Here is a 55,851-nt window from a genome sequence, read left to right as displayed (position 1 = left end):
CCGCGGCTAAGGGCTTCGGAATCCAGTACCAGCACGACAGGCTGGAGGTGCAATACGGTCTGCCATGGCGGCTGGCCGAGCTGGCGTAGCAGTTGCGCGGGGTGACCCAGGCCGGAGGGCTCGATCAGCAGCCGGTCAGGTTTTGCCTGGCGCAGCAGTCGGCCGAGGCCGACCTGGAACGGCACGCCGTTGACGCAGCACAGGCAGCCGCCGGGGATTTCGGCCAGCGTAACGCCGTCTTCGGCGGTGCTCAGCAGCGCGGCATCCAGGCCAATCTGGCCGAACTCGTTGATCAGCACCGCCCAGCGCTCGTCAGCCGGCTTCTGGCTGAGCAGGTGACGGATCAGGCTGGTTTTCCCGGCGCCCAGCGGGCCGCCGATAAGATGGGTGGGGATCTGTTCGAGCATGGCGGCTATGGTGCGCATTTTGCGACAAGGCTGGAAGGGGCAGAGCCTGCCCGTGATAAAGTCGCGCGATTCGAAGAGGGGTGAAATCGTGCGGTTACCGTTCTTGCTGACAGCCATTTGCGGCGCACTCGTTGCTGGCGACGCCATGGCCGAGGCCTGCGTCATTCACAGCCACGACGATCGCGTGGCGGTGACGCTGTGCCAGGCGAATATCAACATTCCCGCCGAGCTGTTTCGCAGCGGCTTCTGTCAGCCGCAGCTGAAGGACCATGAGGTCAAGGTGGAGTTTGTTGAACAGTGCCCGGACGGTGCGTTCGGTGTCTGCCGCAATGCCCAGGTGTCCAACATGCCCTATCGTCAGGACATCCATTACTACGGTGTCGCCAGCGACGCGCGCTTTCTGCAGCCGGCGTGCGAACAGAACAGTCAGGGAATCTGGGCGAGCGAATAGCGCCAGCCCAGAGGCCATGGGGGTTTCACGTGGAACCTCGGCGAACCTGCGATCAGCGTGCCGGTTTCAGCGTGCCGCAGTCGTCCGAGACCCAACGTGCGTGGGATTCGATTCGTGAGCTGCCAGTCTCGGTGCCCTGGCGATATTCGCTGTCGACGGTGCTGACGAATTCCTTGTTGCTGATAAAGCGTGTCTCACCCTGGCCGCGCGCGTCAGGGCATTCGAAGCGGAACTTCCATATCTTGTCGCTGCGCTCGGTGATTTCCTGCGTGCAGTTCGGATCGTCCTGAAAGGGCAGCTCATCCGCTTCGACCTGCGCCTTGCTCAGGCAAATCTGCACACCCTTGCCGCCAAGCTTGACGCCCTGCGCGGCCAACATTTCCTCCATCATCCGGCGCTGCTCGGCGGGCAGGTTCTGCATCTGGGCGAGCATTGCGTCCATGCCAGGCATCTGCTGTCCATCCACCTGAATGTCGCCGCTGCTGAATTCCCAGAGGCCGGGCAGGATCTTCTGTGCGTGGGCGGGAAGCAGCGTCAGCGACAGGACCGCAAGAACGGCCAGGCGGGGCAGGTGAGTCATGGTTCGGTCTCCGACTATCGATGGTTTTCTCAGCCTAGCCGAGCTTCGATCAGACGGCTTTGTGATCTCGGCAAATTCTCCGGTCGACCGGCTGTAGCGATTGCTCATGGATTTATGTTGTTGAGAAGCGTTAGCATTAAGGCCTGCAGCGCTCATGGGAGGCGGCATGGCAACTGAAGGTATGGTTCGGCAGCAGATGCTGCATCGGCTCTATAGCGATCATCACGGCTGGCTGAACGGCTGGCTGCGGCGCCAGCTGGGCTGCAATCAGCGGGCTGCCGATCTTGCGCAGGATACGTTCGTGCGGGTGATGACTAAGGACGGGGACATGGGCGCCATCCGCGAACCCAGAGCGTATCTGCATACCATCGCCAAAGGCCTGTTGATCAACCACTGGCGCCGCCGGCAGATCGAGCAGGCCTATCTCGATGCGTTGGCGCTGCAACCCGAGCTTGTGGCGCCCTCGCCGGAATCGCAGGCGCTGATCGTCGAAACCCTGCTGCAGATCGACGCCATGCTGGCCCAGCTGCCAGCCAAGGTGCGCAGGGCATTTCTCATGTCGCAACTGCAGGGCATGACCTATGCGGCCATCGCTGCCGAACTCGGCGTTTCCGAACGCATGGTGAAGAAGTACATGGCCCAGGCGATGCTGCATTGCCTGTTGCTGGTGGCGGAGGACTGATGGGCATCGACTACCGTGTGCTGCAGGAAGCGGCGAAATGGTTTGCCGTGCTGCAGTCCGGCGCGGCCAGCCCAGGTGAGCGCCAGGCCTGGGCGGCATGGTTGCAGCAGCCGGAGCATGCCCAGGCCTGGGCCAGGGTCGAGCGCATCAGTGGTCAGTTCCAGCCGCTGGCTAGCGATGCCATTGGACGAAGCGCCGGCGCCATGCTGCACAGCCGTCAGCCGAATCGGCGCCAGGCGCTGAAAGTGCTGTCAGTGCTCTGTGGCGGCGCCGCGCTCAGTCTGGCCGGTGGCTCGCTGCCGTGGCGGCAGTGGGCGGCTGATGAGCGGACCGCCGTGGGTGAGGTGCGCGATCTGCGTCTGGCCGATGGCTCACAGCTGTGGCTGAACACCGATACGGCAGTCGATATCGCCTTTGATACGAATGCACGCTCGCTGGCGCTTTATCGCGGCGAGCTGTTGATCGATGCTCCGGCCAGCCGCCGTGCGCGCCCTTTGCTGCTGAGCAGTCGCGAAGGGCGTGTGCGCAGCGAGCAGGCAGCGCGCTTCTCGCTGCGCCAGGAGGATGGCCGGACGCGTCTGAGCGTATTCACCGGTGTGGTGGATATCCAGCTAGATGGTTTCGCCATCACCAGCGTTGGCGCAGGGCAGCAGGCCGAATTCGACCGCCGTCATGTTGCGCCGCTGGTGGCTGCCCGTGCCGAGCACCAGGCCTGGGCCACTGGCGTCTTGCTCGCCGACAATCAGCGGCTGGAGGACTTTCTTGCCGAGCTGTCGCGTTATCGCCACGGTTACCTCGGCTGTGATCCGCGAATTGCCGACCTGCGGGTAGTCGGGGCCTTTCCCCTGGGCGATACCGAACGCGTTCTGGAAGCGCTGGCGGCGACCCTGCCGGTGCGCATCGAGCGGCGCATGGCCTGGTGGGTCAGCCTTGAACCCGCAGCAAAACGAGCCGACGCATGATGTGATACGGACGCGAATAAAAAATATTCTCATCCGCAGTTCCCTTTCTCGAATCTGGTTGGGCATAGGGCTAAATCCATCATTCGAACAGGAATACCCATGCGCTCGACCGCCTTGCCGTTCATTCCCAATCGCTCTCGTGCCCTGGCACTCGGCATTCGTGCCGCGCTGCTCTGCCTGCCGATGGCCAGCGTCGTGCCCGGCATCGCCCTGGCACAGGCTGCGACCCAACAGGCGGTGCGCAGCTACGACATCCCTGCTGGCCCGCTGTCCAGCGCACTCAGCCGGTTTGCCGGCGAGGCCGGGGTATTGCTGTCGGTGGACGGCAGCCTGCTGCAGGGCCTCGAAACGGACGGGCTGCAAGGCCAGTACGGCGTCGACGACGGTTTCGCCGCGCTGCTGCAGGGCAGCGGCCTGCAGGCCGTACGTGACGGCCAGGGCAACTACTCGCTGGCCCGCCGCACTGCACAGAGCGATGCCGTCGAGCTGCAACCGATGACCGTCGAAGGCTTCGCCCTCGGTAACGCACTGGGTTCGATGGAAGGCTACAACGCGACCCATAGCAGCGTGGCGACCAAGACCAGTATGCCGCTGGTAGAGACCTCGCAGACCGTCTCGGTGGTCACCCGCCAGCAGATCGAGGATCAGGGCTCGCGCTCCATCGCCCAGGCAGTGCGCTACACGCCGGGCCTGATGAGCACGCCCTATGGCGCCACCACTCGCTACGACTATGTCGCCATGCGCGGCATCACCGATGGCTCGGTGGACAACCTCTACCTCGACGGTCAGAAGCTTTTGGGCGACAGCGGCACCTACAGCAGTCTGCAGGTAGACCCGTACTTCATCGAGCGCATCGACATCCTCAAGGGACCATCCTCGGTACTCTATGGCCGCAGCCTGCCCGGCGGCCTGGTGGCGATGACCAGCAAGAAGCCGCAGAAGGAAGCCAGCCGTCAGCTGCAGTTCTCCTACGGCAGCCATGACTACAAGCAGGCCGCCTTCGACTTCACCGGCCCGCTTGATGACGAACGCATCAGCTATCGATTGGTGGGCGTGGCCAAGGATGCCGATACCCAGGTCGATGGCATCGAGGAGCAGCGCTATGCAGTGATGCCGTCGGTAAGCATCGATTTTACCGACGACACCCGCCTGACCCTGCTGGCGATGCTGCAGCGCGATCCGGAGAGCGGCTACCACGGTGGCTTGCCGGCCGACGGCACGGTCACCTCACGAAATGGCCAGCGCATCTCTCGCAGCTTCTTCGAAGGTGACAAGGACTACGAGAAGTTCGAGCGCGACCAGCAGATGGTTGGCTATCAGCTGGAGCATCGCTTCAATGACGTCGTTTCTGCACGGCAGAACTTCCAGTATCTCGACTCGACTGTTGAATCGGGACAGGTTTACCAGTACGGCTATGTAGCGCCCGGCTCCGATGACCTGGTGCGCTACTACACTGGTGCGGACGAGGCACTGCACGCCTGGACAATCGATAACCAGCTGCAGTTTCTTTTCGATACCGGTGCGCTTAGCCACACCGTCGTAACAGGCCTCGATTACCAGCGGCGCAAGGCGAAGGTCGTCTATGACGCCGCCTATGGCCTGCCCTCGATCAACCCTTACACCGGTGCGGTCGGTGCCGGCAGTCCAGTGTTCTACCACCAGTACGACGAAACGCGCGAGCTGGAGCAGACCGGTCTTTACGTGCAGGATCTGATCAGCTTGGACAACTGGCGCTTCTCCCTGGGGGTTCGCCAGGACTGGGTGGATGTGTCCTTCGACCATACCAATGACGCGAGCTACGGCGATCAGTCCGATAGCGCGAAACTCGAGCAGTTCACCGGTCGTGTCGGCGTGCTCTACGCCTTCGACAACGGCCTGTCGCCCTACGCCAGCTATTCGGAGTCGTTCAACCCCAATGCCACTGCGGCCTACAACGCCAACGGCAGCGGCGGCTTCGACATTACCTTGCTCGATCCTACCGAGGGCGAGCAATACGAAGTGGGTGTGAAGTATCAGCCGTTGGGCACCGACGATCTCTACACCATCTCCTACTTCGACCTGAAGCAATCCAACCTGGCGAACAAGGATTCCAACGAGAACTTCTACCGTGCGGTCGGCGAGCTTACCTCCAAGGGTGTGGAAGTCGAAGCGCGCCTGCGGCCCATCGAGCAGGTCAACCTGATCGCCAGCTACACCTACATGGACGTCGAGTACTCCAAGGATTTCACCGGTGCTGCTGGCGTCAACAACCGCGGCAACACGCCTAACGCGGTGGCGCGCAACATGGCTTCGTTGTGGACCGACTACACCTTCGATCATGGACCGCTGGCCGGTCTGCAGGTGGGTGGTGGTGCGCGCTACTTCGGCAAGAGCTGGGCGGACGCGGAGAATACCCTGCGCATCCCGTCCTACACGTTGTACGACGCCATGGTTGGCTACGACCTTTCCCGCGTGTGGCTGCAGGGGGTTGGCGTGCGCCTGAACCTGAACAACCTCACCGACGAGAAGTATGTCGCCGCGTGCAACAGCCTGAGCCAGTGCTACTACGGCGAGGCGCGCAATGTCATGGCTACCGTGACCTACGACTTCTGATCAACGCTGAGCTGCCGCCGGTCCCCAAAGGCCGGCGGCTTTGTGCTTTCTGAAAGACGGACAACCGACGATGCGTTCGATTCTTGTGCTTGTGCACCGCTACATCGGCCTGGCCACGGCGATCTTCCTGTTCCTTGCTGGTATCACCGGCAGCATCCTGGCCTTCCACCACGAACTGGACGAATGGCTCAACCCCGAGTTCTACCACACCACCAGCGAGGGGCCGGTGCTGGCGCCGGGGACACTGGTGGAGCGGGTCGAGCAGGCCAACCCGCGCATGCAGGTCTGGTACATGGAGTTCCCCAGCGAACCCGGCCACGCCGCGCTGATGGCGCTGGTGCCGCGCAACGATCCGGCGACCGGCAAGCCCTATGACGAACGACCCGTGGTGCATTACCTCGATGCGGTGACCGGCGAGCCGGTGGGTACGCGCTATTGGGGCGAGTGCTGCTTCTCGCGCAAGAACTTCGTGCCCTTCATTCTCGAGTTCCACTACAACCTGTCGCTGCCGGGCAACTGGGGGCTGTGGTTGATGGGAATCGTGGCGATCGCCTGGGTAATCGATTGCTTCGTCTCGCTGGTGCTGACCTTCCCTCGCGGCCGGCCGTTCTTTTCCAAGTGGTGGACGGCCTGGAAGATCAAGCGTCAGCGCATGAACCATGACGTGCACCGCGCCGGCGGCCTGTGGCTGTGGCTGCTGCTCACGCCAGTGGCGGTCAGCAGCGTGGCGATGAACCTGCCGGAGCAGGTGTTCAAGCCGGTGGTCTCACTGTTCTCCCCCGTTGAGCCGAGCGTCTACGAGGCCCGCGGGCGGATGCCGGCCGAGCAGTTGGGCACGACCGCCTATGACTTCCATCAGGCGTACGACTACGCCATGCAGCACGCCGCCGAGCTCGGCCTGACCGAAGCGATCACCGAGCTGTACTACAGCTTCGAGTACAACTTCTATGGCGCCGGTTTCGGCGAGCACGACAGCAATCAGGGCAATGCCTGGCTGTTCTTCCACGGCACCGACGGGCGCCTGCTCGGCCAGGAGATTCCTGGGCAGGGCACGCTGGGGCAGCAGTTCCACCTGCTGCAACCGGCGATCCACGGCGGGCGCATTCTCGGCCTGCCGGGGCGCATCCTGATTGCAGTGTTGGGTGTGGCGATTGCAGTACTGTCAGTCACTGGGGTGGTGATCTGGTGGCGCAAGCTTTCGGCGCGGCGGCAGACCGCGGCGAGACGCGGCGCGGTGGCAGAGGCGGGCTGAGAGGCTGTATGAGCTGTGGTGACGGCAGGCCTGTGGCCTGCATTCGCCGCGAGGGCGCGCCTCCCACTGGTTAGGTGTGGAAGCCGGGCATGTAGGGCTGCCGGTGCAGATTCTGATCGGCATGCTTGGGCTTGGGCCTGGCGATTGCAGTACTGGGCTTACACGGCTCAGTGTGCACGGTCCGTTGTTCGTGGCAGGCCTGACCCCGGGGCGAAGCTGTCGCTGTCGGCGCCGATCGGGTGCTGCTGAGCGGCCTGCAGTCGGCTTCGGTAACGACCACTACCCCCGGACTAGGGTGCCCGGCTGATCAGCTCCGGCAACTGCTCGGCAAGCTTCTGTACCCGCAGCGGTGCGCGGATAAAGCCCCGCTGACGGCCGTCCGGGCCGATCAGGACCAGATTGCCGCTGTGGTCGACGGTGTAATTCTCCTTGCTGGTGTCGCCGGGGATGAAGGGAATGCCAACCCCATTGGCCAGGGACTGGATATCGTCCAGCGGGCCGGTCAGCCCCTGGAAGCCGGCGTTGAAATAGCCGAGGTATTCCTTGAGCTGCGCGGGCGTGTCGCGGTTGGGGTCGACACTGACCAGGATGGTGCGCAACTCGCCGCGTACCGCGTCCGGCAGCATGCCGTTGAGCTGGCGCAGCTCGGCCAGGGTAGTCGGGCAGATGTCCGGGCAGAAGGTGTAGCCGAAGAACAGCAGCGTCCACTGCCCTTGGAGTTCATCCAGCTTCACCGTTTCGCCATCCTGATTGGTCAGGCTCAGTGCAGGCACCGTGCGGCTCTGCGGCAGCAGGACGATGCCGGCATCCAGCAATTGGGTGGGGTCAAGCTGGCGCTGGCTGTTGAGCACCTTGGAAACCGTCAGCCCGACGACCAGCGCGATCAGCGCAACGAGGATGAAGACGGTTTTCTGGATGCGGGTCATGGGCGTCCTTAAGGCTGCTGCTTAGAAATCGAGCAGCAGATAATGATCAACCAGCAGCGCGATGAACAGCGCGAACAGGTACCAGATGCTGAATTTGAAGGTCTTGATTGCCGCATGTGGCCGGCTGTCGCGGTACAGCGCGATGGCCCAGTAGAGGAAGCGCGCGCCCAGAACTGACGCGGCGGCGAGGTACAACGGGCCGCTCATGTGAATGGCGAACGGCATGAAGCTGACCGCCAGCAGCATCACCGTGTACAGCAGGATGTGCACCTTGGTGTAGTGCACGCCGTGGGTGACCGGCAGCATCGGTACGTTGACCTTGGCGTACTCGTCCTTGCGATGGATGGCCAGGGCCCAGAAGTGCGGCGGCGTCCAGGCGAAGATGATCAGCACCAGCAGCAGCGGCTCGGCGGTGACCTGGCCTGTCACCGCAACCCAGCCGAGCAGCGGCGGTGCGGCGCCGGCCAGGCCGCCGATGACGATGTTCTGCGGCGTGGCGCGCTTGAGAAAGCCGGTATAGATCACCGCGTAACCGATCAACGAGGCCAGCGTCAGCCAGGCGGCGAGGGCGTTGGTGAAGGTCAGCAGCAGGGCCAGCCCGCTGACGCCGAGGACGAAGGCGAAGGTCAGTGCCGCCGCCGGCGAGACCCGGCCTTCGGCCAGGGGTCGCTTGTGGGTGCGAGCCATCACCGAATCGATCTGCCGGTCCACCACATGGTTCACTGCCGCCGCGCCGCCGGCGCACAGGGCGATGCCGAGGTTGCCGAACAGCAGCACCGTCCAGGGCACGCCGGCGCGGGTGGCGAGGAACATGCCCACCAGCGAGGTGATGAGCATCAGCAGCACCACCTTCGGCTTGGTCAGCTCCAGGTAGTCGCGCCAGCTGGCCTGGGCGCTGCGTTCGCTGAGTAGAGTCGCCATGGGGGTTCTCCTTGTGGTCATGCGCGGGGCAGATTGAGCTGCCCCGTCGTGTTCGAAATCGTCGCCGCCTTGGTCTGCCGAGCCGCATGCGCGGGCTGGCGCAGCCGGTAATTGACCAGTACCAGCACCAGCAGCAGCGCTGCACCGCCGCCGTTGTGCGCCACTGCGACCGCCAGCGGCAGATTGAGCAGTACATTGCTGATACCGAGACCGACCTGCAGCGCCAGCGCGGCAACGAGCAACCCGGCCAGCCGGCCGAGGCCGCGGCGCCAGAGCATGGCAGCGAGCAAGAGCAACACCAGCGTCACGCACAGCGCGCCGATCCGGTGGGTAAGGTGGATGGCGGTGCGTGCCTCGCCGTAGAGCAGGCCGCCGAGGTAGTTCGGCCCGATGTCGTGATGGGTCAGGTTGAAAGCGTTGGCGAAGTCCATCTGCGGCCACCATTCGCCGTGGCAGGTGGGAAAATCGGTGCACGCCACCGCTGCATAGTTGCTGCTGACCCAGCCACCGAGGGCGATCTGGGCGATCACCGCGAGCAGGGCGAAGCCGGCGAATCTGGGCAGGCGACTGTCGATGGCTGGCAACGGAGCAAATGCGCCGGACAGCCTCAGGCACAGCAGGAACAGCAGGCTGAGTGTGGTGAAACCGCCTAGCAGGTGCGCGGTGACCACCTGCGGCCAGAGCTGCAGGGTCACCGTCCACATGCCGAAGATGGCCTGGGCGATGACAACCGCGAGCAGCAGCAGCGGCAATTTCACAGGTTGGCCGAGTTCGGCCCGGCGGCGGACGGCCTGCACCGCCATGGCGAGAATCACCAGGCCCAGCGCACCGGCGAAATAGCGATGAACCATCTCGTTCCAGCCCTTGGCCACCTCCAGCGGTGCATCGGGAAAGCGCAGCGCGGCGATGTTCTGCTTGTGCTCACTCATCGGCACGGCGAGAAAACCATAGCAGCCGGGCCAGTCCGGGCAGCCGAGGCCGGCGTGGGTCAACCGCGTATAGGCGCCGAGCAGCACGACCACCACCGCCAGCAGCGTGGCGATCAGGGCGAGGCGGTATCCGGGTTTGGCCATCGGTTTCTCCTTGGGCGGCCAGTTTGGGACCGCAGCGAAACGGCAGAGTGCGTCAGCCGATCTGCGAGATCTTCAGCAGGTATTTCAGGTCGTCGAGAATCGCCTTGCCGTCGGCGCCGACGTCGTAGCGCAGCACCAGATTGCCGTGGGGGTCGACGATCCACAGCTGGGGCGCGGCTGGTGCCTCGGGGTTGCGGGCATAGACGGCGGCGTCCAACGCATGGCGTTGCAGCTGCGGGTATTCGCGACGCAGACGCTGTTCGTAGGCCTCGTCCAGCGCCGTCGCGCTGGCCAGGGCGTGGCTGGCGCGGGCCGCTTCGCGGGCCAGGCCGATATTGATCTGCCGGGCCAGGTAGACCAGTTGCTGGCATTGGGTCTCGCAACCCTGCGGCGCGGTGACCAGCAGCTCCCAGCGCTGGTCGGCATTGACTGCAGTGACGCCGATGGCCGCGCGGTCCTGGCCGTTGGCGATCAGCACGCCGTCATAGCTGCGGCTTTCCGGCACCCAGAAGCCGAAACGGTACATGGCCGAGGCCAGCAGCATCGGCCCCAGCACCACGCCGATGATCAGCAGCAGTTGCAGCCGACCGCGGCCGCGTTTCCCTTCACCGCTGGAGAGGGTTGGATTCATCGTGCTCACTGCGCTTCCCCCGTGCCTGATGCACACCGAAATAGATGAACAGCGCCAGCAGCGCCGCCGCCAGGGCGAACCACTGCACGGCATAGCCCAGGTGCTGTGATGGGCTCATGCTGGTGATGGCCCAGTCGGCGCGGTAGGCGCTTGGGCCGGGTTCCAGGCGCAATTCATGGATCAAGCCTTCGCGACCGGCCTGCTGCCACATCGCCTCGATGTCCACATGGTTGATCAACCGGGGCCAGCCCTCGGCCGTGCGATGGCTGAAGACGAATGGCTTGCCCGGCGGCACGTAGACCCAGGCGGCGAGCTTCAACGGCTGCGTCGGCGTGTCGAAGGCCGGCGGCACGCGGCGGTCCGGCCAGGGAATCCAGCCGCGGTTGACCATCACCCAGCGGCCGCTGAGTTCGTCATGGAAGGGTTGCAGCAGCTCGACGCCGACCTGGCCGTCGCGGGTGCGGCTGTCGAGCAGAAAGCTGTGTTCGGCATCGAAGCGACCCTGCAGATGGACGCGGGCGAAGGCCGGATCGTTGAGCCGTTCGATCTCGTGCGGCGCCAGCGGTGCGGCCTGCTGACGAGCTTCCTGGCGCTCCAGCAGTTCGCGCTTCTGTTCGCCGCGCTCCAGCTGCCAGAAGCCCAGCCAGACCAGTACCGGCAGCATGGCCAGCACCAGCAGGGTAGGCAGCAGCCCCGGCCTGAAGCCGCTCATGCCCGGCAGCCTGATGTGTCGATACGGCTGGCTATACTCCACCCCCAATACCCCTGTCGTGGAATCGCTCATGCTCAAGGCGGCGATCGTTCTGTTGTTAGTGGCCACGCTGGTCAGTCTGTTCAGTGGGTTGTTCTTCCTCGTCAGGGATGAGGGCCGTACCTCCCGCGTGATCACGGCCCTGTTCATTCGCGTCACCCTCAGCGCGCTGACCGTTGCGCTGATCGGCTGGGGTTTCTATACGGGGCAGCTGCGCCCCGCCTTCGGTTTCTGATTCGCTAGATCACATAGACGAAGACGAACAGCGCGATCCACACCACGTCGACGAAGTGCCAGTACCAGGCCGCCGCCTCGAAACCGAAGTGCTGCTCCGGGCTGAAGTGCCCGCGCAGGATGCGCACCAGCATCACCGTGAGGATGATCGCGCCCATGGTCACGTGGGCGCCGTGAAAGCCCGTTAGCATGAAAAAGGTCGCGCCGTAGATGCCCGAGCCCAGAGTCAGCCCGAGTTCGGTGTAGGCATGTACGTATTCTTCGATCTGCAGGACCAGGAACGCGGCGCCGAGCAGCACGGTCAGCGCCAGGCCGATCTTCAGGTGCTGGCGATTGTTCTTGCGCAGCGCGTGGTGCGCCCAGGTCAGGGTGAAGCTGGAGCTGACCAGCAGGATGGTGTTGATCAGCGGCAGGCCCCAGGCGCTGATGGTGCCTTCCGGTGCCGGATAGAGCTTGGGATCTGGGGTGTTGAGCAGTGGCCAGGTGTATTCGAAGTTGGGCCAGAGCATGTTGCTGATGCCCTTGTCGCCTTCGCCGGCGAGCCAGGGGCCAGCCCAGTAGCGGATGTAGAACAGCGCGCCGAAGAAGGCGAGAAAGAACATCACCTCCGAGAAAATGAACCAGCTCATGCCCCAGCGGAACGAGCGGTCCATCTGTGCGCTGTACAGCCCGGCGCGGCTTTCCTTCACCACGGCACCGAACCAGCCGAACATCATGTAGGCGATCAGCAGCGCGCCGACGAAGAAGATCAGCGGTCCGTTGGACGAATCACGTGCGGCCTTGAGGTCGTTGAACCAGCTGCCCAGGCCATAGAAGGTGACCAGCAGGGCGATGGTGGCGATGATCGGCCATTTGCTTTGATCAGGGACGTAGTACTGCTCGTGGGTGGTCTGTTGGCTCATTGCAGACTCTCCTTGGCCGGGGCCGATGTGGCGTTGGCGGCCACTGGCGGCTGGCGGGACGTTATGTCGAACAGCGTGTAGGCGAGGGTCAGGTTGTGCACGTCGGCGGGCAGGTCGCGATCGACGATGAACCGCACCGGCATCTCGATGCGCTCGCCCGGCTGCAACACCTGCTGGGTGAAGCAGAAGCACTCGGTCTTGTGAAAGTAGGCGGCGGCCCGCGACGGCGAGACGCTGGGAATCGCCTGGGCGGTCATCGGCTTGTCGGTGGGGTTGTAGGCGACGAAGCGGATCTCCTGGCTGGCGCCCGGGTGCACGCTGATCTGGTCAGCCTGCGGGCCGAACTGCCATTGCATATCGGCGGCGTTGGTGGCGAGGAACTGCACCCGCACCGCGCGCGCCTCGTCGGCGCTCTGCACGCCAGTGTAGGCGCCAGCGGTCTTGCCGTTGATGCCGAAGGCCTGGCACATGACGTCGTAGATCGGTACCAGCAGGAAGCCAAAGCCGAACATGGCGATCACGACGAATACGAGGCGGCGGACCAGGCGGCGAGTGGACAGGGACTCGTTCATGGCAGTCTCCCCGTTTGATGGTGGTCGACCTGGCAAGCCCGGCCGGGCCCGCCAGCGAGCCCGTGTTGCCTGCTCACGGCGTCAGCTCCCCGCCGGTGCCCTTGCGGTGTTCGTGCACATCGCTCATGTCCGGCGGCGTCTGGAAGGTGTGGTAGGGCGCCGGCGACGGCACGCTCCATTCCAGGCCCTCGGCGCCGTCCCAGGGTTTGGCCGGTGCCGGCACGCCACCGCGGATGCATTTGATGACGATGAACAGGAACAGCAGCTGCGTGGCGCCGAACATGAAGGCGCCGACGCTGGAGACCATGTTGAAGTTGGCGAACATCATGTTGTAGTCAGGGATGCGCCGCGGCATGCCGGCCAGGCCGACGAAGTGCATCGGGAAGAACGCCAGGTTCATACCGACAAAACTCATCCAGAAATGCAGCTTGGCCAGGGTTTCGTCGTACATGTGCCCGGTCCACTTCGGCAGCCAGTAGTAGGCCGAGGCGAAGATGCCGAAGATCGCCCCCGGCACCAGCACGTAGTGGAAGTGCGCCACCACGAAGTAGGTGTCGTGGTACTGGAAGTCCGCCGGGGCAATGGCCAGCATCAGCCCGGAGAAGCCGCCGATGGTGAAGAGGATGACGAAGGCCACGGCGAACAGCATCGGCGCCTCGAAGGTCAGCGAGCCGCGCCACATGGTCGACACCCAGTTGAACACCTTCACCCCGGTGGGCACGGCGATCAGCATGGTCGCGTACATGAAGAACAGCTCGCCGGTCAGCGGAATGCCGACGGTGAACATGTGGTGTGCCCAGACGATGAAGGAGAGGAAGGCGATGGCGCCGGTGGCGTAGACCATCGAGGTGTAGCCGAACAGCGGCTTGCGGCTGAACGCCGGGATGATCGAGCTGACCGCGCCGAACGCCGGCAGGATCATGATGTACACCTCGGGGTGGCCGAAGAACCAGAACACGTGCTGGAACAGCACCGGGTCGCCACCGCCGGCGGCGCTGAAGAAGCTGGTGCCGAAATGGATGTCCATCAGCATCATGGTCACCACGCCCGCCAGCACCGGCATCACCGCGATCAGGAGGAAGGCGGTGATCAGCCAGGTCCAGACGAACAGCGGCATCTTCATCAGCGTCATGCCTGGCGCGCGCAGGTTGAGGATGGTGGCGATCACGTTGATCGCGCCCATGATCGAGCTGATGCCCATCAGGTGGATGGCGAAGATGAAGAAGGTCACCGACTCCGGCGCGTAGGTCGTCGATAGCGGCGCATAGAAGGTCCAGCCAAAGTTCGGTCCGCCGCCTTCCATGAACAGCGTGCTCACCAGCAGGCCGAAGGCCGCCGGCAGCAGCCAGAAGCTGAAGTTGTTCATCCGCGGCAGCGCCATGTCCGGCGCGCCGATCATCAGCGGGATCATCCAGTTGGCCAGGCCGACGAAGGCCGGCATCACCGCGCCGAAGACCATTATCAGGCCGTGCATGGTGGTCATCTGGTTGAAGAATTCCGGCTGCACGATCTGCAGCCCCGGCTGGAACAGTTCGGCGCGGATCACCATCGCCATCGAGCCGCCGAGCAGGAACGCGCAGAAGCTGAACCACAGATACATCGAGCCGATGTCCTTGTGGTTGGTGGTCAGCAGCCAGCGCGAGAGCCCCTTCGCCGGCCCGTGGTGGTGGTCATGCCCGACATGACCATGGTCGTCGATCACTGCACTCATCACCTGATCCTCTTACTGGGTGGCTTCTTCGGCCTGTTTGAAGTCGAGCACGTCTTTCGGCGTGACCATGTCGTCGGTCTTGTTGCCCCAGGCGTTGCGCTCGTAGGTGATGACCGCGGCCAGATCGACCTCCGACAGCTGCTTGCCGAACGCCGCCATGGCGGTCCCCGGCTTGCCGTTGACCACGATGTCGATGTGCGCCTCGATGTCGCCGGTGGCGATGGCCGAGCCCTTGAGGGCCGGGAACATCGGCGGGATGCCTTCGCCGCCGGCCTGGTGGCAGGAGGCGCACGCGGTCTGGTAGACCTTCTGGCCGCGCTCGGAGAGCTCTGCCAGCGTCCATTCCTTGCTGGTCAGTTCGGCCAGCTTGGCGGCTTCGGCCTTCTTCTCGGCGAGCCAGGTGGCGTAGTCCTCCTGCGACTTGACCTCCACCACCACCGGCATGAAGCCGTGGTCCTTGCCGCACAGCTCGGTGCACTGGCCGCGGTAGATGCCGGGCTGCTCGACGCGGGTCCAGGATTCGTTGATGAAGCCGGGGATGGCGTCCTTTTTCACCGCCAGATCCGGCACCCACCAGGAGTGGATGACGTCGGCCGCGGTGATCAGGAAGCGCACCTTGGCGCCGACAGGGATCACCAGCGGCTCGTCGACTTCCAGCAGGTAGTGCTCGCCCTTGGGCGCCTGGTTGTTGATCTGTTCGCGCGGCGTGGTGAGGTTGCTGAAGAATTCCACATCCTCGCCCAGATACTTGTAGTGCCACTTCCACTGGTAGCCGGTGATCTGCACGTCGACGTCGGATTCGCTGGAGTCGTAGATGTGGATCAGCGTGCGCGTCGCCGGGACCGCCATACCCACCAGGATCAGCAGCGGGATGACCGTCCAGAGCACCTCGACGCGGGTGTTCTCATGGAAGTGAGCGGAATGCTGACGCTTGGAGCGGCGGTGCGCGATCATCGAATAGATCATCACGCCGAACACCAGCAGGCCGATGACCACGCAGATCCAGAAAATCGCCATGTGCAGATCGAACACCGACCGACTGACGTCGGTGGCACCGGAGCGCATGTTCACGTCCCAGGCCGCCTGAGCCTGGCCGAATATTGCCCAAAGCCCAAGCCCCATCCAGATGCATGGATGTCGAGACATTGCGGGTTCCCCTTATGATTCTTGTTATCCCGCCGACCGCCATCGCACCGCCGAAAATCGGCTGGCCGGGGAAACCATTCCCGTCATGCCAGCTACGTTTTCGATCAGTCCGATTCTGCCCAGCACGACCACCGAAACGCTCGGGGTTGAGCTGGACGCTTGCACGCGCAGTCGGAACTCAATCAGGTACGCCTACGATTCGGAGTATAGACAGCGATCGCACTCTCGCAATTTAAGCGCGGGGAGTGTCTGGCTCGGGCTGTGCGGGGGCATCGTTCTTCTTCACGCCGCGCAGGTTCATCAGCGCCAGGCAGACCTGCAGCGTAATCAGCGCCCAGGCCTCGGCATGCCAGCCCCAGATCACCCACAGCAGGTTGCTCAGCAGGAAACAGCAGAAGCCGACGAAACGCCGCCCAGGTTGTAGCGAGCCGATCAGCCAGGCGGCGATCACCGTGACCACCATGGCCGGCCATTGCAGCAGATCGATCCAGTCCACGATGCCTCCGGTGCAGGAATACAGGGATTGGTGCGACAGCGGGTTGGGATAGTTCCTTGCGGGCGCGCCTGGCGGACGGGCGCGACGACCGAGGACGATGGGCTGCGTCATCGACCCCGTACCGCAATGCATCCCTGCGTTGCGGTGGATGGGTGAAGCGCCATCCACCCTACGACCGCCGATCCGCTGCGTAGGGGGAAAAACCGCGAAGCGTTTTCTACGCGTTTGCCCCCTCCTGCCTGCGGACGTGACTCCACCTACATCCACTGATCCGCCGCGTAGGGTGGAAAACTGCGAAGCATTTTCCACGCGTCTGATGGCACCCGCGCGCAGCCCAGGCCGGGCCCCAGCACGATGAGTGGCAGTATGCGTCACGGTGGATGGATGACGCGGCATCCATCCTAGGCCCCTACCGTCGGGCAACCGCTCAGATCAGGCTCAGCTGCTGACCAGGCGGCGCGAAAAGGCTGCAATCCAGGCCGTAGTTCTGATCCCGTCGGTTGAAACCCAGCCGCTTGCAGGCCAGCTGAAAACGCTGGGCCAGCAGCTGGGCGAACTGGCCTTCACCGCGCATGCGACTGCCGAAGCGGCTGTCGTAATCCTTGCCGCCACGCGACTGGCGTACCAGGCTCATGACATGGGCGGCGCGCTGCGGAAAATGCTCCTGCAGCCAACCTTCGAACAGCTCGGCCACCTCATGCGGCAGGCGCAGCAGCACGTAGCCCGCGGAGCGCGCACCGGCTTCGCGGGCGGCTTCGAGCATCCGCTCCAGCTCCATGTCGTTGATCATCGGAATCATCGGCGCACACATCACGCTGACCGGCACGCCGGCTTCGTGCAGCGTGCGCAATACCCGTAGGCGCGCCGTCGGTGAGGCCGCGCGTGGCTCCATGATGCGTTTGAGCTCGTCGTCCAGGGTCGTGAGGCTGACCGACACGCTCACCAGCCGCTGCTCGGCCAGCGGTACCAGCAGATCGAGATCGCGCAACACCAGCGAACCCTTGGTGATGATGTGCACGGGGTGCTTGAAACGCAGCAGGACTTCCAGCGCCTGGCGCGTCAGCCGCTGCTCGCGCTCGAGTGGCTGATAGGCATCGGTGTTTACCCCCAGCGCGATCGGTTGCGGCACGTAGCCCGGCTTGCTCAGCTCGGCCTCCAGCCGCTCGGCGAGGTTGGTCTTGGCGATCAGTTTCGTTTCGAAATCGATGCCGGGTGAGAGATCCCAGTACGCGTGCGTCGGCCGTGCGAAACAGTAGATGCAACCATGTTCGCAGCCGCGATAGGGATTTACCGAGCGATCGAAGCCAACATCCGGCGATTGGTTGCGCGTCAGCACCGATTTGGCGATCTCGCGGCGCACCTCGGTGGCGCGGGTCGGCGGCACGTCCTGTTCCCAGCCATCGTCATAGGCCTCGCTGCGCATGGGCGCGAAGCGGTTGTCCGGGTTCACCGCCGTACCGCGGCCGCGTGGTGTAGAAATGGGCAGGGTCATGGTCGTGGCCAAATGCTGTTTATATATACAGTAAACGGCTCGTCGACCGCGCGCCAGCCCAACTGATCGATGGCAACCGCTACCGCCCGTCGGTTGCCTCGGGAACATTTGCTTACAGGTCCGGACAAAGGAGGCTGATCGGGCGAGCGCTGTGCTTCCGCGCTTCCCGAATTGGAGCCGGCCGGCAAACAACAAAAGGATGATCAGGGCGCCTCCGGCGACCGATCCGGCAGTACCGGCATTGCACTCCAGTGCACTTCAGCTTCCAGCCACTGCCGACAGTCAGGAGCAGACCATGCATCCCACCGGTTCCTTACACACCCGGGAAAACAACTTCGATTTCCTGCGCTTCTTCGCCGCTGCTCTGGTGCTGTTCGCCCACAGCTACCCGCTGGTCGGCCGTCGCGAAGACGAACCACTGACGCTGCTGACCGGCTATGAGAAGGGCGGCTCGATCGCCGTCGGCATCTTCTTCGTCATGAGCGGCTACCTGATCGCCTCGTCCTGGCTGGCCAGCAGCAGTCCGAAAAGCTTTCTGATAAAGCGAGCGCTACGCATCTTTCCGGCGCTGATCGTCGCGGTATTGCTCTCGGCCTTCGTCATCGGGCCACTGGTCACGCAGTTCGACCTCGCGCGCTATCTGGCCGCCGACGGCACCTGGACCTATCTGCAGAACATCCTGCTGGTGACGCGCTACGAACTGCCCGGCGTATTCACCGGCAATATCTATCCGGACGTGGTCAACGGCTCGCTGTGGACGCTGCCGCTGGAAGTGCTGATGTACATCGGCGTGATGATTCTCGGGCTGACCGGTTTCCTCAAGCGCCGGCTGATCTTCCTGCCGATCGCCGTGCTCGCGGTCGGGCATTTCTGGCTGCTGGGCAAGCTGGGAATCGAGTCCTACTTCATCAAGAACATCTTCAAGCTCGGCCTGCTCTACTACAGCGGCTCGGCACTGTTTCTCTATCGCGACGACATCCCCTGGCGCGGCTGGATCGCGGCGCTGCTGTTCGCCGCGCTGCTGGCGACCTTCCGTACCGATATCGGCCCGCTGGTGTACTTCGTCGCGCTGCCGTACCTGGTGCTCTACCTGGCCTACGCGCCGTTGCCGCTGATCTCGCGTTTCGGCAAGTACGGCGATTTCTCCTATGGCCTGTATATCTACGCCTTCCCGTTCCAACAGCTGACCATCTACCTTTTCGGTCCGCAGGTCGGCGTGCTCGGCCTGACGCTGATCGCCTTTGTGCCGACGCTGATCCTCGCTGCGCTGTCCTGGCACCTGATCGAAGCGCCGGCGATGAAACTCAAGCGTCTGTTTGCTTCGCCACCGCAGCCGGGACGGGCGACGCCGAAGGTCGAGGGCTGAGAGGCCATATCGACCGCAACAGCCAGAAGCTGAAAAGCATCGCCCCGGGGGCGGGCCTCCCACCAAAGCAGCATGTGCACACCACAACCTGTGGGAGGCGCGCCCTCGCGGCGAAGTGGGCCGTAGGCCTGCCCAGTCCTCGAACAGCAAGCTTTTAGCCGAGGCGGCGTACCTGCAGGTCACGGTAGCCGGCTACGGGATCGCCCAGTAATTCCAGCTGCGCAGCAGCGGCCAGCTCGCGAGCGCGCCAGTAGAGAAAGAAATCGGTGGCGAAGAAACCATCGCAATGGCCCATTACCTCGGCCATTGCACGCGCCAGCGGAGCGAATTTGTCGGGGCTGGCAGCGACCAGCGCCGCGTCGATCAGCCGATAGTCTTCGCCCCGAAACGAACCCTCATACCAGCGGCGAATTTCATGCGAGCCGGCACATTGCTCGTGCCAGACCGCGGCGAGTTCGGCCTGGCGTGCTGCCGAAACGGCCTGGGGATGGTAGAGCGCCGCGAGCGCGTCGGGTGAATGCATGGATACCGCCTTGCGCTGTCCGGCGCGGCTGTCTCCGGTGCCGCAGGGGACTTCGTACAACTCGCAGCGGGAGCCATGCAGCGCCGCGGCGATCCGCGCCAGCAGCAGTTGTTCGGATGCGCTGTCGCCGTGCCAGACCGTCACGGCCGGGGCGGGGCTGGGTAGCTCGGCTAGCCAGAGTGCATCAGCCGCCAGATCGTTGGCGAAGGCCGGGCGCGGAGTCACCTCAGCGGGCCAGACCTGTTCCCAGAATGCGGCGCGAGCAGCGCAAGGTGCGCTGTCCACGTCGCTCAAAGGCCCGACGGCCAGGTCGTCGCGCAATACCCGCACCTTTACATCGGGCTCGTGCCTGGCCAGCAGCGCACGCACGCTGTCGCCAGCCAGATCGCCGCAGGTCAGGTGCAGCACGGCGGCTATTCCGGCTTCTTCAACTTCGGATTAGGGAAAAACTGCACCGACTGCACCTGCGGGTCGGCCGGCTTGGGCTGGACCTTGTTGACCCGCGTGCCGAGCTCCATGGGTACCGAGATGCCCTGGGCGTTGAGGGTATCGGCGTAGCCGCAGATCACGCACTCGCGATGCGGCACGCCGTCGACGTCCCACATCTTGATGCAGTCCGTGCCGCTGCACGCCGGGCATACGGCCCCGGCGATGAAGCGTTTGGTGGTGACTCGGGATACTTCGTTGCTCATGCCGCGGCCTCCGCTACCAGCCCGAGGTGGCGCAGCAGGGCGTCGATGGACGGCTCGCGGCCTCGGAAATCGACGAACAGTACCATCGGCTCCTGCGAGCCGCCACGGGCGAGGATCGCCTCGCGGAAGGCGCGCCCGGTCTCGGAGTTGAACACGCCTTCTTCCTCGAAGCGCGAGAAGGCGTCGGACGACAGCACCTCGGCCCACTTGTAGCTGTAGTAACCGGCCGCGTATCCGCCGGAGAAGATGTGCGCAAAGCTGTTGGGGAAACGGTTGTAGGCCGGCGGGCGCATCACCGAGACCTCGTCGCGGATGTGCTCGAGCACCTGCAGCACGCTGCGACCGTCACCGTGGGTGGCATGCAGTTCGAAGTCGAACAGGGAGAACTCCAGCTGGCGCGCCATCATCATGCCGGACTGGAAGTTCTTCGCCGCCAGCATCATGTCCAGCTTGTCCTGCGGCAGGCGCTCGCCGGTCTGGTAATGACCGGAGATATGCGCCAGGCCCTCTGGGTCCCAGCACCAGTTCTCCATGAACTGGCTCGGCAGTTCCACCGCGTCCCAGGCCACGCCATTGATGCCCGAGGCGCCGGCGTGCTCGACCTGGGTCAGCAGGTGATGCAGGCCATGGCCGAACTCGTGGAACAGCGTGGTGACTTCATCGTGGGTCAGCAGGGCCGGGCGTTCACCCACCGGCGGGGTGAAATTGCAGACCAGGTTGGCTACCGGCGTCTGCAGCGTGCCAGCAGCGGTGCGGCGCTTGTCGCGGGCGCCATCCATCCAGGCGCCACCGCGCTTGTTCGGGCGCGCGTAGAGATCGAAGAAGAAGCGTCCGACGTGCTGACCGTTCTCGGTGATCTCGAACAGGCGCACTTCCGGATGCCAGCCGTCGAACTGCTCCAGCTCGTGGATCTCGATGCCGTACAGGCGCTGGACGATGCAGAACAGCCCGGATAGGACCTTGTCGATCGGGAAGTAGGCGCGTAGTTCTTCCTGGTTCAGGCTGTAGCGCTGCTGGCGCAGTTTCTCGGCGTAGTAACCGAGGTCCCAGCTCTGCAGGTCGTCCAGTCCCTGTTCGGCGGCGAAGGCGCGCAGTTCGGCCAGGTCGCGCTCGGCGAACGGCTTGCTGCGCACCGCCAGGTCACGCAGGAAGCTCAGCACCTGCTCGGTGGATTCGGCCATCTTGGTCGCCAGCGACAGCTCGGCGAAGTTGCCGTAGCCGAGTAGCCCGGCCAGCTCGTGGCGCAGCTCGAGGATCTCGGCCATTACCGGGCCGTTGTCGAACTGCCCGGCATTCGGGCCCTGGTCCGAGGCGCGGGTGCAGTAGGCGGCGTAGACCTCCTCGCGCAGGTCGCGGTTGTCGGCGTAGGTCATCACCGCGTAGTAGCTGGGGAATTCCAGGCTGATCAGCCAGCCGTCCAGATCCTTCGCCTTGGCTGCCTCGGCCATCTGCGCCTTGGCCGAGTCTGTGATGCCCGCCAGCAGGCTCTCGTCCGTGATGTGCCGGGTCCAGCCCTGGGTGGCGTCCAGCAGCTGGTTGGAGAACTTGCTGCCCAGCTCGGCAAGCTTCATCTGGATGGCGCCGAAGCGTTGCTGCTCGACCGGCGGCAGGTCGATGCCGGACAGGCGGAAGTCACGCAGCGAATGCTCAAGGATGGTCTTCTGCGCCACCTCGAAGCCAGCCGCCGCGGGGCTCGCGGCCAATGCCTGGTAGGCCTCGAACAGCGCGCGGTTCTGTCCGAGTTCGGTGTAGTAGGCCGACAGCTTGGGCAGGCAGGCCTCATAGGCGGTACGCAGCTCCGGGCTGTTGCACACGGAGTTGAGGTGGCTGACCGGCCCCCAGGCGCGCGCGAGGCGATCGTTCAGTTCGTCGAGGCCGACCACCAGGGTCTGCCAGTCGAGGCTGTCGGCCGGGCGGCTGAGCAGTTCCTGGATCGCCACGCGGTTGTCACCGAGGATGGTGTCGATGGCCGGCTCGACGTGCTCCGGGCGAATCTCGGAGTAGGGCGGCAGGTCGAAATCTTGCAGCAGGGGATTGTTCGCGCTCACGGGGGACACCTTGTGACGAAGAGGATTGCAGGCCGCTCACTGGAGCGAGGCTGGACAGGCCAGCGCGCAGGCAGATGTCCTAGATGGACGCGCTGCCGCGCTTTTTCAACGCCGGGCGACGAAACGGGCCGCCGGGCAAGCAGCCGGTAGTTAACTCTGACCACGGCAGGCGGCATGCTGCTCAGCATTGGTCCGCAGCGGCAATGGCGGCCATCTTAATTACAATCGGCCCTTCCCGCAGCCAAAGAGGTTTCTATCGTGGCGATACGCAGCTTCCAAAACAGCACTCCGACACTGGGCGAGCGCGTGTTCGTCGACGACTCCGCGGTGCTTATCGGCGATATCGAGATCGGCGCCGACAGCTCGGTTTGGCCGCTGACGGTGATCCGCGGCGACATGCACCGCATCCGCATCGGCGCGCGCTCGAGTGTTCAGGACGGCAGCGTGCTGCACATCACCCATGCCGGGCCGTACAACCCGGGCGGCTTTCCGCTGACCATCGGCGACGAAGTCACCGTCGGGCACAAGGTCACGCTGCACGGTTGCACCTTGGGCAATCGCATTCTGGTGGGCATGGGTTCGATCGTGATGGACGGCGTGGTGGTCGAGGACGAAGTGATCATCGGTGCCGGCAGCCTGGTGCCGCCGGGCAAGACGTTGGAAAGCGGCTATCTCTACGTTGGCAGCCCGGTAAAGCAGGCCCGTCCGCTGACCGAAAAAGAGCGCAGCTTCTTCAGTTACACCGCCGGCAACTACGTGAAGCTCAAGGATCAGCACATCGCTGAGCGCGGCTGATCCTGCTCACTTGGCGAACAGCTGACTCATGTCCTTGAACGCCTTGAACTCCAGCGCATTGCCGCAGGGGTCGAGCAGGAACATGGTCGCCTGTTCGCCGACCTGGCCCTGGAAGCGCACGTAGGGCTCGATGACGAAGCGCGTGCCCCGCGCCTGCAGCCGCTCGGCCAGCGCCTCCCATTGCTCCCAGCCAAGCACCACGCCGAAATGTGGCACCGGTACGTCGTGGCCATCCACCGGGTTGCTGTGGGCTGCTTCCTGATGCGGCATCTTCGGTGCTTCGTGGATCACTAGCTGGTGACCGAAGAAATCGAAATCCACCCAGTGCTCGCTGCTGCGGCCCTCGGCGCAGCCGAACGCCTCGCCATAGAAGGCGCGCGCGGCGGCCAGGTCGTAGACGGGAATGGCGAGATGAAAGGGCGAAAGCGTCATAGGTGGCACTCCTGGGCATGGGACGCTTCGAGTCTAGAGCCTTTTTTCGCCGATCGGCCTACCCTGCAGCAGACCGGAGACGAAAGGAGAGCCGTCGATGCGTGCCATGTTGCTGGAAATAACGGGCGAACCGCTGCACTTGCGTGACATTCCCGAGCCGCAACCCGGCCCTGGGGAGCTGCGGGTCAGAGTGCTGGCCTGCGGCGTCTGTCGCACCGACCTGCACGTGGTGGATGGCGAGCTGCCGGCGGCGCCGCTGCCGATAATTCCCGGCCACGAAATCGTTGGCCGCGTCGATGCGCTGGGCGAAGGCGTCAGCGGTTTCGAGCTGGGCCAGCGGGTCGGCATTCCCTGGCTCGGGCATACCTGCGGCACCTGCAGCTACTGCCAGCACGCCGAGGAAAACCTCTGCGACGCGCCGCAGTTCACTGGTTACACCCGGCCCGGCGGCTATGCCGAATACGTGGTGGCCGACGCGCGCTTCGCCTTCGACCTTGGCGAGCAAGGCGATGCCGTGGCACTGGCGCCGCTGCTCTGCGCCGGGCTGATCGGCTGGCGCTCATTGGTCAAGGCCGGCGACGGCAAGCGTCTCGGGCTGTACGGCTTCGGCGCCGCGGCGCATATCGTCATGCAGGTGGCGCGCTGGCAGGGGCGTGATGTCTACGCCTTCAGCCGCCCGGGCGATGTGGCCGCGCAGGACTTCGCCCGTTCGCTGGGTGCGGTTTGGGCCGGGGATTCAGGGGAGCTGCCACCGGTGCCGCTGGATGCGGCGATCATCTATGCACCGGCCGGTGAGCTGGTGCCGGCGGCGCTGCGAGCCGTGCGCAAGGGCGGCCGGGTGGTCTGCGCCGGCATCCACATGAGTGATATTCCGAGCTTCCCCTACGACATCCTCTGGCAGGAGCGCGAACTGGTCTCGGTGGCCAACCTGACCCGCCAGGACGGCCTGGAGTTCTTCCCGGTCGCCGCCCAGGTCGGCATCCATACCGAGACCCATGCCTACCCGCTGGAACAGGCCAACCAGGCGCTGGATGACCTGCGCCATGGGCGCTTTCAGGGTGCTGCGGTGCTGGTGCCGTAAGGGCGACGTGCAGGATGTGTCGGCACAAGATTTCGTAGGGTGGAAAACGGCGCAGCCTTTTCCACCGGATGGCCGAACCCGGAAACGAAAAACCCCGCCGAGGCGGGGTTTCTGACGCAGGTTGCGCGCTCAGGCTCAGAAGGCCGGAACCACGGCACCCTTGTACTTTTCCTCGATGAACTTGCGCACTTCTTCGCTGTGCAGCGCGGCGGCCAGTTTCTGCATGGCGTCGCTGTCCTTGTTGTCCGGACGGGCAACCAGGATGTTCACGTAGGGCGAGTCGCTGCCTTCGATCACCAGGGCGTCCTGGGTCGGGTTCAGCTTGGCTTCCAGCGCATAGTTGGTGTTGATCAGCGCCAGGTCGACCTGGGTCAGCACGCGCGGCAGGGTCGCGGCTTCCAGCTCACGCACCTTGATGTTCTTCGGGTTCTCGGCAATGTCTTTCGGCGTGGCGGTGATGCCGGCGCCATCCTTGAGGCTGATCACGCCGGCCTTGGCCAGCAGCAGCAGGGCGCGGCCGCCGTTGGTGGCGTCGTTGGGGATGACTACGTTGGCGCCATTGGGCAGCGCATCCAGCGACTTGTGCTTGCTCGAGTAGGCACCGAAGGGCTCGATATGCACGCCGGCCACGCTGACCAGATCGGTACCCTTGCCCTTGTTGAACTCATCCAGGTACGGCTGATGCTGGAAGAAATTGGCGTCCAGGCGCTTCTCGGCAACCTGGATGTTCGGCTGCACGTAGTCGGTGAAGACTTTCACGTTCAGCGTTACGCCCTGCTCGGCCAGTTGCGGTTTGACGAACTCCAGCAGCTCAGCGTGCGGTACGGCGGTAGCGGCTACGGTCAGGGTCTCGGCGGCCTGCGCGGAAAATGCGGCGACGGTGGCCAGGGCGGCAATCAGTTTCTTCATCGTTCGGTTCCTTCGTAGGTAGATCAGGGTGCGAAGTTCGCTCGCCCTAGCAAGCCGTCGAAAAACTAGCTGCGTTGGCAATACTGCGTTAAAAACAGGCTCGGACTGCTCATTTAGAGTACTAAACTCCGCGTCCTCGCCTGTTTTTGCCTTGTCTTGCCTGCCTCGCCTACGTTTTTCAACGGCCTGCTGATGGTTCATTTACGCGAAAAATGGGTGACCAGCCTGTCGCCGACGCTTTGCAGCACCTGCACCAGCACCAGCAGCAGGACAACGGTGACCACCATCACGTCGGTTTGGAAGCGCTGGTAGCCGAAGCGGATGGCCAGGTCGCCGAGGCCGCCGGCCCCCACCACACCGGCCATCGCGGTGTAGGACACCAGGGTGATGGCGGTGACGGTAATGGCGGCGATGATGCCCGGACGCGCCTCCGGCAGCAATGCGCTGAAGATGATCTGCCGCGTCGTCGCGCCCATCGCCTGGGTCGCCTCGATGATGCCGCGGTCCACTTCGCGCAGTGCGGTTTCCACCAGGCGGGCGAAGAATGGCGCGGCGCCTACCACCAGCGGCGGGATGGCACCGGCCACGCCCAGCGAGGTGCCGGTGATCAGCACGGTGAACGGAATCATCACGATCAGCAGGATGATGAACGGCAGCGAGCGCAATACGTTGACCACGAACGACAGCGCGGCATACAGCGGCGCGTTTTCGAACAGCTGGCGCGGGCCGCAGAGAAACAGCAGCACGCCCAGCGGCAGGCCAAGCAGGATGGTGAACAGCAGCGAGCCGCCGAGCATCAGCAGGGTGTCCAGCGTCGCCAGCCAGATCTCGTACCAGTCGACATTGCCTAACAAGGAGCTGAAAAGGGCTTCCATCAGCGCAATACCTCCACGTGCACGTCAGCGGCCTGCAGTTGTGCCATTGCCGCTGCCATGTCACCGCCGATCAGCGCCAGGGTGAGCTGGCCGTAAGGGGTGTCCTTGATACGGTCGATGCGCCCGGACAGGATGCTGTAGTCGACCCCGGTCTCGCGGGCGACGGTGCCTAGCAGCGGCTTGTAGGTGGCATCGCCCTGGAAGGTCAGGCGCAGGATGCGGCCCGGCACGTGGGCGAAATCGTCGTGCAGTTCGCTCTCGTCCATGGCTTCGTCTTCCAGCACGAAGCGCTGGGTGGTCGGGTGCTTGGGATGCAGGAACACCTCGGTAACCGGCCCCTGTTCGACGATGGCACCGGCATCCATTACCGCTACGCGGTCGCAGACGCGGCGGATCACGTCCATCTCGTGGGTGATCAGCACGATGGTCAGCTTCAGCTCGCGGTTGATCTCGGCCAGCAGTTGCAGCACGGATGCGGTGGTCTGCGGGTCGAGGGCGCTGGTCGCTTCGTCGCAGAGCAGGATGCTCGGCTCGGTGGCCAGTGCCCGGGCGATGCCGACGCGCTGCTTCTGGCCGCCGGAGAGCTGCGCCGGGTACTTGCGTGCGTGCTCCTTGAGGCCAACGCGGTCGAGCAGGGCGGCGACGCGGGCGTCGATCTCACGGCGCGAGCGGATGCCAGCCAGGCGCAGCGGCATGGCGACGTTGTCCGCCACGGTCTTGGACATCAGCAGGTTGAAGTGCTGGAAGATCATGCCGACGCGCTGGCGGAAGCGCCGCAGGCCGTCGGCATCCAGCGCGGTGACATCTTCGCCGTTGACCAGAATGCGTCCGCCGGAGGGTTCTTCGAGACGGTTGATCAGGCGCAGCAGCGTGCTCTTGCCGGCGCCGGAATGGCCGATCAGGCCGAAAACTTCACCGGAGGCGATCTCCAGCTGCGTCGGCTGCAGGGCGGGGATATCTCTGCCGCCGGTCCGATAGGTTTTGTGGACTTGATGGAATTCGATCACGGGCGAACCTTGTGGGTGCGGCGTTCGTTGCCGGGATATTCGGCGAAAGCCGGGCATTCTACCCGTTTGCCGGCGAGGTCGCTTGCCTGTGCCGCTGCGATTGAGCAAATGCATGACGGCAATAGGCAAAGCAAATTGTCGCCGACGGCAACCTTGCGGCGCCTGGCGGGGTCACTAACCGGTACGCCGTGAATTGATCACGTATCAGGTCCAGAACGTGGCCCGATCGTTCGCGGTTCAGCTCACCGCTAATGGAGGCCCATCATGACCGACAAAACCCCTAAACAGAGCGAGCTGGCCGGTACCGATACCGTCGACCGCGCCAATCACAACGCCAAGCTCGATCAGCTGGAAGAGTTTCGCAGCGACGCCACCGGCGAGGCGCTGCGCACCAATCAGGGCGTGAAGATCGCTGACAACCAGAACACCCTCAAGGCCGGCGACCGTGGGCCCTCGCTGCTCGAAGATTTCATCATGCGCGAGAAGATCACCCACTTCGACCATGAGCGCATCCCCGAGCGCATCGTGCATGCCCGCGGCGCCGCGGCGCACGGGGTGTTCCAGAGCTACGCCGATCACAGCTGGCTGACCAAGGCCTCGTTCCTCGCCGCCGAAGGCAAGGAAACGCCGGTATTCGTGCGTTTCTCCACCGTGCAGGGCTCGCGCGGTTCGGCGGACACCGTGCGCGACGTGCGCGGCTTCGCCACCAAGTTCTACACCGACGAGGGCAACTTCGACCTGGTCGGCAACAACATGCCGGTGTTCTTCATTCAGGACGCCATCAAGTTTCCGGACTTCGTGCATGCGGTGAAACCCGAGCCGCACAACGAGATCCCGCAGGCACAGTCGGCCCACGACAGCTTCTGGGACTTCGTCTCGCTGACCCCGGAGTCGGCGCACATGGTGCTCTGGACCATGTCCGACCGCGCCTTGCCGCGCAGCTACCGGGCGATGGAAGGCTTCGGCGTGCACACCTTCCGCCTGATCAATGCCGAGGGTGTCAGCCGCTTCGTCAAGTTCCACTGGAAACCGGTGGCCGGCGCCTTCTCGCTGGTCTGGGACGAGACGCTGAAGATCGCCGGCAAGGACCCGGACTTCAACCGCCGCGACATGTGGGAGTCCATCGAGATGGGCGACTACTTCGAGTGGGAGCTGGGCGTGCAGGTGGTGGAAGAGGCTGACGAGCACAAGTTCGACTTCGACCTGCTCGACCCGACCAAGATCCTCCCCGAGGAGCTGGTGCCGGTGCAGAAGCTCGGCAAGATGATCCTCAACCGCAACCCGGACAACTTCTTCGCCGAGACCGAACAGGCCGCCTTTCACATCGGCCATATCGTGCCGGGCATCGACTTCACCAACGACCCGCTGCTGCAGGGCCGGTTGTTCTCCTACACCGACACCCAGCTGCTGCGTCTCGGTGGGCCGAACTTCCACGAGATCCCGATCAACCGTCCGCTGTGTCCGTTCCACAACAACCAGCGCGATGCTTTCCATCGCCAGACGATCCACAAGGGCCGCGCCAACTACGAGCCCAACTCGATCGACAGTGGCTGGCCCAAGGAAACCCCGCCGGCGGCCCAGGGCGGCGGTTTCGAGAGTTATCCGGAGCGCGTCGAAGGGCACAAGATTCGCAACCGCAGCGAATCCTTCGGCGACCATTTCTCCCAGGCGACGCTGTTCTGGAACAGCATGAGTGCGCCGGAGAAGGAGCACATCATCGGCGCCTACACCTTCGAGCTAGGCAAGGTGGAGCGGGTGTTCATCCGCGAACGCCAGGTCAACGAGATCCTCGCTAACATCGACCTGGAGCTGGCTCGCCGCGTCGCCGAGAACCTCGGCCTGCCGGTGCCGAGCGCGCCGACCGTGACGCCGAAGACGCCAACCCCGCAAGACTCGCCGGCGCTGAGCTTGATGAACCACGCCCCGGGCAATATCAAGTCGCGCAAGATCGCCATTCTGGTGGCCAACGGCGTCGATGGTTCAGCGATCGATGCATTCAAGGCCAAGCTGGCCGAGCAGGGTGCACTGGCCAAGATCATCGGGCCGTCACCGGCTCCAGTGAAGACTGCCGATGGCCAGATGCTGCCCGTCGATGCCGCGATGGATGGCATGCCCTCGGTGATGTTCGACGCGGTGTTCGTCCCCGGCGGTGCCGATGCAGCGGCGGCCATGGCCAAGTCCGGCGAGGCCAAGCACTACGTGCTGGAAGCCTACAAGCACCTGAAGCCGATCGTCATGCTCGGTGCAGCGCGTCCGCTGCTGGCATCGCTTGGCCTGCAACCCGACAGCGGTCTGCTGGAAGGCGACGATGTGGACGGCGTATTCGGCAACTTCGCCCAGGCGCTCGGTCAGCATCGGGTGTGGGCGCGTGAGGCCGCGGCGGCGGCGATCCCGGCGTAACGGGTCAGCGTAGGGTGGATGGCCGAAGCATCCACGCGGATGAGGCGCTAGGTCCGGCATGAGGCGAAACCAGGCACTGACGCGTGGAAAATCGCTTCGCGAGTTTTCCACCCTACGCAAGCTCCAGGACTGCCGGGCGGCTGGTCAGCCGTCCTGCAGCTCCCGCCAATGCAGAAACAGCCGCAGGTCGAACTCGATCTGTCCATAGCCGGGCAGCATGTGTTCGCACAGCTTGTAGAACGCACGGTTGTGCTCGCTCTCGCGCAGGTGAGCGAGCTCGTGCACCACGATCATCCTGAGAAACTCCGGCGCCGCCTCGCGAAACAGTGCGGCGACGCGAATCTCCTTCTTCGCCTTGAGCTTGCCGCCCTGCACCCGTGAAACCGCGGTATGCAGGCCCAGGGCGCGATGGGTCAGGTCCAGGCGATTGTCGTAGAGCACCTTGTCGATCGGCGGCGCGCTTTTCAGATAGTCCTGCTTGAGCGTCTGCACGTAGCCGTACAGCGCCTTGTCACTCTGCACTTCGTGCCGTGCGGGGTAACGCCGCTGCAGGTAGTCGCCCAGACGGTCCTCGGCGATCAGCTGGCGCACCTGAACCAGCAGCGGTTCAGGGTAGCCGCGCAGGTATTTCAGGTCGGTCATCAGTCGCGTTTCGGCCAGGCGAAGCTGAGCAGGAACAGCGCGGCGGCGCTGACCACGATGGACGGGCCGGCCGGAGTGTCCTCGTACCAGGACAGCGTCAGCCCCAGGCACACGGCGACGATTCCCAGGATGCTCGCGCCCAGCGCCATCTGCTCCGGCGTGCGCGCATGGCGCTGTGCGGCCGCGGCGGGAATGATCAGCAGCGAGGTGATCAAAAGCACGCCGACGATCTTCATCGCCACGGCGATCACCACGGCGATCAGCAGCATCAGCGCCAGGCGGATGCCGGCCACCGGCAGGCCTTCGACCTTGGCCAGTTCCTCGTGCACGGTGATCGCCAGCAGCGGCCGCCACAGCGGTATCAGCATCAGCAGTACCAGCGCGCTGCCGCCCATGATCCAGGCCAGATCGCTCGGCCCGACGGCGAGCAGATCACCGAACAGATAGCCCATCAGGTCGACGCGCACATCCTTCATGAAGCTCAGCGAGACCAGCCCGAGCGACAGCGTGCTGTGCGCAAGGATGCCGAGCAGCGTGTCCGAAGCCAGCGGCTGGCGCTGCTGCAAGGTGACCAGCAGCAGGGCGAGCAGCACACAGCCGACGGTCACCGCCAGGGTCAGGTTGACGTCGAGCATCAGCCCGAGGGCGACGCCGAACAGTGCGGCGTGGGACAGGGTGTCGCCGAAATAGGCCATGCGCCGCCAGACGACGAAAGAGCCGAGCGGGCCGGCGACCAATGCCAGGGCGAGGCCGGCGAGCAGGGCGTTGAGGAGGAAATCGGGCATCGGAGGCTCTGTCTAGTGCTTGCAGTTCGGGCCGTGGACATGGGGTTTGCCGATCACCACGCTGCCGTGCAGGTCGTGGCTGTGGTCGTGCTGGTGGTGGTAGATCGCCAGACTGCGCGCGTCCTGGCCGAACAGCTCGACGAAGGCCGGGTCGCTGCTGACCTGTTCTGGGTGACCCGAGCAGCAGACGTGGCGATTGAGGCAGACCACCTGATCGGTGGCGCTCATCACCAGGTGCAGATCGTGGGAAACCATCAGCACGCCGCAGCCGTAGCGGTCGCGCAGCACGCCGATCAAGCGGTACAGCTCGGCCTGGCCGGCGACGTCGACGCCCTGCACCGGTTCGTCGAGCACCAGCAGCTCCGGCTCGCGCAGCAGCGCGCGGGCGAGCAGCACGCGCTGCATTTCGCCACCGGAGATCTTCTGCAGCGGGCTGTCGATAACGTGTTCGGCACCGACTTCACCCAGTGCCGCCAGGGCGCGGGCGCGATCAACGCCGGGCACCAGGCGCAGAAAGCGCAGTACCGACAAGGGCAGGGTAGGGTCGACGTGCAGCTTCTGCGGCATGTAGCCGACACGCAGCTTCGGCTTGCGCCAGACCTGACCGCGATCGGGTTTCAGCAGGCCGAGCACGGCGCGCACCAGGGTGGTTTTGCCGGCGCCGTTGGGGCCGATCAGGGTGACGATCTCGCCACGATGCACCTGCAGTTGCGCGCCTTCCAGCACGTTCTGGTTGGCGAAGCGCACGTGGATGTCATCCAGCCGCAGCAGCACCTCGCTCATGCGGCTTTCCGGCAGTTCGAGCAGAGACCGACCACTTCCACGGTCTGCCCCTCGACCGCGAAGCCCACGCTGCTCGCCGCCGTGTCGATGGCCTCGGCGATGGTGCGCTGCTCGAGTTCGATGGCGGTGTGGCAGTGACGACAGATGAGGAACTGGCCCTGATGAGGATGCTCCGGATGGTTGCAGCCGATGAAGGCGTTGAGCGACGCGATGCGGTGTACCAGGCCGTTTTCCAGCAGGAAATCCAGTGCGCGGTAGACGGTGGGCGGCGCGGCGCGGCGGCCATCCTGCTCGCTCAGTACGGCGAGAATGTCGTAGGCGCCGAGCGGCTTGTGGCTCTGCCAGACCAGCTCCAGCACGCGTTTACGCAGAGCGGTCAGGCGCACGCCCTGGCGCGCGCAGAGGCTGTCGGCTTCGGCCAGCGCGTGGCTGACGCAGTGGTCATGGTCGTGGGGCGTACAGGCCAGCGGGGTCTTGGACATGAGCGGCGACGTGTTGGGGTAGAGACGTTATTATGTACCAATTCCCTCCGTACGAGTGACGCCCGTGAATCGTCTTTTTTGCCTTCCCCTGCTCGCGGCGCTGGTTGCTGGCGCCGCGTCCGCCCACGCCGAAGTCAATGTGCTGACCAGCATCAAGCCGCTGCAGCTGATCGCCGCAGCGGTGCAGGATGGCGTTGGTGAGCCTGATGTCCTGCTGCCGGCCAGCGCTTCGGCGCACCATTATTCGCTGCGCCCTTCCGACGTACGGCGTATTCGCGATGCGCAGCTGTTCTACTGGATCGGCCCTGATCTGGAGAGCTTTCTGCCGCGCGCACTGAGCGCTCGTGAAGGCACGACCGTGGCGGTGCAGGAACTGCCGAAGCTGACCCTGCGTCGTTTTGGTGATGCGCACGCGCACGACGAGGCTGAACATCACGATCACGACGATCACCACGGCCATGAGCATGATGCTCACGGGCACGAAGAGGCCGCGCATGGCGAGACCGCCCATGCCGACGATCACGACCACGACCATCGCCCGGGCACGCTCGATGCGCACCTGTGGCTGTTGCCGGCCAATGCCGTGGTGATCGCCGAGCGCATGGCGGCTGACCTGGCCGCCGCCGATCCGGCCAATGCCCAGCGTTATCAGGCCAACTCGGTCGCTTTCGCTCAGCGCATCGAGGCGCTAGATGGCCGTCTCAAGCAGCGCTTCAGCAAGGTGCAGAACAAGCCGTTCTTCGTCTTCCACGAGGCCTACGACTACTTCGAGGCGGCCTACGGCCTGCGCCATGCCGGCGTATTCAGCGTCGGTGGTGAGGCGCAGCCGGGGGCGCGGCATGTCGCAGCGATGCGTGAGCGCCTGCAGCAGGCCGGGCCGAGCTGCGTGTTCAGCGAACCGCCGGCGCGCCCGCGTCTGGCCGAAACGCTGACCGCCGGTCTGCCGGTGAAGATGGCGGAACTGGACGTGCTGGGTGTCGGCCTGCCGACCGATGCCAAGGGTTACGAACAGCTGCTCGAAGATTTGGGCGACACCCTGGCGGGCTGCCTGGAATCGCTCTGATCCAGCGCCCGGCCTGATCTGCCAGGCCGGGCCAAAGCGTCCAAGTGGTTCAGCCGGCCTTGCGAATGCCGGCGGCGAGCAGTTCCATCATCTGGTCGATCTCGGCCTTCTCGACGATCAGCGCCGGCGACAACGCAATGGTGTCGCCGCTGGCGCGTACCAGCAAGCCCTTCTCGAAACACTCCCGGAACACCTCGTAACCGCGCTTGCCGACGCCATCGGCATGGGCGGCGAACTGGATACCCGCGACCAGCCCGACCGTGCGGATGTCGATCACGTTGGGCAGGTCCCTGAGGCTGAACAACGCTTCCTGCCAGTAGGGCTCCAGGTCAATGGCCTTCTGGAACAGGTTTTCCTGCTGATAGATCTGCTGGGTCGCCAGTGCCGCCGCGCAGGCGACCGGGTGGCCGGAGTAGGTGTAGCCGTGGAAGAACTCGATGACGCTTTCCGGCCCGTTCATGAACGCATCGAACAGGTGGTCGGCGACCAGCACCGCGCCCATGGGGATCGCGCCGTTGGTCAGGCCCTTGGCGCAGGTGAGGATGTCCGGTGTCACGCCCCAGCGTTGCGCGGCGAACGCCTCGCCGACACGGCCGAAGCCGGTGATGACCTCATCGAAGATCAGCAGGATGCCGTGCTTGGCGGTGATCTCGCGCAGCCGCTGCAGATAGCCCACCGGCGGCAGGATCACCCCGGCTGAGCCGGACATCGGCTCGACGATCACCGCGGCGATGTTCTCCGCGCCGTGCAGCGTCACCAGCCGCTCCAGTTCGTCGGCCCGTTCCACGCCATGCTGCGGCAGGCCCTTGCTGAAGGCGTTGCGCTGCAGATCGAGGGTGTGCGGCAGGTGGTCGACACCCGGCAGCATCGGGCCGAAGGCGCGGCGATTGTTGGCCATGCCGCCCACCGACATGCCGCCGAAACCGACGCCGTGGTAGGCCAGCTCGCGGCCGATCAGCCGCGTACGCGAGCCCTGGCCGATGGCGCGCTGGTAGGCGAGGGCGATCTTCAGCGCGGTATCCGCCGATTCCGATCCGGAGTTGGTGAAGAACACCCGGTTCAGCCCTTCTGGGCTGATGGCGGCGAGTTTCTCGGCCAGCTCGAAGGGCAGCGGGTGGCCCATCTGGAAGGTTGGGGCGAAGTCCATCTTGGCGATCTGCTTGCTCACCGCCTCGCTGATCTCGCGGCGGCCATGGCCGGCATTGCAGCACCACAGACCGGCCGTGCCGTCGAGTACCTGGTGGCCGTCGCTCGCCGTGTAATACATGCCCTCGGCGCTCTCCAGCAGGCGCGGCGTGGCCTTGAACTGGCGGTTTGCGGTGAAGGGCATCCAGAAATGATCGGGTGAGACGTTGGGATGGAAATCCTGGGACATGGGGCGGGCTCCGGCGACGAGCGACTATGCTGCAGCGGCGCCGCAGCGTTTCGATCGAGTCTATGTTTAATAAAACGAACAAAACAAGGCGATTGACCGGCCGTTCGTAAAAAATATTGATAGGGTCCGCGCCGCTGGTTTAGGGTGCCTTTTCAACAGCCCGAAGACCTGACTAGAGAGGATGCACCATGCCCACCCTGACCCTCGCCGACTGGCAACAGCGTGCCCGTGACCTGCACATCGAAGGTCGCGCCTTTATCCAGGGTGAGTATTGCGCCGCGGCGGATGGCAGCCAGTTCGACTGCATCAGCCCGGTGGACGGGCGCGTGCTGGCGCAGGTCGCCAGCTGCGAGCAGGCCGACGCCGACCGCGCCGTGGCCAGCGCCCGTGCCGCATTCGATGCCGGCAGCTGGTCGCGCCTGGCACCGGCCAAGCGCAAGGCGGTGCTGATCCGCTTTGCCGATCTGCTGGAAGCCAACCGCGAGGAGCTGGCGCTGCTGGAAACCCTCGACATGGGCAAGCCGATCGGCGATTCGCTGGCGGTCGACATCCCCGGCGCCGCGCGGGCGCTGCGCTGGAGCGGCGAGGCGATCGACAAGATCTACGACGAGGTGGCGGCCACGCCTCATGACCAGCTTGGCCTGGTCACCCGCGAGCCGGTCGGCGTGGTGGCGGCCATCGTGCCGTGGAATTTCCCGCTGATGATGGCCTGCTGGAAGCTCGGCCCGGCGCTGGCCACCGGCAATTCGGTGGTGCTCAAGCCATCCGAGAAGTCGCCGCTGACCGCCATCCGCATCGCTCAGCTGGCGATCGACGCCGGCATTCCGGCCGGCGTGCTCAACGTGCTGCCAGGCTACGGCCATACCGTCGGTAAGGCGCTGGCATTGCACATGGATGTCGATACCTTGGTCTTCACCGGCTCCACCCGGGTCGCCAAGCAGCTGATGATCTATGCCGGCGAATCGAACATGAAGCGCGTCTGGCTGGAGGCGGGCGGCAAGAGCCCGAACATCGTCTTCGCCGATGCGCCCGACCTTGAGGCGGCAGCGCAGGCCGCGGCCGGCGCCATTGCCTTCAACCAAGGCGAGGTGTGCACCGCCGGCTCGCGGCTGCTGGTGGAGCGTTCGATCAGGGAGCGCTTCCTGCCGATGGTGGTCGAGGCGCTCAAGGGCTGGAAGCCGGGCAACCCGCTGGACCCGGCGACCAACGTCGGCGCGCTGGTCGATACCCAGCAACTTAACACCGTGCTCGGCTACATCGACGCCGGCCGTGAAGCGGGTGCGCAGGTGCTGATCGGCGGCCAGCGTACGCTGGAGGAAACCGGCGGGCTGTATGTCGAGCCGACCATCTTCGATGGCGTCGACAATGCGATGAAGATCGCCCAGGAAGAAATCTTCGGCCCGGTGCTGTCGGTGATCACCTTCGACAGCGCCGAGGAAGCGATCGCGATTGCCAATGACACGCCCTACGGCCTGGCCGCGGCCGTATGGACCGCCGACCTGTCCAAGGCGCACCGCACCGCGCGGGCGTTGCGTGCCGGCAGCGTGTGGGTCAACCAGTACGACGGCGGCGACATGACTGCGCCGTTCGGCGGCTTCAAGCAGTCCGGCAACGGCCGTGACAAGTCGCTGCATGCCTTCGACAAGTACACCGAGTTGAAGGCGACCTGGATTCAGCTGTAGCGGATACACAGTCGGCGGCGGCGCCTAACCATCGCTGCCGCCGGCTTTACTGTCAGCGTCGGTTTGCCCGCTGAGCTTCTTTGACAGCGGCAGCGATCTGCACCTGATTGCGGCCCTTGTGCTTGGCCGCATACAGCGCCTGATCGGCAAGTTCCAGCAGCACGCCCGAGGCGGTGTGGCCATCGGTCTGGCAGATGCCGGCACTGAAGGTCACGTAGAACTCCTCACCGTCGCCACCATTGAAGTTCAACGCAGCAAAGCGCACGCGGATCTCGTCGAAAATGCGCTGTGCCTGTAGCGCCGTGCATTCCGGCAGCACCGCGACGAATTCCTCGCCGCCGTAGCGACCGAGGCTGTCGATACGACGCAGACGCTGGCGCAGCAGGTTGGCCAAGGCGCGGATCACATTGTCGCCAGCGGCATGGCCGTAGGTGTCATTGACGCGCTTGAAGTGGTCGAGGTCGAGCATCACCACGCTGGCCGGCTTGCCGCTGCGCGTTGCCCGTTGCACTTCCAGGGCCAGCTGCTCCTTGATGTCGGCGTGCTTGAGCAGGCCGGTCAGGCTGTCGCGCGCCAGGGCCGTGCTCAGTGAGCGGGCGCGTTGGGCATGTGAATACACCGCAGCGACCAATGCATTGTCGCTGATCGGCTTGGTGATGAAATCGTCGCCGGCCTTGAGCAGCGCCGCCATCTGCCGGTGGGTATCGGTCTCGGCGGAAAGATAGATGATCGTCACTCGCAGCCATTCATCATGCAGGCGGATCATCTGCGCCAGCTCCGGCCCCGAGCACTCCGGCATGTTCACGTCCAGCAACAGCACTTCGGGGTTGAAGCTGTGCATCGTCTCCAGCACGCGGGTCGGCTCGGTGAGGATCTGCACCTGCATCTGCGCATTACGCAGCACCAGGCTGTAGCGTGCGGCGAGTTCGGCATCGTCATCGACGATAAGCACCCGGAAAGGCTCGCCCTGCTGGCGGTCGAGGCAGCGCTCAAGGCTGTTTTCCAGTTGCGTGATGTCCAGTGGGCGGGTGAAAAAGCCCTGCGCGCCGGCGCGTACCGCGGCCAGCTGGCTGGTGAAATCGATGCGTTCGTGAATGACCAGCAATGGCAGTGGATGCTCGAGGCCCTGCTGCAACGCGGCGAGTGCTTCGAGCTCGCTGTCGTGCTGCACACTGGCGATCAGCGCATCGGGCGGCTCGTCTGCCACGGCATCCTGCAGCGCGGCGAAATCCTGCCACTGGCTGACCAGATAGCCGAAGTTGCGCAGGGTCAACGCCATGTTGGAAGCGGCGGCTGGATCGGCTTCCAGCAGGTAGATGCGGCAGCCGGGCGCTGGTTCGTCGTGATGGTCGGGCAACTCCGCCGCGGCGCGCTCCTGGCCGGGCGTCTGGCCGGCCAGCTGCTGCAACGCACGGGCGAAGGCTTCCGCTGCCCGACTGCCGGGTTTTGCTGAATCCAGCCAGCGGTCGGCGCGCTGTTCGAGCTGTCTGGCGCGTTCGCCAAGCTTGGCGAAGCCGAAGGTGCCGGCGGCCCCAGCGAGCCGGTGCAGGCGCTCGCGGATGCTGAGCATCAGCTGGCGCCGGCGGCCGGTCGCGCGGTTGTGCTGCAGCTCGGCGGCCAGCATGCCGAGCTCTGCCAGGTCGCCCTGCAGGCGCTCGCCGAACTGTTGTTCCAGCTGGGCCAGCTGTTTCTGCAGCGCAATTCGCGCCTGGTCATCCATGCTCGGCCTCCCATACCTTCTGCAGCTGGGCGGCCAGCTGGAGCGGGTCGAACGGTTTGCCCAGCACCTGACGCACGCCAAGCTGACGCAGTTCATGCAGCCGCTCGGGCTGCAGGTGGCCGGTGAGAAACACCACGGGTATCTGCTGCAGGTCAATCAGTTGACCGAGCTGGCGAACGAGTTCGATGCCGTCCATCTGCGGCAGCATCACGTCGAGCAGGATCAGGTCCGGGGCGAAGGCCTGCACCTGGTCCAGCGCCGCCTGGCCAGATGGACAGCTGAGCACCTCGAAGCCGCCGATCTTCTCCAGCGCGATGCGCGTCACGACCTGGATCGAGGGTACGTCTTCGACGTGCAGAATGCGTTTGAGCTGTTTCATCTATGGACTCTCCTTGGCCAGCCCGTCACAGGGCAACTCGAACCAGAAGCAGGCGCCTTGGCCGGGTTCGGAATCGAATCCGATGCGCCCACCCATGCGCTCGATCAGCTCCTTGCTGATCGCCAGGCCAAGCCCCGTGCCACCTTGCTGGCGGCTGTCGGACGAGTCGGCCTGGGCAAACTTCTGGAATACCCGCTCGCAGAAATCGGCGGAGATCCCCGGCCCGCGGTCTCGGACGCTGACGCGAACCCAGCCGTCACTCAGGGTCGCCGACAGATCGACCCGCTCCCCGGCTGGGGAAAACTTCGCCGCATTGGACAGCAGATTGCTCAGCACCTGCTGCAGGCGCATGGCGTCGATATTCACCGTTGCTGCCGGGCAGGCGCCCAGCTGCAGCACCACGCCATGTTGTTCGGCGTAACTGCGATTGCTGCGCAGGGCCAGCTCCAGCTGGGGTTGCAGCGGCTGGCGAAGCAGGTCGAAGCGCATCTTGCCGGCGTGCAGCTTGTCCATGTCCAGCAGGTCATCGATCAGCGCACTCAGCCGCTGGCTGTTCTGCTGGGCAATTTCCAGCAGTTCGCGCATCGGCGCGGGGACCTCGCCCATGACATTGGAGCAAACCAGCGCCAGCGCGCCGGTAATCGAGGTCAGCGGCGTACGCAATTCATGGCTGACGGTGGAGATGAACTCGCGCTGCAGACGCTCGATGCGTTTGCGTTCGGTGATGTCGTGCAGCACGGCGACGGCGCCCAGAAGCTGGCCATCGGAGGTGTACAGCGGATCGGCGTTGCACAGCACGTGGCGCGGCTCGCCCTGACTTAACAGGACCATCTCGTGATCGATCACATGCTCACCGCGCAGGGCACGGCGCAGCGGAATTTCTTCGGGTTGCAGCGGCGTGATGCCGTCGGCATGGTACAGCTGGTAATGACTGGCCCAGTCGGGCGGCGAGACCGGCGCGGCATCGGCGCCATGCCACTGCTTGGCCTTCTCGTTGAACAGAGTCAGATTGCCTTCGGCGTCACAGGCGATCACCGCCTCGCTCAGCGCCTCGAGCAGGCGCCGGTTCATTTCTTGCTGCTTGTCGAGTTCCAGCTGCTCGGCCTTGCGCGCCGTGATGTCGGTGACGAACCCGTGCCAGAGCACCGAACCGTCGAACTGGCGCAGCGGCGTGGCGCGCGCCTCGACCCAGATCAGCCCTTTGCGCGGATGGTCGACGCGGTGCTCGCTGTGCCAGGGAGTGAGCTCGGCGGCAGCTTTGCGAATGCTGTACAGCAGGGCGCTTCGGTCGAGCGCATGCACGCGGCCGACGATCGGCGCGAAGCTTCCGGCCAACTGTCCCGGGCTCAGTCCGTAGATCTGCTCGACCCCTTCGCTGACGTAGGGAAAGCACGAGCTGCCGTTGCCCCGCCAGTGGAACTGGAAGAGCATGCCGGGCACCTGTGCGGCGATCTGCTGCAGGCGCAGCTGCAGCTGCTCCTGATAGGCCAGATCGTAGGCGTTGATCAGATAACCGCGCAGCAGTTCCTGCTCGTCGTGAATCGCGGTGACCCCCAGTAGTACCGGTACATCGCTGCCGTTCTGGTGGCGCAGGCGCCATTCGGACATTTCTCGGCGGCCGCGGTGCAGCGGCGCGGTCAGCACGGCAAAATTTGGCTCGATGGGCCTCTGCAGCTCGCTGGAAAGCAGTGCGGCGCGCCGGTGTAGTGTCTCCGGTCGGAACAGCGCCGAGGTCAGTGGATGGCCAATCAGGTCCTGTTCGCTGTAGCCGAGCATGCGTTCGGCAGTCGGGTTAACGCTGGTGATGATGCCGTCAGGGCGGGTCACCAGCACCGCGCTGGAAGCGCTGTTGAGCATGGCCTGTTGCAGTGCGGCCTGCTCCGCGTAACGGTGCGCCAGCAGGTGCTGTTCGAACAGGCGGATTACCTGGCGGCCGAGTCGATCGAGGGTGTCGCGCTGTTCGGCGCTGAGCTGGCGCGGCTTGCGGTCGATCACGCACAGCGTGCCGAGGTTATGTCCATCCGGCGAAGTCAGCGGGGTGCCGGCATAGAAGCGGATATGCGGATCGCCGACCACCAGCGGGTTATGACGAAAACGCGGGTCTTGCAGGGCGTCGGGGACTTCGAAGATCTCCTCACCAAGGATGGTGTGGGTGCAGAAGGAGATTTCCCGCGGGGTCTCGCTAACCTCGAGGCCGACCCGGCTCTTGAACCACTGGCGCCGGTCGTCGACCAGCGAGATCAGCGCGATGGGCGTATCGCAGATATGCGCAGCCAGTTCGGTGAAGTCGTCGAAGACCGCTTCTTCCGGCGTATCGAGGATTTCGTAGCGCAGCAACGCTGCCAGGCGTGACAGCTCGCGCAGCGGCGCCATGGAGGGTGGCGACGCCGGACTTGCTTGCGGTAACTCCATCGTCGATGCCTTGTTTCATTCGGTGAGTTTCGCCCGGGCCTGACGATATATCGCGGCGGGACGTCGACTGAGTCTGACTAGTATCGGTCAGCGAGCCAGATGCTGCGAATCTGCTCGGCCAGCTGCATCGGGTCGAATGGCTTGATGATCACATCACGGGCGCCCAGCTTGCGCAGGTGTTCGATCTCGCCGGGCTGCACCTTGGCCGTCATGAATGTTACCGGAATCCGCTCCAGGTCGACGCGCTGGCGCAGGTTGAGCAGCGTCTGCGGTCCGTCCATGCCGGGCATCATCACGTCGAGCAGGATGAAATCCGGGGCGAAGGCTTCGACCTCCTCCAGCGCCTGGGCACCCGAGGAGCAGGACAGCACCTCGTAACCGCCGATGGCCTCCAGGGCCAGTTTGGTCACCGCCTGGATGGAGGGGTCGTCTTCAACGTGCAGGATGCGCCGGAGTTCGGCCATTGTGCCTCCGTGGGTCGGGTTGCGTGCGCGTCCGCATCAGCGGAAGCATCAGGATAGTTCGGCCGCAGCCGGCGCACGGGGCAGTTCGCACCAGAAGCAGGCGCCATGGCCGGGTTCGGAGTCGAAGCCGATCCGGCCGTGCATGTGTTCGATCAGCTCCTTGCTGATGGCCAGGCCCAGCCCGGTGCCGCCCTTTTGGCGGGTGTCGGAGGAATCGGCCTGGGAAAACTTCTGGAAAATCCGCGCATGAAACTCCGGTGCAATGCCAGGGCCCTGGTCGCGCACCCAGAGGCGCACCCAGTCGCCGCGGCGTTCGCCGCCCAGCAGCACCGTGCCGCCTGCGGGTGAGAATTTGACCGCATTGGAGATGAGATTGGCCAGTACCTGCTGCAACCGGTCGTCGTCTGCCGTCAGCTGCACGGTCGGCACGGGCGACAGTTCCAGATGGACGCCGTGTTTGGCGGCATAGCCCCGATTGGCATCGGCTGCCAGCTGCAGCTGTAGCTGCAGTGAGTGTTCACGCAGGCTGAGCTCCATCTTCCCTGCGACCAGCTTGTCCATGTCCAGCAGGTCGTCCACCAGCCGGCCCAGGCGCAGGCTGTTCTGGTGGGCGATGTCGAGCATCTTTTGCATGTTCGGCGACGTTTCGCCCGCCGCGCCGCCGACGATCAGCCCGAGCGCCCCGGAGATAGACGTCAGCGGGGTGCGCAGTTCATGGCTGACGATGGACACCAGCTCGCTCTTCATCCGCTCTATGCGCTTGCGCTCGGTGATGTCGCGTACCAGGCCGATGAACTTACGCTCGCCATGGTGGCTGATCTGCGAAACGCGTAGCTCGATGGTGAAGGTTTCACCATTGCGGCGCAGGGCGGTCAGGTCGCGGTTCTGTTCCAGCGCGTGCGAGGTGCCGCGCTGCGCGTAATGGTCCAGATAGCCGTCGTGGGCCGAGCGATCGGGCTCGGGCATGAGCATCGACAGGTTGCGACCCAGCACATCCTCGCTGCTGTAGCCGAAGATCTGCTCGGCGGCGTGGTTGAAGGTTTCGATGATGCCGCGCGCATCGATGATGATGATCGCGTCGATCACGTTGTCGATCAGCATGCTCAGGTAGCGCTCGCGCTCCTGCATCTCTTGTTTGGCCAACGCCTGATCGGTGACGTCCCAGATGAAACCGTCACACCAGCCGACCGGATCGTCGCGTTCGTGCAGCACACGCGCCTTCTCCCGCACATAGACCGTTCGGCCTTCGGCATTGGTGAGCCGGTAGATGCCCTCGAAGGTGTCCTGTTCGGCATGCTGTCGGGCCAGCTCCACGTCGTCGGGATGGATCAGGCTGGCGAAGCTGCGCACGCGGTCGCCGACGAAATCGCTTGCCGGATAGCCCGTCAGCCGTTCGATACCGTCGCTCAGATAGCTCATGCGCCGGCGCCCGTCGTTGCGGCAGCGGTAGACCACGCCCGGCAGGTTGCTGACCATGGCGCGGAAGCGGCTCTCGCTCTTCTGCAGTGCGCGGGTGGCTTCCATCAACTCGCTGATTTCGGTTACGAAGCCGTGCCAAAGCACCGACCCGTCGGGGCCTCGTTCGGCGGTCGCACGCCCTTCGGCCCAGAGCAGGCCCCGTTGCGGATGCTGGATGCGGAATTCGACCGAGCCGGTCCCTGGGCACACAGCCAGGCGCAACAGGGCGATCTTCAACCGCGGCAAGTCCTGCGGATGCACCTGCAGCAATGCCTGCGAGGGGTCGTCCAGCAGCCGCTGCGGGTCGATGCCGTACAGTTCGCGGGCGCCTTCGCTGGCGTAGAGGAACGCATAGCGGCCATTGGCAAAGCGCTTGAGCTGGAACACCACGCCGGGTAGCAGGCTGGCGATCTTCTGCGCACGGTCGAGCAGACGTTGGCGCCGACGGGCCTGCTGCTGCTGCGCCAGCTGGTGCTGCTGTTGCACGCTGAGCCGACGTTGCAGCAGGATCGCCAGCATCAGCAGCAACACTTCGGCAATCAACCAGGCCAGGCTCCATTTGATCAGTAGCCGGCGCTCGGCCTGATGATGCTCGCGCTCCATCGCACTGATGTCGCGCCACACCAGCGCCGCCGCCAGCAGTGCGGGCGCAGGCTGGGCCTGATGGTCGGTTGGCAGTGGGCTCTGGTTGAGCATATAGGTGCGGTCGCCAGCAACCAGCAGGCGCAGCGCCATGCCGCTTTCCGGCTCCGGCAGCATGCCAGCCTGTGCCCATTGCAGGATTTGCGTCGCTGAGTGGCTGGTGAGTTGCCAGTCGCTGCCAGCGTGCAGCTGAACGCCGCTCGGCGCCTCCAGCCCCGCTGCTTGCAGGGCGGCGCGGTTGACGATCAGCGCCAGCCCGGCGGCCAGCTGATCGCCCAGGGCGTTCAGGTCCGGCAGCACGTTGTAACCCACTTCCAGCGCGCCGATGAGCTCGCCGCTGCGGTCATCCTCGGCATACAGCGGGACGATTGCACGGCTGCTGGCGCCGAGCGGATCGACTTCGATACCGGTTTGCATGACGCCGTCGCGCAATGCTCTTTGCAGCATCGGCCGCCGTGCCGCCAGCGCGTCGCCGAAACGTTCGGGCTGCTGCATGCGCAGCAGCGCGAGCCCAGTGTCGCCCCAGAACAGCTGCAGCAGCATGCCCTGATGGCGCTGCATCGAGTTCCAGGCGGGCGTCAGGGCTGCATGCAGGCGCTGACGCGCCAGTTCCACGCGCGCGTCGTCGAGCGTCGCGCCGGTGCGCAGCACACTATCGATACGCCGCATCTGGCGCAGTACTTCGGCGTTGCCGGCCAGGGCGTTGGCCACCATATCGGCCTGACGCTGCTGGTTGAGCTGCGCACTGCGCAGCGCCAGGCTCTGCAACTCGCCATGGGTCTGGATCTCCAGCTGCCAGGCGGCGTCGCGGGCGCTGTGATCATTGAACGCCAGGCTGCCGAACAGCAGCACGAGCAGCAGGCTGCCGATCGCGAAGGTCCAGTGGGGCGTGATGCCGACGTTGCTCATCGGCGGGCCGGCCGTCTACGGCGATAGTCGGCCTGCATCGCCGGTGCGCAACGATCAGCAGGCTCTGCGCGATACTCGGCGGAGGACGTACACATCGGCCGCATCCATCATGAAGGGAAAAGGTGCAATGATAGCTCTATGCCAGCATTGCTGATAGCGAGCATTAGCAGGCGTCCTGCCTCGCCTGGCTTTGCTGCAGGCGAGTGATTGCAGCCGAGACTGGTTAAAAAATCACCAGATTTGCGACGGTCGGTCAACCGTCGTGTTCGCCGTCCTGTGGCGGAGTGTTAGTCTGCTCCAAGGTCAGCATCGGCGGAGGTCGTCGGCGCGCCTAACCCATGAGGCACCCCGTTACTATGTGGCACACCGGTTTACTCGACCTTTCGGTCTGGCAACTCATCGCGACCACGCTGCTTCTGACTCACGTCACCATCGTCAGCGTCACGGTCTACCTGCACCGTTACTCGGCGCACCGCTCGCTGGAGCTGAATCCGGCGCTCAAACACTTCTTCCGTTTCTGGCTGTGGCTGACCACGGCGATGAACACCCGTGAGTGGACCGCCATCCACCGCAAGCACCACGCCAAATGCGAAACGCCTGATGACCCGCACAGCCCGGTGCACAAGGGCCTGGCCACGGTCGTGCGCAAGGGCGCCGAGCTGTACATGGAAGAGGCGAAGAACGAGGAAACCCTGCGCATCTACGGCAAGAACTGCCCGGACGACTGGATCGAGCGCAACCTCTATTCGCGTTTTCCCAATACCGGCATCGTGCTCATGCTGCTGATCGACCTGGCGCTGTTCGGTGCGCTCGGCCTGACGGTGTGGGCGGTGCAGATGATCTGGATTCCGTTCTGGGCCGCCGGTGTGGTCAACGGCCTTGGCCATGCGGTCGGCTATCGCAACTTCGAATGCCGTGACGCGGCGACCAACCTGGTGCCCTGGGGCATCCTCATCGGCGGTGAAGAGTTGCACAACAACCATCACACCTACCCGAACTCGGCCAAGCTGTCGGTACGCAAATGGGAGTTCGACATGGGCTGGGCCTGGATTCGCCTGTTCAGCCTGCTCGGGCTGGCCAAGGTCAACCGCACGGCGCCGATCGCCCATCGCATCGAGGGCAAGCAGCAGCTGGACATGGACAGCGCCATGGCGATCCTCAACAACCGTTTCCAGATCATGGCGCAGTACCGCAAGCTGGTGATCGTGCCGCTGGTGCGCCAGGAGCTGGGTCGCGCTGACGCCTCCGTACGTCATCAGCTGCGCCGCGCCAAGCGTCTGCTGGCGCGCGAGCCGAGTCTGCTGCAGCAGGAACAGCAGGCGCATATCGACGACATGCTGGCGCAGAGTCACGCGCTCAAGGTGATCTACGAGAAGCGTCTGGCGCTGCAGCAGATCTGGACCCGGACCAGCTCAAACGGCCACGACATGCTTGCCGCCATCAAGCAGTGGGTGCACGAGGCCGAGGCAAGCGGTATCCACTCGCTGCGTGAATTTGCCGAGCACCTGCGGACCTACTCGCTGCGCCCATCCGTCGTCCCTGCCTGACCTTCGATCGGCTCGCGCTGCGGGAGCCCGCCGACCCGGAACTTTGTGGCCCGCCGACTTTCTGAACTGCACTCTAAACTATGCAGTGCTGCCGCCATGCGCGGTGGTCGTTTCAGGAAGAATGGCAATGCGGCTGGCGAGCAATCAGAGTGATTCGGGTATGAGGATGCCTCCGGGTGGCGACGCGCAAACGTTGCTGGCGCTGATGCACGCACGCGCCGAAGCGGCCCGTCTGGGCGAGCGCGAGCAGCTGTTCAGCACCCTGCTGGGCGGCGTCAATGCGGTGCTCTGGGCTTTTGACTGGCAGGCGCAGCGGATGATTTATGTCAGCCCGGCCTACGAGCGTATTTTTGGCCGTTCACCGGCCCTGTTGCTGGCCGATTACGGTGAGTGGCGCAATGCGATCTACCCTGACGATGTGGAATATGCGCAGAAGAGCATGCTCGCCGTGCTCGATGAGGGGGCGGTGGAAACCCGCGAGTACCGCATCATCCGTGGCGACGGGCAGTTGCGCTGGCTGAGCGACAAGTGCTTTCTCGGTCGCCCGGGTGAAAACGGGCAGAGCCCGATCATCGTCGGCATCGCCGAGGACATCACCGAGAAGAAGCAGCTCGAAGGTGAGTTGCAGCGCCTGGCGACCACCGATGTACTGACCCAGAGCAGCAACCGCCGGCATTTCTTCGAATGCGCCCGCACTGAGTTCGACCGGGCCCGGCAGTTCGCCTCGTCGCTGGCCTTCCTGCTGCTGGACATCGATGACTTCAAGCGCATCAACGACACCCACGGCCACCAGATGGGCGATCAGGTGCTGCAGAAGGTCGCTCGTTGTGGTGCGTCGGTACTGCGCCAGAGCGACCTGTTCGGGCGCATCGGAGGTGAGGAATTCGCCGCTGTGCTACCGGGCTGCCAGCCGGACCTGGCCGAGCAGATCGCCGAGCGCCTACAGCGTGAAATCGAGCGCCTGGTGTTTACCGCTGAAAATGGTGAGCGCTTCCGCGTCACCGCCAGCCTGGGTCTGACTTATCTCGAAGCCGGCGACCCCGAGCTGAGCAGCGTTTTCGCCCGTGCCGATGCGGCGATGTACACCGCCAAGCGCCTGGGCAAGAACCAGGTGATCGTCGGTTGAGCAGCTGAGCGGACCGGGCGTTATTCGCCCTGTCTGCCGGCTCAGCTGGTCAGCTGGTCAGCTCGTCATAACCCTGCCCAGTGAACTGCAGCAAACAGAAGCCATGGCCGAACGGATCGGCCATCAGCGCGAGCTTGTGCCCGGCCTGAGTCGTTATCGGCTGTTCCAGGTGCGCGCCGTGGGCGACCGCCCGGACGGTGACGGCTTCGATGTCCTCGACGACGAAATCCAGATGGATCGGCGTCCAGTGCCGCCCGTAGCTGCGCTGCTGGATCCCTTCCGGGGTTGCGGCGCTACCTGCCTTCTTGAGCAACAGATAGATCGGTGTCGGGCCGCCGAGCATTTCCACGGCGAAGGTGCCGAGACGGCGACCGACCCGCAGGTCGAACACTGATCCGTAGAAGTCGACAGCCCGTTCCAGATCGTCGACATCCAGGTTCACCAGAAACTTCATCGAACCCCCTCGTGCCTGGCCGTCAGGCTCAAGGTCGCCGCGTCAGCGTGACAGCGGCGCCGGTTGCTGCTGGGTGATGCAGTGAATATTGCCCCCGCCAAGGAGGATCTCGCGGCCGGGCACCATCACCACCTGATGCTGCGGAAACACTTCGGCCAGAATGCGCTCGGCTTCGGCGTCCAGCGGGTCACCGAAGGCCGGGGCGATGATGCCGCCGTTGACGATGAGGAAGTTCACGTAACTGCCCGCCAGGCGGATCGACGGATCACGCAGTTGGCTGCCATCCAGCGTCACGACCCCGTCGCACTCGGCGGCCGACGCATGCAACGGGCCGGGAATCGGCATCTTGTGCACGGTCAGTGCGCGGCCCTTGGCGTCCTGGGCGGTCTGCAGCACGGTCATGGCTGCCTGGCAGCGCTCGAAGTTGGGATCGTTCGCATCGTCGGTCCAGGCCAGCAGCACTTCACCCGGGCGCACGAAGCAGCAGAAGTTGTCGACGTGGCCGTCGGTCTCGTCATTGAACAGGCCGTGCGGCAGCCAGATGATGCTGTCGACCGCCAGATGTTCGCGCAGCACCGTCTCGATCTGCTCGCGGGTCAGCTGCGGGTTGCGGTTGCGATTGAGCAGGCATTCTTCGGTGGTGATCAGCGTGCCTTGGCCGTCGACATGGATCGAGCCGCCCTCGAGCACGAAGCCCTCGGTGCGGTAGCGGTCGCAGTACTCGATCTCGAGGATCTTGCGCGCCACTTCGTCGTCGCGCTGCCAGTCGGCATAAAGACCACCGTCTTCACCGCCCCAGGCGTTGAACGTCCAGTCCACGCCGCGCAGCCCACCGTTGTCGTCGACAACGAAGGTCGGCCCGGTGTCACGCACCCAGGCATCGTCCGTGCTGATTTCCACCACGCGGATGCGTGGGTCATCCAGTGCCGCGCGGGCGGCGAGGTACTGCTCGGCGCTGGCGCAGACGGTGACCGGTTCGAAGCGGGCGATGGCCTTGGCGACCGCAGTGAAAGCCGCCTGCGCGGGACTGCCGTTGTCTCGCCAGTTGTCCGGGCGCTGTGGCCAGACCATCCAGGTCTGGCTGTGCGGTGCCCATTCAGCGGGCATGAAGTAGCCGTCTTGGCGGGGCGTGGAGCTGAGGGTGGTCATGGCGTATCTCTCATGAGGCGGGAAGGGCACAGGCCCCTCCCGCCGTTTGCGTCAGCGGGAGCTCATTCGGACGGCTGCGAGCCGTCCAGGGTCTTGATCGAGCCGTAGAGGTTCGGCCGGCGATCGCGGAAGACCCCCCAGGCGCTGCGGATATGCTCGAGCTGATCCAGATCGAACTGATGCACCAGCACGCCTTCGCTGGTTTCGTCCATTTCCTCGACCTTGGCGCCGAACTGGTCGGCGATGAACGAGGAGCCGTAGAAAGTGATGTCGTAGCCGTCCTGCTCTTCGCGGCCGATGCGGTTGCTGGCGATCAGCGGCATCAGGTTGGCGCCGGCATGGCCCTGCTGCACGCGTTGCCAGTGGTCGCGCGAGGTGATGTTCGGGTCATGCGGCTCGCTGCCGATGGCGGTCGGGTAGAACAGCAGTTCGGCGCCCATCAGCGCCATGCTGCGGGCGGTCTCGGGGAACCATTGGTCCCAGCAGATGGCCACGCCGATCTTCGCGTAGCGGGTATTCCACACCTTGAAGCCGGTATCGCCCGGGTTGAAGTAGTACTTCTCGTGGTAGCCGGGGCCGTCCGGGATGTGGCTCTTGCGGTAGACGCCGAGCAGCTTGCCGTCGGCATCGATGATGGCGATGGAATTGAAGCGCGCGCGGCCGGCGAGCTCGAAGAAGCTGATCGGCAGCACCACCTGCAGCTCGGCGGCAACCTTCTGGAAATGCTGGATAGCCGGATTTTGCTCGACCGACGTGGCCAGCTGCAGGTACTCGGCATTCGGCTTCTGGCAGAAGTAGGGCGTCTCGAACAGCTCCTGGATGAGGATGATCTGCGCGCCCTTGGCGGCAGCCTCGCGCACCAGCCTGTCGGCATTGGCGATGTTGGCCTGGCTATCCCAGGAACAGGCCATCTGGGTGGCGGCAACGGTAACGACTCGGGACATGAAAACCTCGCGGCTGCGGTGGAAAGGGCTGCGGCTATCGAAGGCGCAAATCTATTCGATAGTTATCCGGATTGATAGTGATATAAACGCCTGCTGACATGAATAAATAAACCGTTTATCGATATTTATCGATCAGTGCCCTGCCGATTGCCGCTTCGACAGGTACGGCGGCAGATACAGACCGAGGTAGGCGTCGAACACCCGCAGGCCTTCTTCGGCCATGCGCGGCGTCAGGCTGCCGTACAACTGTATGGATCGAGCATAGACGCGGTCGCCGAGTTCCAGGGCCATGGCGAACACGTCGATATCCTGCGGCAGCGGCGGCAGGGCGAAATGCCGTTCGAATACGGCCTGCATCGCCTGACCGAGCTCGAGATCCAGACGCTGATCGGTCTGCGTCACTTCGCCGAGGCCGTGTTGCACCAGGATCAATTGGCGGGCAGCGCTGTCCTGCTCGTAGATCGTCAGCATGCGCTGTTCGATCAGCCGCGACAGATCACGCCAGCTGGTCAGGCTCTGGTGGTCGATGGGCTGCTCGAGACTGGCCCTGAACGTTGCATGCACATCCGCGGTCAGCGCCGCGAGCAATGCCGGTACGCCGGAGAAGAAGTGGTAGACGGAAGAGGGCGGAATGCCGGCGCGCTCTGCCACCGCGTACACCGACAGCGTCGCGGCGCCTTGCTCAGCGAGCAGTTCGCGGGCGCTGGAAAGAATCTGGCGGATGCGCGTCTGGCTGCTGGCGCGCGGACGGCGAGTGGGTAGCGCGGGGCTGGGTTTGGTCATCGGCCTATTTGAAGCCAGCACGGCGGCGGATGCAAACCGCCGTGCCCGCTGCGGTTGGACTAGACAGTGTGCAGATACCAGTTGTACTCGAGGTCCGAGATCGAATGCTCGAACTCGGCCAGTTCGCTCTCCTTGCAGGCGACGAAGATGTCGATGTAATCGGGGCTGATGTAGCGCGCCATGATCTCGCTGTCGTCCAGCTCACGCAGGGCATCACGCAGATTGGTCGGCAGGCTCTGCTCGACCTGCTCGTAGGAGTTGCCCTCGATGGGCGCGTCCGGCTCGATCTTGTTGGTCAGACCATGGTGCACCCCGGCGAGTATGCCGGCCAGCAGCAGGTAGGGGTTGGCGTCGGCGCCGGCGACCCGGTGTTCGATGCGCACCGCGTCCGGGCTGTCGGTCGGTACGCGCAGCGCCACGGTGCGGTTGTCCATGCCCCAGCAAGGCGCGTTGGGCACGTAGAACTGCGCACCGAAACGACGATAGGAGTTCACGTTGGGGCAGAGGAAGGCCATCGACGCTGCCATGGTCTGCTGCAGACCGCCGATGGCATGGCGCAGTGTCTGGCTTTCCAGTGGGTTGTCGGTGGCGAATATATTGTTGCCATTCTTGTCGAGCAGCGAGATATGTACGTGCAACCCGTTGCCGGCCTGACCCGGGTAGGGTTTGGCCATAAAGGTTGTGTCCATCTCATGGTCGTAGGCGATGTTCTTGATCAGTCGCTTGAGCAGCACTGCGTAGTCGCACGCCTTGATCGGATCGGCGACGTGATGAAGGTTGACTTCGAACTGCGCCGGGGCGCTTTCCTTGACGATGGCATCAGCCGGAATGCCTTGCTCCTTGGCGCCTTCGAGAATGTCCTGCAGGCAGTCGACGTACTCGTCGAGATCATCGATCAGGTAGACCTGGGTCGAATGCGGGCGCTTGCCGGAGATCGGCGAGCGTGGCGGCTGCGGGCGGCCGTTGATGTTCTCCTGATCGATCAGATAGAACTCGAGTTCGAACGCGGCGCAGATGGTCAGGCCGAGTTCGTCGAACTTGCTCACCACCTGGCGCAGCACTTCGCGCGGGTCGGCGAAGAAAGGGTCGCCATCACGCTCGTGCATGGTCATTAGCAACTGAGCGGTGGGGCGCTTCTGCCAGGGTTCCTTGCACAGGGTGTTGGGGATCGGAAAGCAGGTGCGGTCGGAGTCGCCAATGTCCATGCCCAGCCCGCTGCTTTCAACGGTGATGCCGTTGATGTCGAGGGCGAACAGCGAAGCGGGGAGGTTGATGCCTTTTTCGTAGACCTTGTGCAGGCTAGCGCGCTCGATGCGCTTGCCGCGCACGACTCCATTCATGTCGGTGATCAGCAGATCGACGTACTGGATCTCCGGATGTTCCTTGAGAAATGCGTTAGCTTCGTTGAGCTGAACGGCACGCGGCGGGGCCATGATGAATTACCTTAATTGTTAAAAATTTCAATCATCAGATGCTTGTCTGGGAGTCAATCGAAAAGCCTGTTCACTGTCAATAGTAGCCCGCCAGCGCCCCATGAGTGCCCACGATGGGCCTTTTTTGGGGCGTATCGAAGGCGCTGAACGTAAAGCGCGTGGGGCTAATGCTCGGGCTATTGTCTATAAAAATGAACAAGACTACTCTCCGGTATGCCCCATTCGAACGACGAGTATCCCATGCCTCGCAAGCCCCTGATCGGCGTTTCGGCCTGTACCAAGCAGATCGGACACCACAGTTTTCACATCGCCGGGGACAAGTACCTGCGTGCTGCGGCGATTGCCGGTGTGCCGCTGGTGATCCCGGCACTGGATGAGCTGATCGACCCCGCGGCGCTGTTGGAAACCTTCGACGGCCTGCTCTTCACCGGCTCGCCGTCAAACGTCGAGCCGCATCATTATGGCGGCCCGCCGAGCGAGGCTGGCACCCCGCACGATCCCCTGCGCGACCACCTGACCCTGCCGCTGATTCGTGCAGCTGTCGAGGCGGGCATTCCGGTGTTCGGCATCTGCCGGGGCTTTCAGGAAATGAACGTGGCCTTTGGCGGCAGCCTGCACCAGAAGGTTCACGAAGCCGGGCCTTATCAGGATCACCGTGAACGTCAGGATGACCCGCTGGAGGTGCAATACGGTCTCAGCCACGCATTGCATGTGCAGCCAGGCGGCCTGCTCGAGCAAATGGGCCTGCCGGCGCAGATTCAGGTCAACTCAGTACATGGTCAGGGTGTCGAACGGCTCGGTGGCGGTTTGCGCATCGAAGCGCTGGCGCCGGACGGGCTGATCGAGGCCTTTTCCGTCGAGCAGGCACGCAGCTTTGCCCTCGGGGTGCAGTGGCACCCGGAGTGGCAGGTTCACGAACATCCGCATTATCTGGCGCTGTTCCGGGGCTTCGCCGAAGCCTGCGCGGTCCGTGCCCGACAACGCTGACGGCCGACCCAGGCGGCCCTTTCCAGCAACCCCGAGGTCAACATGAGTATCCAGCTCGACCAGCTCACCGGCTGGCTGAAAGAACACAAGATTACCGAAGTGGAATGCCTGATCAGTGACCTGACCGGGATCGCCCGCGGCAAGATCTCACCAACCAACAAGTTCCTCGGTGAGAAAGGCATGCGCCTGCCGGAAAGCGTGCTGCTGCAGACCGTGACCGGCGATTACGTCGAGGATGACATCTACTACGAGCTGCTCGACCCGGCCGACATCGACATGTTCTGCCGGCCCGACCCGAACGCCGTATTCCTCGTGCCCTGGGCTATCGAGCCGACCGCCCAGGTGATCCACGACACCTACGACAAGATGGGCAATCCCATCGAGCTGTCGCCGCGCAACATCTTGAAGCGCGTCCTGAAGATGTACGCCGATCGCGGCTGGCAACCCATCGTCGCGCCGGAGATGGAGTTCTACCTGACCAAGCGCTGCGAAGACCCGGACCTGCCATTCCAGCCGCCGGTCGGCCGTTCCGGCCGTCAGGAGACCGGCCGGCAGTCGTTCTCCATCGATGCGGCCAACGAATTCGACCCGCTGTTCGAGGACATGTACGACTGGTGCGAGGCGCAGGGACTGGATCTGGATACGCTGATCCACGAGGAAGGCACTGCGCAGATGGAGATCAACTTCCGTCATGGCGAGGCGCTGCACCTGGCCGATCAGATCCTGGTGTTCAAGCGCACCATGCGCGAGGCGGCGCTCAAGCACAACGTCGCCGCCACCTTCATGGCCAAACCGATGACCGGCGAGCCGGGCAGCGCGATGCACCTGCACCAGAGCGTCGTCGACCTCAAGACCGGGCGCAACATCTTCTCCAATGAAGACGGCTCCATGAGCCAGCTGTTCCTGCACCACGTCGGCGGCTTGCAGAAGTACATCCCCGAACTGCTGCCAATGTTCGCGCCGAACGTCAATTCGTTCCGCCGCTTCCTGCCGGACACCTCGGCGCCGGTGAACGTGGAATGGGGTGAGGAGAACCGCACCGTTGGCCTGCGCGTGCCGGATTCCGATCCGCAGAACCGCCGTGTCGAGAATCGCCTGGCCGGCGCCGACGCCAACCCTTACCTGGCCATCGCCGCGAGCCTGCTGTGCGGCTACATCGGCATGGTCGAGCAGCTGCCGCCAAGCCAGCCGGTCAAGGGCCGCGGCTACGAGCGGCGCAACCTGCGCCTGCCACTGACCCTGGAAGCGGCGCTGGAGCGGATGGAGACCTGCCGCGAGCTGGAGAAATACCTGAGCCCGAAATTCATCACCGGCTACGTCGCGGTCAAACGTGCCGAGCAGGAGAACTACCACCGCGTGATCAGTTCATGGGAGCGGGAATTCCTGATGCTGTCGGTGTAGGGCCGCTTCCGCCGGAGCCGGTCGTAGGGTGGATGACGCTTTGCTCGTCCACCGAACATGCACGAACTTTATCGAGAGGTGACTGATGAGCGATTCGCAAACCCTGCACTGGCAAGCGCTGAGCCGCGACCATCATCTGCCGCCGTTCACCGATTACAAGGCGCTGAACGCCAAGGGCACGCGCATCATCACCAAGGCGTCCGGCGTCTATCTGTGGGACAGCGAGGGGCACAAGATCCTCGACGCCATGGCCGGGCTCTGGTGCGTCAACCTGGGCTATGGCCGCGAGGAGCTGGTCGAGGCTGCGACCAGGCAGATGCGCGAGCTGCCGTACTACAACCTGTTCTTCCAGACCGCCCACCCGCCGGCCGTGGCCCTGGCCAAGGCGATTGCCGACATCGCGCCAGCCGGGATGAACCATGTGTTCTTCACCGGCTCGGGCTCGGAGGCCAACGACACCGTGCTGCGCATGGTGCGCCATTACTGGGCGATCAAGGGCCAGCCGGCGAAGAAGGTGGTCATCGGTCGCTGGAATGGCTATCACGGCTCGACCATCGCCGGCGCCAGCCTGGGCGGGATGAAGGCCATGCACGAGCAGGGCGACGGCCCGATCCCCGGCATCGAGCATATCGACCAGCCCTACTGGTTCGGCGAGGGTGGTGACATGAGCCCGGAAGAGTTCGGCGTGCGCATCGCCGACCAGCTGGAGCAGAAGATTCTCGAGGTCGGCGAGGACAAGGTCGCCGCCTTCATCGCCGAGCCGATCCAGGGCGCCGGCGGCGTGATCATTCCGCCGGAGAGCTACTGGCCTCGGGTCAAGGAAATCCTCGCGCGCTACGACATCCTCTTCATCGCCGACGAGGTCATCTGCGGCTTCGGCCGTACCGGTGAGTGGTTCGGCAGCGACTACTACGGTCTCGAACCGGATCTGATGCCGATCGCCAAGGGCCTGACCTCTGGCTACATCCCCATGGGTGGCGTGGTGGTACGCGACGAAGTGGTGCAGACGCTCAACGAAGGTGGCGAGTTCTACCACGGCTTCACCTACTCGGGGCACCCGGTGGCCGCCGCGGTGGCGCTGGAGAACATCCGCATCCTGCGCGAGGAGAAGATCGTCGAGCGGGTGAAGACGAAGACGGCACCCTATTTGCAGTCACGCTGGCAGGAACTGCTCGAGCATCCGCTGGTGGGCGAGGCCCGTGGGGTCGGCCTGCTCGGCGCGCTGGAACTGGTGAAGAACAAGAGGACCCGCGAACGCTTTGCCGACCCCGGCGTGGGCATGCTCTGTCGCGAGCACTGCTTCCGCAACGGCCTGGTCATGC

At 64.4% G+C, this 55,851-nt stretch carries 52 protein-coding genes (2 of these 52 running past the window's edge); 17 read left to right on the top strand and 35 right to left on the bottom strand.

Translation table 11 applies throughout. The features are described 5' to 3' along the window. Positions 1 to 407, bottom strand: the 5' portion of a protein-coding gene (locus UIB01_RS21610) for a GTP-binding protein (protein ID WP_500812327.1). Its footprint begins 562 nt before the window's first position; only the first 407 of its 969 coding nucleotides appear in the window; it begins with the start codon at positions 405 to 407; its stop codon lies beyond the left edge, outside the window. Between the two features lie 88 nt (positions 408 to 495). On the opposite strand from UIB01_RS21610, the gene UIB01_RS21605 reads away from it, so the two are divergent. Then, positions 496 to 858 carry a hypothetical protein gene (locus tag UIB01_RS21605; protein WP_038666072.1) on the top strand — a complete coding sequence of 121 codons (363 nt, stop codon included), beginning with the start codon at positions 496 to 498 and terminating at the stop codon, positions 856 to 858. Positions 859 to 910: 52 nt separating this feature from the next. Here UIB01_RS21605 and UIB01_RS21600 read toward each other — a convergent pair whose 3' ends face one another. Beyond that, positions 911 to 1,438, bottom strand: a complete 528-nt coding sequence (locus UIB01_RS21600; RefSeq protein WP_038665179.1) for a DUF3617 domain-containing protein — start codon at positions 1,436 to 1,438, stop codon at positions 911 to 913. 166 nt (positions 1,439 to 1,604) lie between these two features. On the opposite strand from UIB01_RS21600, the gene UIB01_RS21595 reads away from it, so the two are divergent. From UIB01_RS21595 to UIB01_RS21580, 4 genes are all read left to right on the top strand, one after another. After that, positions 1,605 to 2,120 carry a sigma-70 family RNA polymerase sigma factor gene (locus UIB01_RS21595; protein WP_038666068.1) on the top strand — a complete coding sequence of 172 codons (516 nt, stop codon included), beginning with the start codon at positions 1,605 to 1,607 and terminating at the stop codon, positions 2,118 to 2,120. Next, positions 2,120 to 3,082, top strand: coding sequence for a FecR domain-containing protein (locus UIB01_RS21590; protein WP_038665176.1), 963 nt, complete (start codon positions 2,120 to 2,122; stop codon positions 3,080 to 3,082). Before UIB01_RS21595 ends, UIB01_RS21590 begins: the two co-directional genes overlap by 1 nt. 99 nt (positions 3,083 to 3,181) lie before the next feature. After that, on the top strand, positions 3,182 to 5,674 hold the full coding sequence (locus UIB01_RS21585; protein WP_038665173.1) for a TonB-dependent siderophore receptor: 2,493 nt from the start codon (positions 3,182 to 3,184) through the stop codon (positions 5,672 to 5,674). 70 nt (positions 5,675 to 5,744) lie between these two features. After that, positions 5,745 to 6,926 (top strand): PepSY-associated TM helix domain-containing protein, encoded by a 1,182-nt coding sequence (locus UIB01_RS21580; RefSeq protein WP_038665171.1) that lies wholly within the window; start codon positions 5,745 to 5,747, stop codon positions 6,924 to 6,926. Positions 6,927 to 7,216: 290 nt separating this feature from the next. On the opposite strand, the gene UIB01_RS21575 is transcribed toward UIB01_RS21580, so the two are convergent. Genes UIB01_RS21575 through UIB01_RS21555 form a run of 5 tightly spaced genes read right to left on the bottom strand, consistent with a single transcriptional unit; the run spans position 7,217 to position 11,189 of the window. After that, on the bottom strand, positions 7,217 to 7,852 hold the full coding sequence (locus tag UIB01_RS21575) for an SCO family protein (protein ID WP_038665169.1): 636 nt from the start codon (positions 7,850 to 7,852) through the stop codon (positions 7,217 to 7,219). Positions 7,853 to 7,873: 21 nt separating this feature from the next. Further along, positions 7,874 to 8,773, bottom strand: coding sequence for a heme o synthase (gene cyoE, locus UIB01_RS21570; RefSeq protein ID WP_038665166.1), 900 nt, complete (start codon positions 8,771 to 8,773; stop codon positions 7,874 to 7,876). 17 nt (positions 8,774 to 8,790) lie between these two features. Next, positions 8,791 to 9,846 carry a COX15/CtaA family protein gene (locus tag UIB01_RS21565; RefSeq protein WP_038665163.1) on the bottom strand — a complete coding sequence of 352 codons (1,056 nt, stop codon included), beginning with the start codon at positions 9,844 to 9,846 and terminating at the stop codon, positions 8,791 to 8,793. 52 nt (positions 9,847 to 9,898) lie between these two features. Beyond that, positions 9,899 to 10,477, bottom strand: a complete 579-nt coding sequence (locus UIB01_RS21560) for a PA_0111/PP_0108 family redox-active disulfide protein (RefSeq protein WP_038665160.1) — start codon at positions 10,475 to 10,477, stop codon at positions 9,899 to 9,901. Beyond that, positions 10,452 to 11,189, bottom strand: coding sequence for an SURF1 family protein (locus UIB01_RS21555; RefSeq protein ID WP_038665157.1), 738 nt, complete (start codon positions 11,187 to 11,189; stop codon positions 10,452 to 10,454). Before UIB01_RS21555 ends, UIB01_RS21560 begins: the two co-directional genes overlap by 26 nt. A 70-nt stretch (positions 11,190 to 11,259) precedes the next feature. Here UIB01_RS21555 and UIB01_RS21550 point away from each other — a divergent pair, with 70 nt between their 5' ends. Beyond that, positions 11,260 to 11,463, top strand: coding sequence for a twin transmembrane helix small protein (locus UIB01_RS21550; RefSeq protein ID WP_013984507.1), 204 nt, complete (start codon positions 11,260 to 11,262; stop codon positions 11,461 to 11,463). Positions 11,464 to 11,467: 4 nt separating this feature from the next. On the opposite strand, the gene UIB01_RS21545 is transcribed toward UIB01_RS21550, so the two are convergent. The 6 genes from UIB01_RS21545 to UIB01_RS21520 form a co-directional block, all read right to left on the bottom strand. Next, complete coding sequence (locus UIB01_RS21545) at positions 11,468 to 12,364, bottom strand: cytochrome c oxidase subunit 3 (RefSeq protein ID WP_038665151.1); 897 nt, start codon at positions 12,362 to 12,364, stop codon at positions 11,468 to 11,470. Then, positions 12,361 to 12,936, bottom strand: a complete 576-nt coding sequence (locus UIB01_RS21540; RefSeq protein ID WP_038665149.1) for a cytochrome c oxidase assembly protein — start codon at positions 12,934 to 12,936, stop codon at positions 12,361 to 12,363. The genes UIB01_RS21545 and UIB01_RS21540 overlap by 4 nt, the downstream gene beginning before the upstream one ends. Positions 12,937 to 13,009: 73 nt before the next feature. Beyond that, positions 13,010 to 14,647 (bottom strand): cytochrome c oxidase subunit I, encoded by a 1,638-nt coding sequence (gene ctaD / locus UIB01_RS21535; RefSeq protein ID WP_038665146.1) that lies wholly within the window; start codon positions 14,645 to 14,647, stop codon positions 13,010 to 13,012. 12 nt (positions 14,648 to 14,659) lie between these two features. Then, positions 14,660 to 15,793 carry a cytochrome c oxidase subunit II gene (gene coxB, locus UIB01_RS21530; protein WP_038665143.1) on the bottom strand — a complete coding sequence of 378 codons (1,134 nt, stop codon included), beginning with the start codon at positions 15,791 to 15,793 and terminating at the stop codon, positions 14,660 to 14,662. 232 nt (positions 15,794 to 16,025) lie between these two features. Beyond that, entirely contained in the window at positions 16,026 to 16,256 is a 231-nt protein-coding gene (locus UIB01_RS21525) for a hypothetical protein (protein WP_305119417.1), read from the bottom strand. Between the two features lie 460 nt (positions 16,257 to 16,716). Beyond that, positions 16,717 to 17,781: a PA0069 family radical SAM protein gene (locus tag UIB01_RS21520; protein ID WP_038665137.1), complete on the bottom strand. Its 1,065-nt coding sequence runs from the start codon at positions 17,779 to 17,781 to the stop codon at positions 16,717 to 16,719. Between the two features lie 295 nt (positions 17,782 to 18,076). On the opposite strand from UIB01_RS21520, the gene UIB01_RS21515 reads away from it, so the two are divergent. Next, positions 18,077 to 19,147: an acyltransferase family protein gene (locus UIB01_RS21515; RefSeq protein WP_038665134.1), complete on the top strand. Its 1,071-nt coding sequence runs from the start codon at positions 18,077 to 18,079 to the stop codon at positions 19,145 to 19,147. A gap of 154 nt (positions 19,148 to 19,301) precedes the next feature. On the opposite strand, the gene UIB01_RS21510 is transcribed toward UIB01_RS21515, so the two are convergent. The 3 genes from UIB01_RS21510 to prlC are packed head-to-tail and all read right to left on the bottom strand — an operon-like array spanning position 19,302 to position 22,410. After that, entirely contained in the window at positions 19,302 to 20,078 is a 777-nt protein-coding gene (locus UIB01_RS21510; protein ID WP_038665131.1) for a DUF1835 domain-containing protein, read from the bottom strand. A gap of 5 nt (positions 20,079 to 20,083) precedes the next feature. Beyond that, positions 20,084 to 20,362, bottom strand: a complete 279-nt coding sequence (locus tag UIB01_RS21505; RefSeq protein WP_038665128.1) for a YheV family putative zinc ribbon protein — start codon at positions 20,360 to 20,362, stop codon at positions 20,084 to 20,086. Next, entirely contained in the window at positions 20,359 to 22,410 is a 2,052-nt protein-coding gene (gene prlC, locus UIB01_RS21500; RefSeq protein ID WP_038665124.1) for an oligopeptidase A, read from the bottom strand. Before prlC ends, UIB01_RS21505 begins: the two co-directional genes overlap by 4 nt. Positions 22,411 to 22,668: 258 nt before the next feature. On the opposite strand from prlC, the gene UIB01_RS21495 reads away from it, so the two are divergent. Beyond that, positions 22,669 to 23,205, top strand: coding sequence for a gamma carbonic anhydrase family protein (locus tag UIB01_RS21495; RefSeq protein ID WP_015278940.1), 537 nt, complete (start codon positions 22,669 to 22,671; stop codon positions 23,203 to 23,205). Between the two features lie 6 nt (positions 23,206 to 23,211). Here the strand turns inward: UIB01_RS21495 and UIB01_RS21490 are convergent, their stop codons facing one another. Continuing rightward, a complete protein-coding gene (locus UIB01_RS21490) occupies positions 23,212 to 23,637 on the bottom strand; it encodes a VOC family protein (protein WP_015278939.1) in 426 nt (141 codons plus the stop codon). Between the two features lie 97 nt (positions 23,638 to 23,734). On the opposite strand from UIB01_RS21490, the gene UIB01_RS21485 reads away from it, so the two are divergent. After that, a complete protein-coding gene (locus UIB01_RS21485) occupies positions 23,735 to 24,718 on the top strand; it encodes a zinc-dependent alcohol dehydrogenase family protein (protein ID WP_015278938.1) in 984 nt (327 codons plus the stop codon). Positions 24,719 to 24,853: 135 nt separating this feature from the next. On the opposite strand, the gene UIB01_RS21480 is transcribed toward UIB01_RS21485, so the two are convergent. The 3 genes from UIB01_RS21480 to UIB01_RS21470 all read right to left on the bottom strand — a co-directional run bounded on the left by UIB01_RS21480 (position 24,854) and on the right by UIB01_RS21470 (position 27,509). After that, entirely contained in the window at positions 24,854 to 25,627 is a 774-nt protein-coding gene (locus tag UIB01_RS21480) for a MetQ/NlpA family ABC transporter substrate-binding protein (protein ID WP_038665119.1), read from the bottom strand. A 197-nt stretch (positions 25,628 to 25,824) separates the two neighbouring features. Then, positions 25,825 to 26,502, bottom strand: coding sequence for a methionine ABC transporter permease (locus UIB01_RS21475; RefSeq protein WP_014822197.1), 678 nt, complete (start codon positions 26,500 to 26,502; stop codon positions 25,825 to 25,827). Then, positions 26,502 to 27,509: a methionine ABC transporter ATP-binding protein gene (locus tag UIB01_RS21470; protein WP_038665116.1), complete on the bottom strand. Its 1,008-nt coding sequence runs from the start codon at positions 27,507 to 27,509 to the stop codon at positions 26,502 to 26,504. Before UIB01_RS21470 ends, UIB01_RS21475 begins: the two co-directional genes overlap by 1 nt. A 264-nt stretch (positions 27,510 to 27,773) precedes the next feature. Here UIB01_RS21470 and katE point away from each other — a divergent pair, with 264 nt between their 5' ends. Then, on the top strand, positions 27,774 to 29,909 hold the full coding sequence (gene katE, locus UIB01_RS21465) for a catalase HPII (RefSeq protein ID WP_038665113.1): 2,136 nt from the start codon (positions 27,774 to 27,776) through the stop codon (positions 29,907 to 29,909). A 144-nt stretch (positions 29,910 to 30,053) separates the two neighbouring features. Here katE and UIB01_RS21460 read toward each other — a convergent pair whose 3' ends face one another. The 4 genes from UIB01_RS21460 to zur are packed head-to-tail and all read right to left on the bottom strand — an operon-like array spanning position 30,054 to position 32,601. Continuing rightward, positions 30,054 to 30,551 carry a YgjP-like metallopeptidase domain-containing protein gene (locus UIB01_RS21460; protein WP_038665110.1) on the bottom strand — a complete coding sequence of 166 codons (498 nt, stop codon included), beginning with the start codon at positions 30,549 to 30,551 and terminating at the stop codon, positions 30,054 to 30,056. Continuing rightward, positions 30,551 to 31,336 carry a zinc ABC transporter permease subunit ZnuB gene (znuB, locus tag UIB01_RS21455; RefSeq protein ID WP_038665107.1) on the bottom strand — a complete coding sequence of 262 codons (786 nt, stop codon included), beginning with the start codon at positions 31,334 to 31,336 and terminating at the stop codon, positions 30,551 to 30,553. The genes UIB01_RS21460 and znuB overlap by 1 nt, the downstream gene beginning before the upstream one ends. Positions 31,337 to 31,348: 12 nt before the next feature. Then, positions 31,349 to 32,119, bottom strand: coding sequence for a zinc ABC transporter ATP-binding protein ZnuC (gene znuC / locus UIB01_RS21450; RefSeq protein WP_003282404.1), 771 nt, complete (start codon positions 32,117 to 32,119; stop codon positions 31,349 to 31,351). Then, positions 32,116 to 32,601: a zinc uptake transcriptional repressor Zur gene (gene zur, locus UIB01_RS21445; protein ID WP_038665104.1), complete on the bottom strand. Its 486-nt coding sequence runs from the start codon at positions 32,599 to 32,601 to the stop codon at positions 32,116 to 32,118. The genes znuC and zur overlap by 4 nt, the downstream gene beginning before the upstream one ends. Positions 32,602 to 32,665: 64 nt before the next feature. Between zur and znuA the strand changes: the two genes are divergently transcribed. Continuing rightward, positions 32,666 to 33,664, top strand: coding sequence for a zinc ABC transporter substrate-binding protein ZnuA (gene znuA, locus UIB01_RS21440; RefSeq protein ID WP_038665101.1), 999 nt, complete (start codon positions 32,666 to 32,668; stop codon positions 33,662 to 33,664). 49 nt (positions 33,665 to 33,713) lie between these two features. On the opposite strand, the gene aptA is transcribed toward znuA, so the two are convergent. Further along, positions 33,714 to 35,039: an omega-aminotransferase AptA gene (aptA, locus tag UIB01_RS21435; RefSeq protein WP_038665098.1), complete on the bottom strand. Its 1,326-nt coding sequence runs from the start codon at positions 35,037 to 35,039 to the stop codon at positions 33,714 to 33,716. 188 nt (positions 35,040 to 35,227) lie between these two features. Here aptA and UIB01_RS21430 point away from each other — a divergent pair, with 188 nt between their 5' ends. Next, positions 35,228 to 36,721 (top strand): aldehyde dehydrogenase, encoded by a 1,494-nt coding sequence (locus UIB01_RS21430; protein WP_038665095.1) that lies wholly within the window; start codon positions 35,228 to 35,230, stop codon positions 36,719 to 36,721. 52 nt (positions 36,722 to 36,773) lie between these two features. On the opposite strand, the gene UIB01_RS21425 is transcribed toward UIB01_RS21430, so the two are convergent. The 5 genes from UIB01_RS21425 to UIB01_RS21405 form a co-directional block, all read right to left on the bottom strand. Then, positions 36,774 to 38,441 (bottom strand): diguanylate cyclase, encoded by a 1,668-nt coding sequence (locus UIB01_RS21425; RefSeq protein ID WP_038665094.1) that lies wholly within the window; start codon positions 38,439 to 38,441, stop codon positions 36,774 to 36,776. Then, positions 38,434 to 38,820, bottom strand: a complete 387-nt coding sequence (locus tag UIB01_RS21420) for a response regulator (RefSeq protein ID WP_038665092.1) — start codon at positions 38,818 to 38,820, stop codon at positions 38,434 to 38,436. The genes UIB01_RS21425 and UIB01_RS21420 overlap by 8 nt, the downstream gene beginning before the upstream one ends. Beyond that, on the bottom strand, positions 38,821 to 41,232 hold the full coding sequence (locus UIB01_RS21415; protein ID WP_038665089.1) for a PAS domain S-box protein: 2,412 nt from the start codon (positions 41,230 to 41,232) through the stop codon (positions 38,821 to 38,823). 77 nt (positions 41,233 to 41,309) lie between these two features. Next, entirely contained in the window at positions 41,310 to 41,696 is a 387-nt protein-coding gene (locus tag UIB01_RS21410; RefSeq protein ID WP_038665087.1) for a response regulator, read from the bottom strand. Positions 41,697 to 41,744: 48 nt separating this feature from the next. Continuing rightward, on the bottom strand, positions 41,745 to 44,705 hold the full coding sequence (locus UIB01_RS21405) for a PAS domain S-box protein (protein WP_038665084.1): 2,961 nt from the start codon (positions 44,703 to 44,705) through the stop codon (positions 41,745 to 41,747). Positions 44,706 to 45,061: 356 nt separating this feature from the next. Between UIB01_RS21405 and desA the strand changes: the two genes are divergently transcribed. Beyond that, complete coding sequence (desA, locus tag UIB01_RS21400; RefSeq protein WP_038665081.1) at positions 45,062 to 46,252, top strand: delta-9 fatty acid desaturase DesA; 1,191 nt, start codon at positions 45,062 to 45,064, stop codon at positions 46,250 to 46,252. A 127-nt stretch (positions 46,253 to 46,379) separates the two neighbouring features. Then, positions 46,380 to 47,378, top strand: coding sequence for a GGDEF domain-containing protein (locus tag UIB01_RS21395; protein WP_038665078.1), 999 nt, complete (start codon positions 46,380 to 46,382; stop codon positions 47,376 to 47,378). A 49-nt stretch (positions 47,379 to 47,427) separates the two neighbouring features. Here the strand turns inward: UIB01_RS21395 and UIB01_RS21390 are convergent, their stop codons facing one another. The 5 genes from UIB01_RS21390 to UIB01_RS21370 all read right to left on the bottom strand — a co-directional run bounded on the left by UIB01_RS21390 (position 47,428) and on the right by UIB01_RS21370 (position 52,141). Next, a complete protein-coding gene (locus UIB01_RS21390) occupies positions 47,428 to 47,832 on the bottom strand; it encodes a VOC family protein (RefSeq protein ID WP_038665076.1) in 405 nt (134 codons plus the stop codon). Between the two features lie 42 nt (positions 47,833 to 47,874). Next, entirely contained in the window at positions 47,875 to 48,981 is a 1,107-nt protein-coding gene (gene aguA / locus UIB01_RS21385; RefSeq protein WP_038665074.1) for an agmatine deiminase, read from the bottom strand. Positions 48,982 to 49,043: 62 nt separating this feature from the next. Further along, positions 49,044 to 49,925, bottom strand: coding sequence for an N-carbamoylputrescine amidase (gene aguB, locus UIB01_RS21380; protein WP_038665072.1), 882 nt, complete (start codon positions 49,923 to 49,925; stop codon positions 49,044 to 49,046). A 132-nt stretch (positions 49,926 to 50,057) separates the two neighbouring features. Continuing rightward, positions 50,058 to 50,708, bottom strand: coding sequence for a TetR/AcrR family transcriptional regulator (locus UIB01_RS21375; RefSeq protein WP_038665069.1), 651 nt, complete (start codon positions 50,706 to 50,708; stop codon positions 50,058 to 50,060). Positions 50,709 to 50,767: 59 nt separating this feature from the next. Then, entirely contained in the window at positions 50,768 to 52,141 is a 1,374-nt protein-coding gene (locus UIB01_RS21370) for a glutamine synthetase family protein (protein WP_038665066.1), read from the bottom strand. Positions 52,142 to 52,381: 240 nt separating this feature from the next. Here UIB01_RS21370 and UIB01_RS21365 point away from each other — a divergent pair, with 240 nt between their 5' ends. The 3 genes from UIB01_RS21365 to UIB01_RS21355 form a co-directional block, all read left to right on the top strand. Then, positions 52,382 to 53,128, top strand: coding sequence for a gamma-glutamyl-gamma-aminobutyrate hydrolase family protein (locus UIB01_RS21365; RefSeq protein WP_038665064.1), 747 nt, complete (start codon positions 52,382 to 52,384; stop codon positions 53,126 to 53,128). A 42-nt stretch (positions 53,129 to 53,170) separates the two neighbouring features. After that, positions 53,171 to 54,529: a glutamine synthetase family protein gene (locus tag UIB01_RS21360; protein ID WP_038665061.1), complete on the top strand. Its 1,359-nt coding sequence runs from the start codon at positions 53,171 to 53,173 to the stop codon at positions 54,527 to 54,529. Positions 54,530 to 54,614: 85 nt separating this feature from the next. Continuing rightward, positions 54,615 to 55,851, top strand: the 5' portion of a protein-coding gene (locus tag UIB01_RS21355; RefSeq protein ID WP_038665059.1) for an aspartate aminotransferase family protein. Its footprint extends 122 nt past the window's final position; the window shows 1,237 of its 1,359 coding nt (coding positions 1–1,237); it begins with the start codon at positions 54,615 to 54,617; its stop codon lies beyond the right edge, outside the window.

It is taken from the genome of Stutzerimonas decontaminans, assembly GCF_000661915.1.
GTDB classification, from domain to species: Bacteria; Pseudomonadota; Gammaproteobacteria; order Pseudomonadales; family Pseudomonadaceae; genus Stutzerimonas; species Stutzerimonas decontaminans.
The sequence above is the reverse complement of the archived record's forward strand: the minus strand, read 5'-3'. Positions and strand labels throughout refer to the sequence as shown.

What these genes read in the sequence shown, in the direction of transcription:
- UIB01_RS21585 (WP_038665173.1), top strand. Translation starts at nt 3,182, where the DNA reads ATGCGCTCGACCGCCTTGCCGTTCATTCCCAATCGCTCTCGTGCCCTG.
- UIB01_RS21550 (WP_013984507.1), top strand. Translation starts at nt 11,260, where the DNA reads ATGCTCAAGGCGGCGATCGTTCTGTTGTTAGTGGCCACGCTGGTCAGT.
- UIB01_RS21405 (WP_038665084.1), bottom strand. Translation starts at nt 44,705, where the DNA reads ATGAGCAACGTCGGCATCACGCCCCACTGGACCTTCGCGATCGGCAGC.
- UIB01_RS21460 (WP_038665110.1), bottom strand. Translation starts at nt 30,551, where the DNA reads ATGACCGACCTGAAATACCTGCGCGGCTACCCTGAACCGCTGCTGGTT.
- UIB01_RS21410 (WP_038665087.1), bottom strand. Translation starts at nt 41,696, where the DNA reads ATGGCCGAACTCCGGCGCATCCTGCACGTTGAAGACGACCCCTCCATC.
- UIB01_RS21575 (WP_038665169.1), bottom strand. Translation starts at nt 7,852, where the DNA reads ATGACCCGCATCCAGAAAACCGTCTTCATCCTCGTTGCGCTGATCGCG.
- UIB01_RS21415 (WP_038665089.1), bottom strand. Translation starts at nt 41,232, where the DNA reads ATGGAGTTACCGCAAGCAAGTCCGGCGTCGCCACCCTCCATGGCGCCG.
- UIB01_RS21540 (WP_038665149.1), bottom strand. Translation starts at nt 12,936, where the DNA reads ATGAACGAGTCCCTGTCCACTCGCCGCCTGGTCCGCCGCCTCGTATTC.
- aguB (WP_038665072.1), bottom strand. Translation starts at nt 49,925, where the DNA reads ATGTCCCGAGTCGTTACCGTTGCCGCCACCCAGATGGCCTGTTCCTGG.
- UIB01_RS21420 (WP_038665092.1), bottom strand. Translation starts at nt 38,820, where the DNA reads ATGAAACAGCTCAAACGCATTCTGCACGTCGAAGACGTACCCTCGATC.
- UIB01_RS21515 (WP_038665134.1), top strand. Translation starts at nt 18,077, where the DNA reads ATGCATCCCACCGGTTCCTTACACACCCGGGAAAACAACTTCGATTTC.
- desA (WP_038665081.1), top strand. Translation starts at nt 45,062, where the DNA reads ATGTGGCACACCGGTTTACTCGACCTTTCGGTCTGGCAACTCATCGCG.
- aptA (WP_038665098.1), bottom strand. Translation starts at nt 35,039, where the DNA reads ATGTCCCAGGATTTCCATCCCAACGTCTCACCCGATCATTTCTGGATG.
- UIB01_RS21490 (WP_015278939.1), bottom strand. Translation starts at nt 23,637, where the DNA reads ATGACGCTTTCGCCCTTTCATCTCGCCATTCCCGTCTACGACCTGGCC.
- UIB01_RS21360 (WP_038665061.1), top strand. Translation starts at nt 53,171, where the DNA reads ATGAGTATCCAGCTCGACCAGCTCACCGGCTGGCTGAAAGAACACAAG.
- UIB01_RS21525 (WP_305119417.1), bottom strand. Translation starts at nt 16,256, where the DNA reads ATGGTGGTCACGGTGATCGCCGCCTGGCTGATCGGCTCGCTACAACCT.
- UIB01_RS21580 (WP_038665171.1), top strand. Translation starts at nt 5,745, where the DNA reads ATGCGTTCGATTCTTGTGCTTGTGCACCGCTACATCGGCCTGGCCACG.
- UIB01_RS21595 (WP_038666068.1), top strand. Translation starts at nt 1,605, where the DNA reads ATGGCAACTGAAGGTATGGTTCGGCAGCAGATGCTGCATCGGCTCTAT.
- UIB01_RS21520 (WP_038665137.1), bottom strand. Translation starts at nt 17,781, where the DNA reads ATGACCCTGCCCATTTCTACACCACGCGGCCGCGGTACGGCGGTGAAC.
- cyoE (WP_038665166.1), bottom strand. Translation starts at nt 8,773, where the DNA reads ATGGCGACTCTACTCAGCGAACGCAGCGCCCAGGCCAGCTGGCGCGAC.
- UIB01_RS21555 (WP_038665157.1), bottom strand. Translation starts at nt 11,189, where the DNA reads ATGAGCGGCTTCAGGCCGGGGCTGCTGCCTACCCTGCTGGTGCTGGCC.
- UIB01_RS21375 (WP_038665069.1), bottom strand. Translation starts at nt 50,708, where the DNA reads ATGACCAAACCCAGCCCCGCGCTACCCACTCGCCGTCCGCGCGCCAGC.
- zur (WP_038665104.1), bottom strand. Translation starts at nt 32,601, where the DNA reads ATGTCCAAGACCCCGCTGGCCTGTACGCCCCACGACCATGACCACTGC.
- UIB01_RS21390 (WP_038665076.1), bottom strand. Translation starts at nt 47,832, where the DNA reads ATGAAGTTTCTGGTGAACCTGGATGTCGACGATCTGGAACGGGCTGTC.
- UIB01_RS21565 (WP_038665163.1), bottom strand. Translation starts at nt 9,846, where the DNA reads ATGGCCAAACCCGGATACCGCCTCGCCCTGATCGCCACGCTGCTGGCG.
- UIB01_RS21430 (WP_038665095.1), top strand. Translation starts at nt 35,228, where the DNA reads ATGCCCACCCTGACCCTCGCCGACTGGCAACAGCGTGCCCGTGACCTG.
- ctaD (WP_038665146.1), bottom strand. Translation starts at nt 14,647, where the DNA reads ATGAGTGCAGTGATCGACGACCATGGTCATGTCGGGCATGACCACCAC.
- UIB01_RS21545 (WP_038665151.1), bottom strand. Translation starts at nt 12,364, where the DNA reads ATGAGCCAACAGACCACCCACGAGCAGTACTACGTCCCTGATCAAAGC.
- UIB01_RS21560 (WP_038665160.1), bottom strand. Translation starts at nt 10,477, where the DNA reads ATGAATCCAACCCTCTCCAGCGGTGAAGGGAAACGCGGCCGCGGTCGG.
- aguA (WP_038665074.1), bottom strand. Translation starts at nt 48,981, where the DNA reads ATGACCACCCTCAGCTCCACGCCCCGCCAAGACGGCTACTTCATGCCC.
- znuC (WP_003282404.1), bottom strand. Translation starts at nt 32,119, where the DNA reads ATGAGCGAGGTGCTGCTGCGGCTGGATGACATCCACGTGCGCTTCGCC.
- UIB01_RS21425 (WP_038665094.1), bottom strand. Translation starts at nt 38,441, where the DNA reads ATGGATGACCAGGCGCGAATTGCGCTGCAGAAACAGCTGGCCCAGCTG.
- UIB01_RS21505 (WP_038665128.1), bottom strand. Translation starts at nt 20,362, where the DNA reads ATGAGCAACGAAGTATCCCGAGTCACCACCAAACGCTTCATCGCCGGG.
- UIB01_RS21480 (WP_038665119.1), bottom strand. Translation starts at nt 25,627, where the DNA reads ATGAAGAAACTGATTGCCGCCCTGGCCACCGTCGCCGCATTTTCCGCG.
- UIB01_RS21365 (WP_038665064.1), top strand. Translation starts at nt 52,382, where the DNA reads ATGCCTCGCAAGCCCCTGATCGGCGTTTCGGCCTGTACCAAGCAGATC.
- UIB01_RS21485 (WP_015278938.1), top strand. Translation starts at nt 23,735, where the DNA reads ATGCGTGCCATGTTGCTGGAAATAACGGGCGAACCGCTGCACTTGCGT.
- UIB01_RS21600 (WP_038665179.1), bottom strand. Translation starts at nt 1,438, where the DNA reads ATGACTCACCTGCCCCGCCTGGCCGTTCTTGCGGTCCTGTCGCTGACG.
- coxB (WP_038665143.1), bottom strand. Translation starts at nt 15,793, where the DNA reads ATGTCTCGACATCCATGCATCTGGATGGGGCTTGGGCTTTGGGCAATA.
- UIB01_RS21370 (WP_038665066.1), bottom strand. Translation starts at nt 52,141, where the DNA reads ATGGCCCCGCCGCGTGCCGTTCAGCTCAACGAAGCTAACGCATTTCTC.
- UIB01_RS21475 (WP_014822197.1), bottom strand. Translation starts at nt 26,502, where the DNA reads ATGGAAGCCCTTTTCAGCTCCTTGTTAGGCAATGTCGACTGGTACGAG.
- znuB (WP_038665107.1), bottom strand. Translation starts at nt 31,336, where the DNA reads ATGCCCGATTTCCTCCTCAACGCCCTGCTCGCCGGCCTCGCCCTGGCA.
- katE (WP_038665113.1), top strand. Translation starts at nt 27,774, where the DNA reads ATGACCGACAAAACCCCTAAACAGAGCGAGCTGGCCGGTACCGATACC.
- UIB01_RS21395 (WP_038665078.1), top strand. Translation starts at nt 46,380, where the DNA reads ATGCGGCTGGCGAGCAATCAGAGTGATTCGGGTATGAGGATGCCTCCG.
- UIB01_RS21590 (WP_038665176.1), top strand. Translation starts at nt 2,120, where the DNA reads ATGGGCATCGACTACCGTGTGCTGCAGGAAGCGGCGAAATGGTTTGCC.